This window comes from Streptomyces sp. NPDC049970 (genome assembly GCF_040660235.1).
Taxonomy (GTDB): domain Bacteria; phylum Actinomycetota; class Actinomycetes; order Streptomycetales; family Streptomycetaceae; genus Streptomyces.
In genome coordinates this window covers 1-57,671 of the sequence record NZ_JBFALP010000020.1, presented here as the reverse complement: position 1 = coordinate 57,671, position 57,671 = coordinate 1, and the positions used below count along the sequence as shown (strand labels likewise).

The following is a 57,671-nucleotide window of genomic DNA, read 5'->3' as shown; positions in this document are numbered from 1 at the left end:
CAGGAGGCGGGGAAGTGGGCGACGCTCCGGACTCCCAGTTCCGGGACACCGACCGGCGGGTCCGCAACATCGACCTGCAGGTGGGCGGTCTCGACAGCCGGCTGGACGTTCTGGAGGGCGAGCACGAGCGGTTGAAGTCCCGGTTCGGCTACACCCAGGACCTGGACCACGAGCTGCGTTCCATCCGCGACGACATCTCCGGCCTGAAGACCACGACCGAGGAAGCCGACGGCCGCCTCGACGAGCTCGATGACCGCGTCACGGCCGCGGAGCGGACGGTGAAGAGGCTCACCCGGCACGTGCGGCTGGTGGAAGGCCAGGTCTTCGATTGTCAGATCCCGGTCCGCGAACGGTCGAACGCTCTGCTCAGCCTGTGGAAGGCACGGGCATTTCCTCTTGGCCCCTGCTTTATGTCTGCCGAGCTCACTCAGAAGAAGCTCAAGCGTGGCGCCCACCGTTCCGTCCAAGCACTCGAACGCGACATCCGGGCCTGGATCGCGCTCGGTGTGCCGTGTCTTCAGATGGACTGCCGCACGGCCCTGGCAGAGCCCTCCGAGCTCTCCGTCACAGCGGCCGAGCAGATGCCCTAGCCGCACCCGGGGCCGGGAGTTGGGTTCGGCTCGCCGCCGAGATGCGGGTCCGGTCCGAGCGGGGGCGATGCACCGGGATCGCCCCCGCAGAGCTGCCACTCGGTGTCCGGTGCGCGCGGCGTCCGTCCCTGCCGGGCTCGAGTTCCGCACTTCTCGGGAGAGTTCCCGACGCCTCTCGCTCACGAGCCATGGCCTGAAACGGAGCGGATCCGGCGCACGCTTCCGGCGGAACGGGTGTTCCGGTCCGCGTTCGCACGGAAATCCTCGGCAGTCGGCGCGGACACACTTTCCGAAACAGGCGTGAAACGGGCTCGCCAAAACGAATAAACGGGCGCGCAACGCCACCGAACCCCGGACCACAGTCTTTTGTTGCCCGTAAGGAATTACTTGACCCGCGGAGGCGGCCATTCCTAGGCTCTGAGGCAATCACGCGGAACGAATGGGACACCTCGCGTGAACAGCATTCGCCCTCGCGACGCCCCCCTCCCCCCACATCTGAGCGCAGAAAGACGGTATCGAGCCGTGGTCACCCGCATTGCAGACACCCTGGGCGTCGGAGAACGGGCGGCGAGACGCTTCGGCGGGTTCACCAGCGGCTGCCCCGGGCCGAGCGCGGCGACTGACGGCAGGCACTCCCCCAAGCGTCCCTTCCTCACCTTCCCGACCGACCGGGCTGCCCCCAGAACGCAACCGAACTTCCTCTGAATTCAGCCCGGACTGCGCTCCGATCCCAAAGGACATCCACTTTTCCGTTCTCGGCATCTGCCGCGACTTCCCCACGTCCCCCATCAAGCGCGTTTCCCTTCGGGTACCCACGCCCGATTTCCCGCTTTCCACGAAACGGCTTCGCCTTCCGAATCCACCAGCACGTCACTGCACCCGCCGACACCACGAAAGGTGTGTGCCATGTCCACCCCCACGACTGTCACGTGCGACACCTGCGGCACCTCACTGCCCCGGACCAAGCAGTCCCGCACCTCGCAGCCCCGAGCCCGCCACTGTTCCAACGCCTGCCGCCAGCGCTCGTACCGGCTGCGGCAGAAGTCGGGCGGCGTGGAGGCCGGGCTGAGCAGCGAACTACTGACCCAGCTGAGCAGCTTCGTCGGACGCACCGACGAGCTGGTCGAGCTGACCCGCCTGCTGCACGAGGTGCGGCTGCTGACGCTGACCGGGCCGGCCGGCGCGGGCAAGTCGCGGCTGGCCCTGGAAATAGCGGGTCAGGAGGCGCGCGGCCGCCGCAGCGACGTCTCGGTCGTCCGGCTCGGTGCGGTCACCGACGCCGACGCGGTGCGCCGACGGATCCTCGACGCGCTCGGCGACGAGTCCGACCAGAGCGCGGCGGGGGCCTCGGCCCGGGACCAGCTGCTCGTCCTCGACGACTGCGACCATGTGCTGTACACCTGTGGCACGCTGCTGACCGAACTGCTCCCCGGACGGCCACGCCTGAGCGTGCTGGCCACCAGCAGGGAGCCACTCTGTCTGCCCGGCGAGTCGGTGTTCTCCGTGACCGGTCTCGCGCTCAGCGATCCCGAGTCCGTCAACTCGCTTGCCGACGGGCTGCGTTCCGACGCGGTCACACTCTTCATGGACCGGTCGCGCGCGGTCGCGCCGGATTTCCGGCTCACCCGGGGAAACGCCGCTGACGTGGCGGAGATCTGCGCACGCCTGGACGGACTTCCGCTGCCGATAGAGATGGCCGCCCGGCTGGTACGCGTCTTTCCGCCCGCGGAGATCCGCTCCCGGCTGCACGACCGGCTGGCGCTGCTGACGAACGGCTGGCGGCTCGCCGACGACCGCCACCAGAGCCTGCGCGCCTCGCTGGAGTGGGGGTACGCGCTGCTCAGCCCGGTGGAGCAGGCCCTGCTGCGCCGGCTGTCGGTCCTGCCGGGCGGATTCGGTCCGGACGCGGCCACTGCGGTCACGGCGGACGTCCCGGCGGCGACGGCCGCGCTGCCTGAGCTGCTGGTCGCTCTGGAGTCGAAGTCCGTCATCGCTCCCCCCAGCGGTGCGGACGGCGGCGCCGCCCGGTTCCGGCTGCTGGAGTCCACGCAGTGCTTCGGACAGGAGCAGCTCCTCGCCGAGGACGAGGACACGGCGGTGTACGAGCGCCTGTTCGGCTGGCTGACATCGTTGTCCCTCCCGTTGCGGAGCGAGGCTGTGGTGCCGGTCGCGGCGCTGGAGCGGCTTGCCGAGGAACGCGTCAATCTCGCGCACGCGGTGCGGCGCATGGGACAGGGCTCCGACGAACGCCAGTTGCTCTTGGTCGCGGCGTTGGCCGCGGTGGAGGCGGCGCGGGGGCGGAGTGCCGAGGTGGCCGGGCTCGTGGAGCACGCTCTGGAGCAGACCGGGCCGCACTCCGACCACCACGCCCTCGCACTGGAGGCAGCGGCCCTGACCGGCCGAGGCGCGGGGCACGGCGGGGCGGTGCGACGGATGGACCAGGCGGTCCGGGAGGAGCGCCTGCGGGGCCGTTCACCCTTGTTGGGGCGGCTGCTGCTGGTACGGGGGATCCTGCGCCAGGTGCGGGACGAGCACCGGCCATCGGTCGACGACCTGGAGGAGGCACTGGAGATCGGGCTGCGGTACCAGAACGACACTCTGGTGGCGCTGAGCCGGGGCGCGCTCGCCCGGCACCGGCTGGAGAGCGGCGACCCGGCCGGCGCGGAGGGTGAGCTCACCCGAGCACTGCCCGTACTCCGCGGCCGGGTCGCCCCGCAGTGGCTGAGCTCCGTGCTGTCCACCGTCGGCGCGCTCGCTCTGGAGAAGGGCGACCTGAAACGGGCGGAGGAGCACTTCGCGGAGGCGTTGCGCTGTCGTACGTACCATCACGCGGACTCCGCACGGGCGTTGGAGGGACTGGCGCTGGTCGCGAGCCGCGGCTACCGGTACGACCGGGGAGTACGGCTGCTCGGCGCGGCGGAGCGAGTGCGGGGCGATGGGGGCGGGTTCGAGGAGAGCGGCTGGTGGCGGCAGCGTGTCGGGGAGGCGCGCGACGCGGTGCTGCGGGCGCTTCCCGTTGGCCGGGCCGAGACCTGGCTGCAGGCCGGCCGCGAGATGCCCTGGCGGCAGGCGCTGTGCCTGGCGCTCGGCGACGAGCCCGCGCAGTCCCGGACCGAGAGGGCCGTGCATCCGCTGAGCAGGCGGGAGCAGGACGTGGCCGCCTTGGTCGTAGAGGGATTGACTAACCGTCAGATAGCGGCGCGTATCCATGTTTCGGTGCGCACGGTGGAGACGCACATTCGCCATATCCGCACCACGCTGGGGTTGCGGTCCCGGGCTCACATCGCGGCGTGGGCGGCGCAGCAGCTGGCCGATCTCCCCTCGGCAACTCCGGCGCCGCACCCGCTGCCGGATCCCCGTGTACCGGTCGGGGGCCGGGACGTCCGGCCACAACTGCGGGGCGCGTAGGGGCCGCGGGGCGGGCCCGCGACGCGGGCGGCCGGGTTGACTCGGCGGGCAGGGCGAGGACGGAGCTCCGGGTCCGCCGCAGGTGAGTCCTCAGGGCCCTGGTGCCGTCTCCACCCTGATCAGTGCCATCGCCGCGTCCAGGGCGGTCTCGACCTCGTGAGGTGTCGAGCCGACTGCGATGACATGACCGAGCCGGTCGTAGGCGTCCCGGGGCGGGCGGACCGTGCGGCCGGGGACCGCGGTGGTCACGACGGCTTCGACGCCGGGGACGCCGGCGGCGGCTGCCGTCCCGCCGATGCCGGTCAGGAGTCCGGCGCCCGTGGCGGTCAGGAACCTCAGTCCGGCGTACCGGCTCCGGTCCGCGGTCAGGGCGAGGGGCCGACCGGTGACGGCGCGGAGCTGCTGGTCCAGCAGGTCGATTCCGGTCGCGGCGCGAACCAGTTCGGGGATCATGCCGCCGGCCAGGCGTCCGTTGATCTCGATCACGACAGGTCCCTGCGGGGTGAGTCTGATCTCGATGTGGGATGGGCCCAGTTCGAAGCCGATCGCCTTGAGCGCCTGCCGCGCGCACTCCGTCAGTTCGGCCTCCGCCGTGCCGGGCAGAGCGGCGGGAAAGAGGTGGCCGGTCTCGACGAAGTACGGCAGTGCGGTGGCGGTCCGCCGGGTGATCCCGACGCACAAGGCCTCGCCGTCGGCGCAGAACATCTCCACGCTGTACTCGGGAGCGTCCACGAACTCCTCGACGAGTGCCCTGCCCGGCCGCGCCTGGCCCCTGATGTTCTCGGCGGCGGCGAGGATCTGCGCGGTCTGCGCGTGGGCGCTCGCCACGTCGGCGCACCAGCGCACGTCCTGCGAGCCTGAGCCATCCGCCGGTTTGACCACGCAGGGCAGGCCGACCCGGGCGACGGCCGCCGCGACCGCGTCGGCGCTGTCCACGACGACGTGGGCGGGCTGCGGTACACCCGCTGCGCCCAGGGCGGCGCGTGCCAGTGACTTGTCACGGCAGAGCCCCGCGGTGCCTGAGGCGTGTCCGGGCCGTCCGAGCGACCTGGCCAGGACTGCCGTGTGGGCGAGGTAGAAGTCGCTCGTGGTGGTGACTCCGGCGACGGTGCGCCCCGCGGCAGCCGAGTCGGCGGCGGCGCGGACGGCCGCCTCGTCCTCGGTGTCGCAGAGGACGGCGGTGCAGCCGGTCCCCTCCAGCTCCGGGTAGCGGGTGGGGTCCTTGGTGAGGAGGACGGGGGCGAGGCCGAGCCGGGTCGCGGTGCGCAGCGCCAGCATGCCGGTGCCGGTGGTGTTGGACTCGACGAAGACCAGGACCGGGCGGTCTCCGCGCGGAATGGCGGCGCAGGACCAGGTGCGAACGGTCGTGCCGAAGAGCACCTCGGTGGGTACGGCGGCGATCGGGCCCTCGGGCCGGTGCTGGTAGACGGTGTCGGTGTAGCGGTCGCCTCGGTCCGGCATGATGCCGACGATCCGGGTCCCGGGGGCGGCACGGGACGCGAGGTGGGTGAGGACGCGGTAGACGGAGCCGGAGGTGTTGCCGGCGAAGATCTTCTGTTCCCGTGCGAGGCTCCGGGTCGCGTCGAAGGCCTCGTCGTCGGAGAGCCAGTGGATCTCGTCGAAGAGCCGGTAGTCGATGTTGTCGGGGTAGAGGCTGTTTCCGAGGCCGCTCTGTCTGCGGGTGGCGACGTCGGGCTGGCCGAACAGCACGCTCCCGACGCAGTCGACGCCGACCACCTTCAGGTCGGGCAGGTGTTCCAGGAGCGCGGCGGAGGTACCGCAGAGCGAGCCGCCACTGCCGACCGAGCCGACCAGGACGTTGACGGTGCCGAGGTCCTCCAGGAGTTCGGCGGCGAGGGTGCGGTAGGCGGCCGGGTTCTCCGGATTGCTGTACTGCTGCGGCCACCAGGCGCCCGGCAGGTCGCGCATCAGTTCCGCGAGGCGTTCGAGGCGGGCGCTCTGCCAGCCCTGGGCCGTCATGGCCCCGACGACGTGCACGCTGCAGCCCATCGCCTCGAGCTTGGCGAGGGTCACGGGGTCGATCCGGGGGTCGGTGACGATGTGCACGGGGTGCCCGAGATAGGTGCCGACCAAGGCGACACCGAGGGCCATGGTGCCGGAGGAGCTCTCCACGATGGGGGCGCCCTCTCGGAGCACGCCGGTGCGGCGGGCCTCCAGGATGACGCGGCGGGCGACGCGGTCCTTCATGGCGTAGGGATTGAGCAGTTCGAGTTTGGCGTAGACCTCGACGTCCTCGGGGGCGTCCACCCGCAGCCGGACGGCCGGGGTGTTTCCGATGGCGTCGACGAGGGTGTCGTGTCGCATGCGCGCTCCTCGGGGTGTGCCGCGGTCAGCCTTCCATGGCCTCGATCAGGCTCCTGGGCCGCAGGTCGGTCCAGTTCGCCTCGATGTGGTCCATGCACGCCTCACGGCTGTCCTCGTCGTGGGCGACGGTCCAGCCGTCGGGGACCTCCGCGAACGCGGGCCACAGCGAGTGCTGTCCCTCCTCGTTGACGAGGACCATGAAGGTGGCGTCCGGGTCGTCGAACGGGTTCATCCGTCCCACCGACCTTTCCGTGTCTTCGCGCGGCAGCCGGTCCACCGCAGCGCCGTCATCCTCACGGCACGCGTCGGGCCGGTCCTCGGTGGGATCCACCGTTACGGCGGCGAGAGGGACGCCGACCCGCGAATTCCCTGCTAGAACAGGGTTCCCTGGCAGGGGAGTTCAGACCAGCGGCAACCGCCCGGGACACGGATGGGGAGGCACTGCGACGCGACACCCCTTGTTCCGCACCCGAGAGGGGTTCGGCACCCGGGAGGGGTGCCTTCCTCCTGCTCCGCCGCATCGCCCGCGGTGTGCGGGGCCGCACCGCCCGGTACAGACCAAGCGCCCGTCACCACCACTGTGAGGACACGATGTACAGGGAACCGCCCTCCCACCCCGTGCACGGCCGCACCTTCACCCAGGACGCACGCAGAGCACAGATCGTCCAGGCCACGATCGAAACGCTGGCCGAGATCGGTTACGCACGAACCTCGTTCACAGCGATCTGCAGACAGGCCAATCTCAGCAGCACAGGCCTGATCTCCTACCATTTCGCGGGAAAGCCTCAGCTGCTGCGGGAGGTCGCGCGGACCGTCCTGGAGAAGTCGGGGACGCTGCGTGCCGACAGGGTCGCACAGGAGATGACGTATCGCGGGAAGCTGGGCGCCTACATATCCTCGCACTTCGACTTCATGACCGTCTTTCCGGCGCACGCCCGGGCGCTCAGCGAGATCACCGAACTGGTCCGGGAAGGGGCGGCGCCCGGTCTCGACGACGTCGCGCGCGGCGCCCTGTCGGTGGAGGGCCTGGTGGTACTGCTCGAAGAGGGCTGCCGTGCGGGCGAGTTCCGCATCCCCGACCCGGCGGTGCTGGCACTGGCGGTGCACGGCGCGATCGACAACGCCGTCCGCCATCACGAGCTGTTCGCCGTGGCCGATCCGGACCGTCTGGCGCGGGAGCTGACGGACATCTTCACGCGGTGCACGCTGTCCCCGTAGCGGTCCGTCGCGGCTGTCCGGGGAGCGCGTACGGTGGCCCGCACGGTGACGTGCGGCACGGGGGCCTGTCGCTCGGCGGTCCCAGGGTGGGTAGGAGTACCTGCGGCGACGGCCGCCGGACCACTCGGGAACAGGACGACACTGGTGCTACTGGAACGCGAGGCGGAACTGGCGTCGGCCGCTGTCCGCCTGCGAGGTGCCGCGGCTGGACACGGCTCCGTGCTCCTGGTCGAGGGGCCGCTCGGAGCGGGCAGGTCGTCGTTCCTGGAGGCCCTCGCGCAGCGGGCGGAGCGGTTCCGGGTGCTCCGGGCTCAGGCGTCCCGCTCGGAGCGGTGGCTGGCCGGTGGGGTCGTCGACCAACTGGTGGAGTCCGCGGGCTGCGACGAGGCGACGGCGGAGGCGGGCAGCGGGCGGCGGTCGCGGGAGGACGCGCCTCGCGGGCCGACCGCTGAGCGGGTGCCGCTGGGGACCGTGTTGGAGGGCCTGCCCGGAGAGGACGGAGTGCTGGTCATTGTCGACGACCTGCACTGGTCCGACGCGGAGTCGCTGGCCGAGCTCTCGAGGAGCGTTTCCGAGCGGCGCGGCCGACGCGTCGTGTTCGCCTTCTCGCTGCCGTCCGGCGCCGTACCGGACCCCGGCTCGGTGCTGCGGGGGCTGGTGGACGGGGCGGACGTCAGGATCGGGCTGCGCGCCCTGGGTCCCGGGTCGGTGCGCCACCTGGTGGAGGCGGCCCTGGGCGGTCCTGCGGACGAGGCGTTCGTGGAGGCCCTGCGGGTGCGGTCCGCCGGCAGTCCGCTGATGCTGCGGTCCCTGCTGGACGAGGCGTACGCCCTCGGCCTGGAACCGCGGGCCGAGCACGCGGAGCTCGCGCGTACGCTCCGCTCGGACCCCCTGTGCCAGTACCTGTCGGCGTTCCTGCGGTCCCGGCCCGGCTCGGTCCGCCGGGTCGTGCACGCGCTGTGCGTCCTGGGCTTCGAGGCGGACCAGCGGGTCGCGGCGCGGCTGGCGGGTCTGAACACTCCCGGGTACACCGAGGCGGTCGGCTCACTGGACCTCTGGGGGCTGGGCCGGCCGGGGGCCGACGGGTCCGGCACCCTGGTGTGGGACGCGCTGGCGGACGGCATTCCGGCTGACGATCTCACCGTGCTGCGCAACCACGCGGCGGTGCTGCTGCACCGGGCCGGGCATCCGATGGAGGCCGCGGCCGGGCATCTCCTGGCGGTGCAGACGCTGCGGGCTCCGCAGGCGGTACGGATCCTGCGGGCCGCCGCCGGGAGCGCGCAGGCGCGGGGGGCGCCGCGCGACGCGGCCCGGTATCTGCGCAAGGCCCTGTCGGACGGCTCGTGCACCGGGCTGCTCCGCGCCCGGGTGCTGGCCGATCTGGTGGCGGTGGAAAGGGAGTTCGCGACCGTCGCCGCGCTGCGGCACGTGGTCGAGGCCCTGCCGTTGTTCGACTCCGCCCGCGACCGTGGCGCGATCGCGGTCCAGTTGGGACCGCTGCTGTACCAGCCGGCGGAGTCAGGCATCGCCGTCCTGACGCGGGACCTGGCCGCGGAGCTGGGGAGCGCGGACGCGGGCGACGGCGCCGCGGCCGAACTCGCGCTGCGCCTGGAGGCCCGCCACTACGCCCTGGGCGACCAGGACCCCGTGATCCTCCGGGCCGCACTGCGCAGGCTCGACGGGCTGGGCCGGCGACCGCCCGTGCGGACCCAGGGGGAAAGGGAGCTGCTCTCCGCGCTGGTCCACGTCGCGTTCGTCACCAACAACGCGTCGGCCGAGCGCGTGGCGGACCTCGGGGGTCCCCTGCTGGCCCTGGAACCGCCCGACCCGCGGCACGCCCACACTCCCCTGCCGTTGCTGGTGAACGCCCTGACCGCAGCGGAGCACACCGAGATGACGGTCCACTGGCTGGATGCGGTGGGACGGCGCGTCGACCCCCGGGGTACGGGCGCGGAGGCGGCCGTGCTGCGGGCGGAGCGCGCGTTGGTGGCCCTCTCCCACGGTCGGACGGCCGAGGCCCGGCGGGCCGTCGTACGGCCCGATGCCGTGCCGGACCCGGAGGCCAACGCCCTGCCGGCCATCTGCTCCGCAATCCTCGCCATCGTCACCCTGCACGGCGACGAGCCGGAGCTTGCCGAGGAGTTCCTCACCGGCGATCCGCCGCGGCGCCAGGACCAGTACCACGCCGCGCTGCTGCACATGGCGCGCGGCCTGCTCGCGGCCCGGCGCCGACGGGACCCGATCGCCCTCCACCACTTCCGTACGGCGGGCGAGCGGCTGGAGCGCATCGGCTGGACGAATCCGGCCGTACTGCCCTGGTCCTCGCGCGCGGCACTGCTGCACCACCGGCTCGGAAACCAGGAACAGGCTCTGGCCGCTGGACAGTTCGAGCTGGAGCGGGCCCGCCGCTGGGGCGCCCCCTCCGCCGTGGGGCGGGCGCTGGTGGCGCTGGGCCGGGTCACGCCCGGCAGACGCGGCACGGCGGTGCTGGCGGAGGCGGTGTCCGTGCTGGAGGGATCCACGAACCTCGACGAGCTGTGCCGGGCACTGTACGCCTACGGCAGCAGGGAGGGCGTGGAGGGGAGGCGGGCCGGCGAAGCCCTGCGGCGGGCGCGCGCGCTGTCCGTCGTCTGCGGTGCGGACCGGGTGACGCAGCAGATCCGAGTACAGATCGGCCGGAGTCCCGCCGCCCCGGAGCTCACCCCGTCCGAGGCTCGGGTCGCGCGGTTGGCCGCGAACGGTCTGCGCAACGCTGACATCGCGCAGCGGCTCCAGGTGTCGAAGCGGATGATCGAGAGGTACCTGACCAACGCGTACCGCAAGCTGGACATCAGCGGGCGTGATGCACTGCCGCCGAACATCGGAACGGAATGAGCGGCACACCGAACCCCGGACCACAGTGTTTTCGCACCGGGCAGATGTTTGCTTGACCACACAGGATTCCGCTTCCTACCATCGACATTTCACTCGATCATGGTGCGATCAGGGCCGGGGGCATGCCCTGGGGAGGCGGTCTGTATCGCTACGACGGGCGCCCACGACCAGCAGCCGACGGCCCGACGGGGCAACCCGCCGCTCGTCGAACGCGAGCGCGAGACGGCGGTGCTGCGCGAACTGGTCCGGCGGACCGCATCGGGGCGGGCCGGTCTCGTCGTCGTCAAGGGGCCGGGCGGTATCGGCAGGACGACGCTTCTGCGCGCCCTCGCCCACGAGGCGCAACACCGCGGCCTGCGCGTCGTGGAGACGGCGGGGGCCCGTGTGCGGACCCTCCGCCTAGGTGCTCCGGACGCCGCGGGCGTCGACGGTCAGGCCCTCGCGCGGGTCGGCCGGTCACGGGCCTCGGTCGGGCAGGTCCGTGTGCTGCCCGCCTCCCCGGCCGTCGTCGTGCCGCCGCACGGTCCGCTCCTGACGTACCGGCAGGTGGTGGGCTCCGCCACGGCGACGCGTCCGACGCTTCTTTCGATCGACGACGCCGACCGCGCCGACCTGGAGTCGGTCAGGGTGCTCGTCCGGATGCTGCGCGCCCGGCACGACCGGCCCGTCCTGCTGGCCCTGGGCTGGCGCGACGGCGAGGAGTCGGCGGCGCCCTTGGAGTGGGTGACCCGTTCGATGTCAGAGGTAGTCAGGCCCCGGCCGCTGACCGGGGCGGGCATCGGCACGGTCGTGCGCCGCCTGACGGACGGCACCGTGGACGCGGGCTTCCAGGCGGACTGCCTGTCCGCGACCAGCGGCATCCCCTCGTTGGTGACGGGCCTGGTGGCCGGGATGCGCGAGCTGGGCCTGCCCCTGACCAGCGCCGGGCTGACGGCGGCGGGCGAGCACGACATCCCGGTGTTCGGTGAGCGGGCGAGGCGCCTGTTGCACGGGCAGCCCCCCGCCGCCGTAAGCGCCGCACAGGCGGTGGCCGTTCTGGGCGAGGGGACGCTCACCACGGCCGGAGCGGGTCTTGCCCGGCTGGAGACAAGCGCGTTCGCACGTTCCCTCCGGCGTCTGGAGGCGGTCGGGCTGGCCCGGGGCTCCGGTCCGGAAGCCTGGTCCCTCGCACACCCCGCCGTCCGCGCAGCGGTCCTGAGGAGCACGCCGCCCCGGACCCTCACGGACCTGCACGGGCGGGCCGCGCGGCTCCTGCACGACAGCGGAGCGTCGGCCGACGACATCGCCGAGCACCTGCTCGGCGCACCCGCCGTGGCGCGTACGCCGTGGGCGCGCACGGTCCTGCGGGAGGCGGCCGGCGCCGCGATGCTCCACGGGGCCGCCGAACACGCCGTGGAGTTGCTGAGGTCCTGTGTCACGCCCGGCCACGAGGACGCCTGCGACCCCGCGCTGGTGGCGGAACTGGGCGTCGCCGAGAGCCGGGTGGACCCGGAGGCCTGCATCGGGCACCTGACGTCCGTGCTCGACCGCCTGACCGATCCCGACCTGCGTCTGCCGGCGCTCAGCGCACTCGTCGGCGCCCTGACCCGCACCGGAAGGACGGGACACGCGGCGGCGCTGCTGGCCGCCCAGGACAACGGTTCGACCGCCGGAAGGGCACGTCTGCAGCTGCTGGAGGCGGACATGCTGATGGCCGCGACGGACAGTCTCGGCGCCTGCTCGAGCCTCCTCGAAACGGTCTCCCTGCGCCTGGACCTGCCCGGTGCGAGCCCGGAGGAGCGGGCCCTCCTCGCGGGCCGCGCCTTCCTCGCGACGAGCCGGACGGAGCGCGTCTCCCAGGCTCTGGCCGCGGTGAACCGGGTGCTGTGCGTCGCCACGCCGATCACGGACTCCCCCGTCACACTGGCCGCAGCGGCGGCCACACTGACCTACGCGGACCGACCGGCAGACGCCGCACACGTCTACCAGCAGCTCCTGGAGGGCACCGACACCGTGCCCGACCGGCTGCGGTCCGGTCTGCTCGCCCTGGACGGCGAGGCAGCCCAACGCCTGGGTCGCCTCGACGACGCGCTGCGGACCACGGCCGAGGCCCTGGGTTCGACGCCCGGCCCGCGGTTCACCCATCATCAGGCGCTGGCTGTGGCGGTACGCCTGCATGCCCTGCTCGACAGGGGCGACGTCGACGCGGCCGAGGTCCTGGCCTGCGCGGTGCCGCCGGACGTGATCGACGACGCCTGGCAGTGGAACGAGTTCCTCGGCGCCCGCGGGCGCCTGCGGCTGGTCCTGGAGGACCCCGGGGCCGCCGTGGCGGACTTGACGGAGTGCGGCCGCCGGCAGGACCTGTGGCAACGGGCGAACCCGGCCGTCTCGCCCTGGTGGTACTGGGCCGGACACGCCCACCTGGCGATCGGCGACCGCGCCGAGGCGGGCCGGCTCGCCACCCGGGCCGAGGAACTGGCCCGCGCCTCCGGCCTCCCCGTCGCCCTGGGGACAGCCCTGGAACTGTTGGCCTCTGCGAGTGACGAGCCGGGTCGGCTTCAGCTGTTCGCGGACGCCGAGAGCACGCTGGAGCACGGAGGCGCCCCCCTGGCGCTGGCGCGGGCGCGCGTGGCCCGCGGTCGTGCGCTGCTGCGGGCCGGGCACACCGGCGAGGCACGGACGGTGCTGCGTCTGGCGTGGGAGGAGTCCCACACCCTCGGGGCCCGCGCCCTCCACGACGAGGCGCACGGCCTGCTTCTGAGCGCGGGGGCGCGGCCCCGGCGCTCGGCTGCCCGCAGGTCGGGCGAACTCACCCGCAGCGAGAGGCAGGTGGCACGGCTTGCGGCGACCGGTCGGACCAATCTGCAGATCGCGGAAGTACTCTTCGTGACGCGCCGTACGGTGGAGGTCCACCTCACCTCCGTCTACCGCAAGCTCGGCCTCTCGGGGCGCAAGGAGTTGCGCGGTGCGCTGGGCCGCCCCCGGCCCGCCGGGGACGTCCTGGCGAAGGGCGGGCAAGAGCTCTGAAGGCCGGGGCAGGTCGGTCTCCCGCGGTCACGGAACGTACTTCCTTTCCGGCGCTCTGCCCGAACAGGGTCAACCGTGCTTACTCTTGGAGAGGTCGCGGAGCCAGGCGGTTCGCCTGTTGCCCGCCGGGTCCGACCCCTCAGCGGGACTGGGCCCCTTCCATCCCCCACCCTCGTGTCAGTCAGCTCCCCGTCGCGCGGAGCGCTGACCGTCCCTCTCGACCGGAAGGAAACGGCATGACCGCTTTCGAGGTGGAGCAGATCGCAGAACGAGTGCACCGCTACTACGCGTTGGTGGACGACGGTGACGTGCCGGGCGTCGTCCGGCTCTTCTCGGCCCACGCGGTCTACGAGCGGCCGGGCTACGACCCCATCGTCGGGAGGGAGGGGCTCGACGCCTTCTACCGCCGTCAGCGGGTCATCGACCGGGGGAGCCACACGGTGCTCAGGCTGGTCGTCGGCCCTCAGGACGCCGCTGTCGAGGGCGAGTTCCGCGGGACGTTGAAGGACGGCAGCGAGGTGGACCTGCGGTTCGCCGACTTCTTCCGACTCGACGACGACCTGCTCTTCGAGTTGCGCAACACGTACTTCTTCTCGGCGGCTGTGTGAGCGCGGGGCGCCGCCCGGTGTAACGACGGCTCACACCGATGCCGCGCCGACCGCGGCCCACCAGGATTCCGTACGGACGACCGCGTCATGGTCGCCGCCGGCCGATCACGTCGGCCGGTCCCCTCGCTCCGTCGGAAGGCCCCGTATGAGCAGTACCGGCGATTCGGAATCGGCGGAGTCGTTCGATGTGATCGTCGTCGGAGGCGGCCCCGCCGGGTCGTCGGCCGCGACCTTCGTGGCCATGCAGGGCCACCGGGTCCTGCTCCTGGAGAAGGAGAGTTTCCCCAGACACCAGATCGGTGAGTCCCTGCTGCCGTCGACGGTGCACGGGATCTGCGCCCTTCTCGGCGTGTCCGATGAGCTGCACGGCGCCGGATTCACGAGGAAGCGCGGCGGCACGTTCCGCTGGGGCTCCAACTCCGAGCCGTGGAGCTTCGACTTCGCGCTGTCCGAGAAGTTCGCGGGCCCCACATCGTTCGCCTATCAGGTCGAGCGCATGAAGTTCGACCAGCTGCTCCTGGACAACGCCAGGCGCAAGGGTGTCACGGTCCGGGAACGCTCCGCGGTCCGCGATGTCCTGGAGGAGAACGGCCGGGTGTCCGGGGTCCGTTACGAGTACCAGGGCGGCGCCGAACGGGAGGCGCGCTCCCGGTTCGTCGTCGACGCCTCGGGCAACCAGAGCCGCCTGCAGGGCCGGATCGGCGGTCAGCGCCGCTACTCGGAGTTCTTCCAGAACATCGCCCTCTACGGATACTTCGAGGGCGGGAAGCGCTCCCCCGAGCCGAACAGCGGGAACATCACGTGCGTGGCCTTCGAGTCGGGGTGGTTCTGGTACATCCCGCTGACCGACACGCTCACCTCGGTGGGCGCGGTGGTCCGCAAGGAGTGCGCGGATCGGATCCGGGGCGACCGCGACCGGGCCCTGGCCGCGATGATCGCCGACTGCCCCCTCGTCTCCGACTACCTCTCCGAGGCCGAACGGGTCACCACCGGGCCGTACGGCGAGGTCCGCGTGCGCAAGGACTACTCGTACCTGCACGAAGACTTCTGGCGTCCGGGGATGACGTTGGTGGGCGACTCGGTGGGCTTCATCGATCCGCTGTTCTCCTCCGGCGTGCACCTGGCCACGTTCAGCGCGCTGCTCGCCGCGCGGTCCGTCAACACCGTGCTCCGCGGCGAACTGGACGAGGAGGAGTGCTTCGCGGAGTACGAGGCCCGGTACCGCAAGGAGTACCAGGCCTTTCACGACTTCCTCGTCGGCTTCTACGACGTCACCCGGGACGAGCAGCAGTACTTCGACGACGCCCGGCGCGTCACCCGGGACCCCTCCCCCGGCGCGGAGGCGTTCGTCGGCCTGGTGGGCGGCGGCGCCTCGGACGACACGGCGCTGACCTCCGAGTCATACCGCGACCAGCGCAAGAGGGATCTGCACCGGCAGTCACGCGACGTCCACCAGGAGGGGCACCGCATCCAGATGCAGGCCGCCTTCGGCGAGCCGGCCGACGACGTGCCGGCCGTTGAAGGCGGACTGGTCGTCGCCGGGGACGGTATGCACTGGGCGAGGAGCCCGGAGTCAGCTCCTGTGTGACCCGGCTGCGGCCCTTCTGTCCGTCTACCGCTCCGCCGCGGCCGACCGGTAGACGGACAGGGTCCCCGGGAGCGCCGCACACGCGACGCGCGCGGCCTCGAGTTGCTCCGGGTGTCCGGCGGCGCCTGCGTCCAGCAGGAGGCCGAGCATGGTCCCACTGTGCGTGCACACCACACCGGGCGCGCCGATGCCTCGGGCGATGCGGGTCATGGCGTCGAGGTTGCGTTTGGGCAGTCGGCACTGGTTGAGGACCGCGCTGCGCGTGGTGACGGCTCCGACGGCGTCCAGGTCGGCAGCACGGACGGCGAGGGCCAGGTCACCGAGGAGCCGCGCGTAGTCGTCCCTCGATCCGGGCGGGACGTGCGGGGAGCGGCGGTTGTGGGAGACCGTGTCGAGCTGTCCGCCCTCGTCGACGGCCACGACGGTGACGGGCGGCAGCGCGCCGAGGAGGGCACGGAGCCGGACGGCTCGGTGCTCGAAGACGACGATGCCGGGATGCATGACCCCGTCGGTGGGTTCGACGGGGCGCAGCCAGTCCTCGACCGCGGCCGGCGAGGTGTCGAGGCCGAGAGCGGCGCCGACGCCGCGGGCCGTGGCGACCAGGTCGGCGGAGGAGCTGGCGAGGCCCTTGCCGACGAGCAGGTCGCTGTCGAGCAGGAGGGTGCCTCCGCCGCCGGCTCCGTGCGCGTCGAGCATGGCCCGCGCCAGTGTCAGCGACTTGGTCTTGTGCGCGGGGTAGACCTGCAGCGGGCCGTGCCGGTCGTAGCGGAACCGGGCCCGGCTGCCGAGGCTGATGGGGAGGGTCACGAGGAAGGCCGTGCCGTCGGGCAGGACGCCTTGGAGGAGTTCACCGAAGGTGCCGCGGGCGGCGCCGGTGCCCTCGTCGATGTCCACGGCCGTCCGGCGGGCGGCGGCCGTCGGCCCGCTCACGCGCTTTCACGCACGGTCACGGGGGTGTCGAGCCTCCGGGCCGCCTCGGCCCGACGGGTGGCGCGGCGCGACCACTCGGCGTCGAGCCGTCGGAGTTCGCGCTCCTCGTCGGCGAGCAGTTCCCCGACCCGGTCCGGGTGGGCGGAGCCCGCCGAGCGCTTGGCACGCAGCCCGCGGTCGATGTCGAAGGACTCGGCGAGCAGTAGGTCGGCCGGTTCCGCCTCGTGGCCGGACTCGGCGGCGCAGGCCCGCAGCAGTTCCGGGTCGGGACGATCGGCCCGCAGTCCCTGTTCGACGGCCCGTCTGACGTAGCGTCCGGCGACGATCTGGGCGGTGCGCCAGGGGATGCCGCACTCCAGGGTGAGGCGGTTGGCGAGAGTGAAGCCGCCGAGGTGGTCGTCGGCGCAGGCGGTGCGCATCCGGTCGGTGCGGTAGGTGACGCCGGTGACGACGGCGTGGGTGAGCCGCAGCAGGGAGCGCATGGCCACGGCCTGGGTGTGCAGGTGGACGCCGGTCTCCTTGGACACCTCGACGGTGTTGCTGTAGGGGGTGTTGCGCTGTCCGGCAGTGAGGTCGCCGGCGCGACCGACGACCTGGGCGCAGCGTCCGCGGATACGTTCGAGGACGGGGAAGTTGCGCTTCTGCGGCATGGCGGCGGAGATGCCGGCGAGGTCGTCGGGCAGGTCGAGGAATCCGAAGCCGCTGCCGCCCCAGGTCATGAGGTCGGTGGTGAAGCGGCTCAGGACGGCCGCGTGTCCGGCGAGGTCCGATGCCATGGAGGTGGTCCAGGTGCGGGAGGCGACGCCGACCAGCGCGTGCGGCTGGACGCGGGCGAAGCCGAGGTGGTCTGCGAGCCGGGCGCGGTCCCAGGGCAGTTCCTGCCCGGCCATGGCTCCGGAGCCCAAGGGGCAGGCGTCCGTCTCGTCGTAGGTGTGGAGCATACGGCGCAGTGCGCCGTTGGTCTCGGCCGCAAGGGCTGCGAGGTGGTAGCCGGGGGTGATGATCTGGGCGGCCTGGCCGTGGGTGTAGCCGGGCATGGGCGTGTCGGTGTGGCGGGCGGCGAGGGCGGTGACGGCCCGTCCGAGGTCCAGGAGGTCCGTCGCGACGGCGGCGAAGTCGGTTCGGGCGGCCATGAGCTGGGCGCAGACCTGGGCGTCGTTGCGGCTGCGGTCGACGTGCCAGGCGGCGAACGGAGGGGTGGGGCCGGACTGTACGTGGTATTCCAGCGCGAAGGAGATGTCTGACATGTTCCGCCGGGGGTCGGCGCGTATCGCGTCGGCGTCGAGCGAGCCGAGGCGGGCGTCGAGGGCGGCAGCTCCGGGAGCGTCGACCAGTCCCATCCGCAGGTACTCGCGCAGCAGGGCCCGTTCGATGGCGACGTAGTGGGGCAGCAGGTGCGCGGCTTCGTGGGCGAACTGCGGAGCGAGCACCTCCTCGTTCCACACGTCGCTCGGTGTGCCGTCGATCCGTCCGGTCACCGCCATGCTGTCCTCCCGGGAGGGGTGCGTTTCAGTGCGGTGGCGAGTCCGGCCACCGTCGGGTCGGCGAAGAAGGTCCGCAGGGTGGGGCGGCCCTCGTGCTCCGGGGCGAGGCGGGCGAGCAGGCGCAGGGCCTGGAGCGAATGGCCGCCGGCGGTGAAGAAGTCCTCGTGGACGTCGACGGCGTCGGTGCCGAGCAGGGACCGCCAGACGGCCGCCACCCGTTCCTCGGCCGCGTCGCGCGGCGCGGTTCTCGCGGGGGCCGCGGCCGGGGCGGGGGCGGGGCACGGGGTGTGCCGGGGCACGGTCCCGGGGAGCAGCGCGGAGAGTCGGGTGCCGGGTGCGTCGAGGAGGGCGGCGAGCAGCCGGAGGTAGTCGGCGAGCAGCCTGTCGGCCGTGGAGCGGTCGAAGAGGGCGGCGTCGTAGACGAGGCGGACGCCGGTGCCGGCGACGTCGAGGAGGAGGTCCTCCTCGCAGGAGGAGACGGGCGGGCCGAGGCCGCTGGCCGGGGTGTGGTTGAAGGCGAGCTGGTAGAGGGGCGGCACGCCGGGCAGGCGGGGTGCCGGGAGGAGTGCGACGAGGCGCTGGAAGGGGATGTCGTGCGGTTCGTCGGCGCGGACGGCGGTGGTGGTGCGGCGGACGAGTTCGGTGCCGTCGGGGTCGCCGGAGAGGTCGGCTCGCAGGACGCGCATGTTGACGAAGGTGCCGATCATGGAGCGGGTCGCCGGGTCGCCGCGCCCTGCGACGGGCAGGCCGACCGCGAGGTCGTCGGCGCCGGAGTGGTGGTGGAGCAGTGCCGTCCAGGCGGCGAGGAGCATCATCGCGGGCCGGGTGCCGTGAGAACGGGCGGCGCCGGTCAGGGTGGCGGTGACAGCGGCCGGCAGGGCGGTGCGCACCTCGGCTCCGAGGAATGTGCGGGCGGGCGGGCGCGGCCGGTCCAGCGGCACGGCGTGCACGGGCGGCAGTCCGTAGAGCCGGGCCCGCCAGTGGGGGGCGGCAGGGTGGGTGCCGGTCCGCCGGCGTTCGCGCCGTGCGTAGGTGCCGTAGCCGAAGGACAGCCGGGGCAGGCGGGGGGCGCGCCCTTCCTCGGCGGCGGCGCAGAGTTCGGTGAGTTCTGCGTGGACGTTGAGGCCGGAGGCGCTGTCGTACACGGTGTGGTGGGCGGCGAACACCACGGCCCATGAGCCCTCCCCCAGCCCGAGGACGGCGGCGCGCCACTGGGGCGCCCGGTGCGGGTCGAAGGGGCCGCGGGCCAGCCGGGTGCGCAGCGAGCGGCGTTCCTCGATCTGTGCCCCGGGGTCGTGCGCGCTCAGGTCGAGTACGTCGATCCGCGGCTGCGGGCCGGGGTGGACCTCCTGGCGGAGCCGTCCGTCCACGGTACGCAGGACGGTGCGCAGGGGTTCGTGGCGGTCCATGAGGACGTGCAGGGCGCGCACGAGGTCGTCGGCGGTCACGGACGCGTGCAGGAGGAACTCGTCGACGGCGCAGTAGGTCGGAGGGTCGTGCGCCAGGCGGGAGGCCAGCCAGGCGCGTTCCTGGGCGTAGGTCGCCGGCGCGGTGACCGTTCCGGCCGCGTCGTCGGGGGCGGTCAGGCCGTCCTGGACGGTGGATCCGCGACGCGTCACGAGAGTGCGCCGTCGTCGAGTGGCAGGACGTGGCCGGACAGTCGCACCGGGTCGCCGAGGACGACGGCGATCTCCCGGTCGCCCTCGTACGGTTCGCGGGCGTGGGCGGTGCGGATGTTGTCGACGAGGAGGACGTCGCCCTCCTGCCAGGGCTCGCCCACGGTGAACCTGTCGTAGACGGCGTTGATGCGCTCGACCGTGTCTGCGGTGACGGGGGTGCCGTCGCCTGCGGCGGTGTCGAAGGGCAGTCCGTCGGGGCCGTACACGTCGGTGAGGTACTCGCGGATCGCGGGTTCGAGGGTGAGGCCGTTGAGGAATGCGATCTGGTTGAACCAGCAGGGGACCTTGGTGCGGGGGTGGGCCACGACCGCGGCGCGGCGCTGGCGGGTGACCAGGCTGCCGTCGGGAAGCCATGTGTGGGCGACGGCGGACCGGGCGCAGTAGGCGTCGACCGAGGTCCGGTCGGTGCTGCCGAACGCCTCCTGCCAGGAGAGGCCCACGTCGTGGTAGGCGCGGCTCAGCAGCCAGCCGTGCTCGGCGAAGGGGGCGGTGAGGCCCGGCGGCAGCGCGGCGAGGACCCGTTGGGAGTCGGCGACGGTGGTGCGGCCGCCGGTGGGTGCGGTGAGGCACGCGAAGAGCAGGGTGCCGGGGACGGTGGCGGCGTGGCTCAGCTCGTGGTGCATGCACATCGGGTCCTCGGCGGGCCAGTGGCTGCCGGAGTACACGCCGGGTGCCGGCGCGGTGCGGGGCGCGAAGCCCTCCCGTTCCGTCAGCGGTTCGATGCCGAGCGCGGCGGCGACGCGCGCGACGTCGGCGTGGGTGCGGGCGCCGACGCCGCGGAGCATGACGGCGCCGGATGCGGCGAGGGTGTCCAGGGCCGCGGCGCGGTGCGCGGTGGCGCGGGCGGCGGGGTCGGGGTCGGTGGTACGGGCGTCGAGGACCGGGAGGGGTGGCGGGCTCTCGGCGGCGCGGGCCAGGGCTGTCCTGGGGGCGGGGTGGGCAATGGAGGTCTCCGGGGACGGGGCCGACCTGCTGTCCAGCAGTGCGGCGACGCCGGCGACCGTCGGGGTGTCGCCGAGTTCGGCGACGGTGACCACGCGTTCGAGTTCGATGACGAGACGGATCGCGGACAGCGAGGTGCCGCCGAGGTCGGTGAAGCGGCTGTCGCGTCCGATGCGTTCCTCCGGCACGCGCAGCAGCCGGGCCCATGCTGCCGCGACCCGCCGTTCGGTGGCGGTGCCGGGCCGCGACGCGGCGGTGCCGTCGGCCTCCCGGGGGCTCGCGCTCTCGCGTGCGTGTGCGGTGAGGGCCTTCTTGTCGATCTTGCCGTTGCCGGACAGCGGGAGTTCGCGGACGTGGTGGAGCCGGGGCGGCACCATGTAGTGCGGCAGGTAGGTGCCGAGGACCCGTGCGGTCTCCTCCTCGTCGGGAGCGTCCTCGCCCGTGTAGTGGGCGACGAGCTGAGGGTCGTCTTCGGTGCCCGCGACGACGACCGCGCCGTCGCGGATCCCGGGGACCTGGAGCAGGCGGTCCTCGATCTCACCGATCTCGATGCGGAATCCGCTGATCTTCACCTGGGCGTCGCGCCGGCCGAGGTACTCCAGTTCCCCGGAGGGGAGCCGCCGGCCGAAGTCACCGGAACGGTAGAGCCGTTCGCCGGGGCGGAGGGGGTCGGCACGGTAGACGGCGGCGGTGCGGTCGGGATCGTTGACGTAGCCGCGGCCGACGCAGACACCGGCGATCACGATCTCGCCCGGGGCGCCGTCGGGGACGAGGTGGAGCTGTTCGTCCATGACGTAGACGCGGCAGTTGCGGATGGTGTCACCGAGCGGCACGGAGCGGTGGTCCGGCACGGCGCGCATGACGCCGTGGTGGGAGTCGTCGCTCACCTCGGTGAGCCCGTAGCAGTTGACGAGGGGGACGCCTGGAAACCTCTCGAACCAGCGGCGGACCAGCTCCTTCTTGAGCGCCTCGCCGGTGACGGCCATGACACGTACGTGCGGGAGGGTGGCGCGGTCGCGGGCGGCTTCGGCGAGGACGAGTTCGAGGTAGGTGGGGACGAGCTGGAGCACCTGGACACCGTGGTGGTTGACGAGGTCCACGAAGCGGCCCACGTCGAGCACCGCCTCCTGCTCCACCAGCAGCGCGCGTCCGCCGACGAGGAACGGCGAGACGAGCTGCCACAGGGAGATGTCGAAGCACTGGGGTGCGGTCTGCCCGACGGTGTCGCCCTCCTGGATGCCGAGGTCCTCGATCTTGGCATACAGGTGGTTGAGGAAGCCGTCGTGCTCGCACATGGCGCCCTTGGGCTCACCGGTCGACCCCGAGGTGAAGTACACGTAGGCGAGTTGGCCGCCCGCCACGGCGACTGCGGGGTCGTGTGTGGGGCCGTCGCCGTGGACGAGGTCCCCGACGCTCATCCGGCGGACCGCGCCACGGCCGTCCAGGGCCTCGTCGAGTGACGGCACGCAGGGGTCGGCAAGGACCCAACGGCATTCGGCGCGGGTGAGGGTCCGCGCGATGCGCGAGGCGGGGAAGTCCGGCTCCAGTGGCAGGTAACAGCCACCCGCCTTGAGAACGCCGAGCACCGCGGCGGGCCACTGCGCGTGCCGTTCGGTGACGACGGCCACGGCGTCCTCCGGGGTCAGCCCCGCACGCAGCAGGGCCCAGGCGATCCGGTTCGCCTCGTCGTTGAGTTCGCGATAGGTGCGGGTGGTTCTCCCGTGCACGACGGCCACGGCGTCGGGATGCTTCTGGACACGCTCCTCGAAGAGTTCGTGGAAGCGGCGGCCGGGCAGCGGGCGCACGGGGCCGGCGCCGCGTGCGACGACGGCCTCGGCCTCCTCGGGCGGCAGGAGACCGTGTCGGGTGTGCGGCTGGTCGGGGTCGTCCGCCATCAGGTGCAGTGCGCGCAGTTCGTGGCGGGCGAGCTGCTCGGCGGTCGTGCCGGCCGTCTCGGACGCGTTCGCCCAGGCCTCCTCCGCCCCTGCGCGTCCCTCGTCGGTGCCCATCAGGCGCACCAGGTCGCTCCAGGTGGCGTCGGGGTCCGGCGGGGCGGTTCCCAACAGCACCGAGGCGACCTTCAGACGTACGGCGAGCCGTACCGCGGCAGGATCGGCGGCGCACACGTGGGCGAGGGCCGCTGCGGCGTCCTCCGGGCGGGCAGGCGCCGCCGGCGGGCCGGCGAGCGGGTCGGGTGCTGTTTCGCGCATCGGGTCGCTCCTGCTGGTCGGTGAACCTGTGTGCGGACCGGGCGGGACGCTCAGGCCAGGTAGTCCTCGGCGCCACCGGTGCGCACCGTGTCGAGGGTGAAGCAGTGGAACCCGCCGCCGAAGAGGCGCCGGTGCCGGTGCCGGACGGGGACGACGGTGAAGCCGTGCTTCTCCAGGGTGGCCACGAGGGTCTTGCAGGCGTCGTTGACCATGACGGTGTGCTCGTCGACGGAGAGCACGTTGAGGTCGATGTAGGGACTGGCCGGGATCGGGTCGTCGTTCTCGTACTGCGGGTAGTCGTCGACGCCGGGCGGCGGCGGGACCACGATGTCCCAGCCGCGCAGGGCATCGGGCAGGTAGTCGACGACGCCCGGGTCGCGCAGCAGTAGCGTGCCGGGGCGCAGCGGGACCACGACGGAGTCGATGTGGCTCTGGGTCAGCCGGTCCATGCGGTGCACGCGGAATCTGCCGTCGAGGTGGCGTCGCAGCCAGTCGAGGGCGAGGACGTGGTTGGCGTTGGAGACGTTGACGATCAGGTCGCGGCCCAGCCGGAGGCAGTTGGCCCCGTCGATCATCGGCTCGACGCCCACGTCGAACGGCGAGGCCTGCGGGTCGAGGGGGACCTCGATGTTCGGGGCCGCGTGGGCGACGTTGGCGGGGTCGAAGGAGTGGTCGGTCATCATGGGGCGCGGCATGGCAGTCCAGCGTGCACCGTTGCGGAAGTACTCCAGGAAGACCGGCTTGAGGAACTGTGTCTCGAAGTAGCGGTCGTGCAGCATGGGCGGGGTCTCGATGATCTCGTCGCCCATGATCAGGGTGTTGTCGCGCAGGTTGAGCGGCGGTGTGACCGCGGCCTCGAAGGCGGGAGTGGCGACCCGGTTCGTCTCCGGGGGGAGCCGCAGGGGCCGGTGCACCGTGACGCCGAGCGCGGTGAGCTGCGCCGCGATGCCTTCCACGTCCTCGACGAGTTCGCCGAGGAAGTGCTCCTTCTGCGCGAGCCGTTGCGGCGCGTTGCGGTTGCGGCGTTGCTCCCCGTCGCGCCAGGTGGACAGGGACGGGTAGTAGCCGCGGGCCCCGGAGAGGTTGTCGCTGATGAACATGTCGAACGACATGTCGCGCACCCGGTCGAGGTAGCCGTCCGCCGAGCCGAGGACGACCTCCTTCAGGGGGGTGAAGTCGTCGTAACTGTTCAGGCGCATCGGCGGGGCCCTTTCGTGGGGCGTCGGGGGGTGACGGCCCGGGTGCGGTGAGCGCGCGTCATCCCGCGGCCTCCCGGGTGAGGAGGGCCGCGAGGCGCCGCACGCCGGTCTCGATCCGGTCGGGCTCCAGGTAGCTGCACGAGAGCCGGATCTGCCGGTCTCCGCGGTCGGTGAGGGAGAACTGCCGCATCGGTGCCCACAGCACGCCGTAGCGGGACGCCGAGACCTCAAGGAGGGCGTCGTCGGCGGGTACGGGCAGCTCGACGCGGACGAAGAAGCCGCCGGCCGGGCGGTGCCAGGAGATCCCGGGCGGCATGCCGTCGGTCAGGTGCCGGTCCAGGGCGTCGGTCAGCCGGGCGAGGTTGGCCCGGTAGCGTGCGGCCTTGCGGCGGGCCAGCGCCCGGAGGGAGCCGCCGTGTTCGAGGAGCAGACCGCCGACGACGGCCTGGGACAGCGGCGGGGTGTTGATGGTGACCATTGTCTTGAGTTCGGCGAGTTCCCGGGCGAGCGACCGTTCACCGGCGCTGTGGCCGACGCGCTGGTCGGCCACGGCGTAGCCGACGCGGGCGCCGGGGAACCCGACCTTGGCAAAGGTGCCGAGGTGGACGACGCGGCGTCGGGTATCCAGGGCCTTGAGGCCGGGCAGGGCGTCGTCCTCGGCGGCGGTGAAGGCGTAGGTGTTGTCCTCGACGAGGAACAGGTCCTCTCGCTCGGCCAGGTCGAGCAGGGCGTGCCGTGCGGCGAGCGGCATGCGAGTGCCGCCGGGGTTGGAGAAGTCGGGGGCGACGTAGCAGGCTCGGATGCGGCGGCCTTCGGCGCGGGCCTGCCTGCATCGGGCGGCGAGGTGGCCGGCGTCGAGTCCGGACGGGCCCTCGCGGACGTCTGTCACGGGGATGTCGAGGAGCCGTGCGGCCCCGACGATGCCGGGGTAGCACGGGTCGGCCACGGCGAGCAGGTCGCCGGTGTCCCGGTACAGCGCCCGCAGGGTGAGCAGCATGGCCTCCTGGGCGCCCACGGTGATCACGACGTCGTCCGGGGCGGCGTCGATGCCCTGGTCGGTGCGCAGTGCGTCGGTCACCAGGTCGTTGATGAGGCCCTGGGCGGGTCCGTACGCGTAGAGCGTGCGCTCGGCCCGGGCCGGGTCGAGGCCGCGGACGGTACGCAGGTGGGTGAGGAAGCGCTCGGTCAGGGCGTGCGGGTCCAGGCCCTGGACGAAGTCGGGGTGCGGCGCGCCGGGGGCGAAGGAGATGGCGTCGGGGTGGCGGTCCATCACCTCGTTGAGGAAGCTGATGGCGCCGAGCACCGGGTCCCGGAGGGAGCCGTGCAGGTCCGCCGCGTAGAGGTCGGGGGCGTCGTTCATGTGCGGCTCCCCCGGGCGGCGCGCCGCCGTTCGCGCTCCTGCCAGCGGCGTTCGACCTTGTCGAGGACGTCGGGGGCGTAGGCGCGTTCCGCCTGGGCGAGGGCGAACTCGGCGAGGTAGGCGCGGAAGTGGTCGAGGGATTCCTCGGCGAGGGCGAGCATCCGCCGGTTGGCGGCGACCGCGGGTGCGGAGAGGGCAGCCACGGCGCGTTCCACGGCTTCGTCCATGCGGTCGGCGGGCACGACCTCGTCGAAGACGGTGGCGGCCTCGGGGTCGGTGGTGGCGATCCGGCGTCCGCCGAGCACGACCTGCCGGGCGAGGCGGGCTCCGGTCTGCCGGGTGAGCCGGAGGTTGCCGGCACCGGGCACGATGCCCTCCTCCGCGGCGGGGAGGCTGGCGTAGGCGCCCTCCTCGGCGACGACGTGGTCAAGGGCGAGGAGGAGTTGCATGCCGCCGCCGATCGCGAAGGTGTCGACGGCTCCGATCCACGGCTTGGTGACGCCGCGTTCGCCGCCGGCGCCGGGGGCCGGGTCGGTCAGCAGGCCGTGGAGGAGCTTGTTGACGTAGCCGAGTTCGCGGCCGAGGAGGAAGCCGACCAGCGGTATCCGGCCGTCGCGCAGGTCGGTGAGGTCGACACCGGCGCTGAAGACGCGCCGTCCCCGGTGTGCGGGGTGGTCGGTGACGCAGCCGCGCAGGACGCCGACGCGGACCCTGTCGTCGAGCAGGACGAGGTCGACGGCGGTGTCGAGGTCGGCGATGAGCCGGCTGTTCTCAGCGTTGAGCCGGCGGGGGTTGCGGAACTCGACGTGGGCGGCTGCGCCGCGGCGTTCGACGTGGACGGTGTCCAGTTCGACCCGGCCCTCCGCGCGGAAGCGGTCCAGGAGTTCCAGGGCGCGCGGGGTGGGTCCGAGCATCGTCTCCACGAGGTGCCGGCCGGCGACGGGCGAGCGCAGGACCGCGCCGCAGAAGCGGCCCTGGTCGATCTCGCGGCCCTCCTTCTCCGCCTGGACGTGGCGGAGTTCGGCGGCCATCTGCTCGCGGGTCGGCACCAGTCCGGGCACCCGGTACGCGGCGGCGTCCACAAGTTCCGGCAGGCGCGGGCGGCGGTTGAGGCCGTCGGTGAGCAGGCCGTAGACGGTGTCGGTGTGCCGGGCGAGGAAGGCCCTCCGTACGCCGCGCACTTCGGCGTGCACGGTCGCGGCGCGGATCCTCTCCTCCCGGGACCTCGCCGGGACCGGCGGCAGGGCCGTGAGGGCCCGTTCGGCCGCGGCGGCGTGCTCCGCGAGACGGCCTGCGTCGTGGTCGAAGCCACCGCAGAGGGGGCCGGGGGCCGGGGGCGGGGCGTCGGTGGGTACCGGAGCGGGTACCCCGGTGGACGGGGACGGGCAGTCGGTCATCGCGCCGCCTCCGGGTGCTCCGGGCCGCTGTCGGAAAGGCGTCGCAGCTCGCGGTCGCAGGCTGCCAGATGGACACCGAGCGCGTCGTCGTACTCGGCGGACGCGGCCTCCTCCAGGAGCCGCCGTCGGATGCGGGTCTCCCGGTCGGAGAGCCGGCCGCGCAGGACGGCCGCGGTGTGGACGGCCTCGGTGAGGTCCTCACTGACCTGGTCGACGATGCCGAGGTCCGTGGCGTCGTGGAGTTCGACGGCCGAGTCCCACAGCACGATACGGCGGGCGCGGGCCAGCCCGATGTGCTGCACGAGCCGGTACAGGGTCATGCCGGGCCAGAAGTGCCCCTCGTTGACGGGCAGCAACAGGCGCAGGTCGGGGCCCGCGATCCGGTAGTCCGCGGCCAGCAGCAGGTCGAGCACCGGTCCGCCGCACGTGCCCTCGACGACGGCGATGTTGACGTGGTCGAGCCGTTCCAGCCGGCGCAGGGCCCGCTCCCAGCGCTTGACCTCCTGGATGGACACCGCGCCGGGCCACTCCCGGGGCTGGAGGGGCGACGGGGTGAACCACAGCACCACGACCGCCCGTTCGCGCAGTCCCCCGGCCTGTTCGCAGACCGCGTCCAGCGCCGCGGTCAGCGTCGGCAGCGGACTGCCGCCGTCCAGCCGGACCAGGATGCCCAGTTCCTCGGGCAGCGCCGTCCGGTCGGGTCCGGTCCTCACGGTCGCACCAGCTCCCTTCCTCACCAGCGCACCAGGGCCGTCTCGATGGTCGAGCCCGGCCCCATCGTCATCAGGACTCCGAGGTCGCCCGCCACGGCGGACTTCTCGTCACGCAACCGCTCGTAGGAGAACAGGAAGGATCCGCTGGAGAGGTTGCCGTGGTCGCGCAGCACCCCGGTGGTGTGCCGCACGTCGTGCCGGGACAGTTCGAGGTTCACCCGGATCGCGTCGATGACCTTCTTGCCGCCGGAGTGCACCACCCAGTGGGTGATGTCCCCGGTGCGCAGTCCGGTGCCGTCGAGGAGGCGGAAGACCGCGGTCTCGGCATGGGCGCCGACGACGTAGGGCACGTCGGCGTCGAGGTAGAAGCTGAACTTGGCGTGCGCGTCGTCCCAGTCGTAGCGCATCGCGGCGACGGCCTCGGGGATGATGTGGCTGGTGAACCTCAGCAGCTCCGGACCGGACGGCGGCGCGCCGGGGTCCGCGGGGGCTCGGACGGCGACGGCGGCCGAACCGTCCCCGAACAGACTGTTGACCACCGAGGAGCGCATGGTGCCGTCGAAGACGTAGGCGGCGGAGCAGGCCTCGACACAGACCATGAGGGCGAGTTCGCCGGGGTGGCCGCCGACCCAGCCCGCGACGGCGTTGAGCGCGTTGAGCCCGGCGTTGCAGCCCATACCGACGACGTCGAGGCGCTGGCAGGAGGGGTGGATGCCGAGTTCCCTGATGAGCAACGCGGACAGGCCGGGGGTGAGCAGCCCGGTGGAGGTGACGCAGCACAGGTAGCGGATGTCGGCGAGCTCCGCCCCGGCGTCCGCCAGACAGCGTTCGACGGCCTCGCGGCCCATCCGCAGCCCGGTCTCGGTGTGCTTGCGCAGCAGGTCGCCCTGGGATTCCTCGACGGGCTTCCCGTCGGGGCCGATCGTGGGCAGGCTCAGGTTGCGGCGCTCGATGTTGCCGCCGAGGAAGACGGAGCGGATGCGCCGGTCGGTGATGCCGAAGGTGTCCAGGACCTCCCGCTGGGTGTACGAGACGGGCGGCACCGCGGTGCCGACTCCGACCAGTGCCGGGGTGCCGGCGGCTGTTCGCTCCTCCGGACGCCCGGGAGCCCGGTCGGCCGGCTGCTTGGTTCCGCGCACGTTTTCCTCCGTGGGGCGCGTGGTCCGGTGGCGATGGCCGAGGGGGCTCGGGGCACCGCACCGCTGCTCGCCGTCGTCGCACGACGGCGGTGTGGCCCGACGGGCCCGGCCAGCCGGCTCGCTCAGTAGCCGATCTTGGCGTTGATGCGGCGCGGGTAGTACCGCTCGTCGCCGTTGCGCCGGTACTCGGGCAGACTCGGGGTGTCGCTCGACGGCAGGTCGCCGTTGACGGTGACACGCTGGCCGCGGCGGTGTTCCTGGTAGTCGTTGATGGCGATGTGCTGGGTGACGCGGTTGTCCCAGAGGGCCACGGTGTGCGGGTCCCAGCGGTGCCGGAGGGTGAAGGCCGGCTGCTCGGAGTGCTCGAACAGGTGCTGCAGGACGGTGTCGCTCTCCTGCCGGGTGAGCTGCGGGATGTGCGAGGTCCACATCCGGGTGACGTAGAGCGACTTGCGTCCGGTGACCGGGTGGACGCGCACGACGGGGTGCTCGGCGGACATCTCGACGACCGGCGGGATCTTCAGGACGTGGACGGCGGTGAGCCCGTCGAGCATCGCGCGGAAGGGCTCGGAGAGCGTCTCGTACGCCCGGTACTGGTTGCTCCACATGGTGTCGCCGCCGGCGGAGGGGGTGTCGATGAGGTGCAGGATCGACGCGATCGGCGGGCTGGGACTGAAGCTGACGTCGATGTGCCACTCGTCGGCCTTGCCGCCCTTGTCGGGCTGGATCACCGTGATCTCGGGGTGGCCCTCGAGCTTGGGCAGGAAGGGGTGGACCTCCACCTCGCCGAAGCGCCGGCCGAACGCCACGTGTCCCTCGGGGGTCAGCTTGTCCTGGTCCGGGAAGAAGAGCACGAGGTGCTCGAGCATCAGCTCGTGGACGCGGTCGAACTGGGCGTCGGTGAGGCAGTCCAGGTCGATCCCGCGGACCTCGGCGCCGAGGGCGCCGGAGACGCGGCGGATGTCGATGCCGTCGGCGGGCGGGGTGGTGGTGGGGGCCTGCGGTGCTGCGGACGTGGTCACAGCGGGGTCTCCTTCGAGGCGCGGGGGCGGGGCGACGCGTCGGCGGGCAGCCGTGCGGGGGTCAGGGCCGGGCGCCCGCCGTTCCGCCGTGCAGCCAGTCCAGGAACGGCTTCGGGGCGAGGGCGCCGACGCGCTCGTGGTAGGCGTCGAGGTCCGCCTCGGTGAGGACGTCGCGGGCGCCCCCGGAGCGTCCGGCCCGGAAGAACTTCACGGGGTCCGCGAGGATCTCCTTGTCCGGCGCCAGCCGGGCGGCCCGGCCCTTCATCTCGTCGAAGGTCGCCGCGCGCACCAACTCCGGCCGGACGGCCTCGTCCACGGTGATGCCCAGCCACTCGGCCAGCTCCGCCAGCTGGCCGTCGAGGTCGGTGCACAGGTCGTCGTAGTGCATCAGTCGGACGTTCGGCTCCTCCCGCCGGGTCCAGGCGTCGAGCGGGTGGTGGAGCTCGGCGGCGGCCACGTCCTGTTCCCAGGCGTCCGACTCGCCGGCGCGGCACCAGTTGAGCAGGTACTCGCGGGCCGGCGGAAGCGTGAGGGACGCCGGTCCCTCGTACTCCGGGGAGTCCTCGCTGTTGAAGGCGTGCAGCCACTCGGCGCGGACGTTGGAGGCCTGGTGGTACATGGACAGGGCACGGTCGAGCGGGTGCCGGGCTACGACGATGTAGCTGACGCGCGGATCGAGCGGGAGCCCGTCGAGCGGGACGTGCGTCTTGAGGACGCGCCGGTGCTCCTGCGCGGCGAGCTGCGCGTACATCTGGTCCTGCGGGGTGAAGAGCTGGTCCAGCCACGGCGACAGCGTCGACAGCGGCTCGGGGAGTTCGGGGGTCTGGAACACGAGCAGTGCGCAGATCATCTGCACCCAGGTCGTGCCGGACTTCGCCGGGCTGCTGACGACGATGTCGCCCTCGCGCAGCGGGAAGTCGTCCCAGCGTGCGCTGTCCTGTTGCGGCGACCTGTACCGGCGCGGCGCTGGGGTCAGAGTCTGTTCGGCCATGGCGACATCCCTCACAGGGAACGGAGAGGCGGCGGTTTCGGTCACAATCTGCCGTGGGGGCCTTCGCACGGCATCCACGTTCGCCACAGTTACGCGTCCCAGGTGACCGGGAGGCTCTTCACGCCGTAGACGTCCGCGATCTCCGCCTCGGGGCGCAGGGCGATCTCTTCGGCGGGCACGGCGAGGCGGAGGGTGGGGAAGCGGTTCGCCAGGGCGGGGAACGCCACCTTCATCTGGACGCGGGCCAGTTGCTGGCCCAGACACTGGTGGATGCCGTGCCCGAAGGCGATGTGGGCGCCCTCCTGGCGCCGCAGGTCGAGGACGTGGGGGTCGGTGAACCGGTCGGGGTCGCGGTTGGCGGTGTTGTAGGACAGGATCAGCGAGGTTCCGGCCCTGACGGTGTGGCCGCCGAGGTCCACATCCTCCAGCGCCGTCCGCATGAAGGTCTTGCCGACGCTCAGGTAGCGCAGCAGTTCTTCGACGGCCGGGTCGGTGAGTGCGGGGTCGGCGCGCAGGGCGGCGAACTGCTCGGGGTGGCGCAGCAGCGCGAAGGTGCCGAGACCGATCATGTGCATCGTGGTGTCCAGTCCGGCGGCGAGCAGGAAGAGCGACATGCCGACCAGTTCCTCGTCGGTGAGGTCGCCTTCGGTGAGTTCGCTGAGCACGTCGTCGGTGGGACGGGCGCGTTTGGCGGTCACCAGAGCGCCGAGGTGGGTGCGGGTGGCGTGGTAGGCGGCGATGAGGTCGTCGCGGTCGGACTCCAGGTCCCGGAAGGCGTCCACCTGCTTCTGGAACGCCGCGCGTTCCCCGTGCGGGACACCCAGCAGTTCGCAGATGGTGACGGCGGGGATGGGTTTGGCGTACGCGGTCACCAGGTCGGTGGGCCCGCCGGCCAGTTCCATGGCGTCGAGGTGTGCGGCGGTGATCTCCTCGACGCGTTCGGTGAGCAACCGCATGCGCCGCACGGTGAACTTGCCCATCAGGGGCTTGCGGTAGCGGCTGTGGCGGGGTTCGTCCATGAAGAGGAACTCGCCCGGGGGTGCCGGTTCGAGCTCGACGTCGCCGTGGTCGACGGTCGGGTGGCGCAGGAGCTCCCAGCGGGAGCTGAAGCGCCGGTCGGCCAGCACGGACCTGACGAGGTCGTATCCGGTGACCAGCCAGCCGTCCACGCCGCCGGGGAAGACGTAGCGGCTGATGGGGCCGTGGCGGCGGGCTTCGAGCAGTTCGGCCGGTGGGTCGAAGGGCCGGTCGGGCCGGCGTTGCGTCGGCATGGTGGTGACGGTGTACAGGGGCTCGCCCACGGCCATCCTCGTCTCGCAGTGGCTTGCTGTCGGCCGGTCCGGGGTCACGCCGGTTCCGGGCGGGTGTCGGTCTGTCGCAGTTCGCCCGCGGCGATGTCCCAGATCCGCCGGACGACGTCCGGGTTCAGGAGCATTTCGCGGTGGGCGCAGTCGAGTGTGTGCTCCCGTACCCCGCCGGAGACGAACGGCCGCCACAGTGCGGCCTTCGCCTCGGAGTCGGCGGAGATCAGCAGCAGGGTTCCGGATGTCCTGCGGGTCCGGTGGGCCAGGAGGAGGCGGGTGTTGTTGCGGACGATGCGCAGGTAGGCCTCGTGCTCCTCGCCGGTGAGCGCGCCGGCCACCGCCTCCTCCTGTGCGGCGAACCCCGCCCGCTGCTCGGCGGTGGCGGGGCCGTCCACCGGGCTGGCGTCCAGGAGGATCAGGGCGGCCACCTCCTCCCCCGCGTCCTGGAGCTGGGCCGCCATCTCCTGGACGACGTTGCCGCCGAAGGACCAGCCGAGCAGGTGGTAGGGGCCGGTGGGCTGCACGGCGCGGATCTGCGCGACGTAGTCGGCCGCCATCCGGGACAGCGACTCGGGCAGTTCGTCCGCGACGGTGTCCATGCCGCGGGGGCGCAGGGCGTAGAGCGGCTGTTCCCCGGGCGCGGCGTCGGCGAGCCAGCCGTACTCCCAGCCGAGGCCCAGGACGGTGTGCGCGCAGAAGAGCGGGGGCCGCCCGCCGGAGGACCGCATGGGCACGAGGACGTCGGTGGCTCCCTGCCGTCCCTCGCGGGCGATCCAGGCGAGCAGGCCGGCGACGGTCGGGGCCTCGAACACGGAACGGACGGGGACGTCGGCGCCGATGACGGCCCTGATGCGGTTGACGAGCCGTACGGCGAGCAGGGAGTGGCCGCCGAGCTCGAAGAAGCTCGCGTCGACGCCGACGGGCGCGACGCCGAGGACCTGCTCGAAGACGGAGCACAGCAGTTGTTCGCGGAGCGTGGCGGGGCTCCGGCCGCCGTCGCCGAGGGCGGTGTGGTCGGGGGCGGGCAGGGCGGCGCGGTCCAGCTTGCCGTTGGGGGTGAGCGGCAGGGTGTCCAGTGGTACCAGCGCGGGCGGCACGAGGTGTTCCGGGAGCCGGTCGGCCAGGTACTCCCTGACCTGCCCCACCAGGGCCGCCGCCCCGTCGTCGGCGGCGCCGGGGACGGCGACGAGATAGCCGGCGAGGGCGGGTTCGCCGCCGGGGCCGTCGCGCGTGACGACGGCCGCCTGCGCGACCTTCGGGTGTCCGGCCAGGGTTGCCTCGATCTCGCCCGGTTCGATGCGGAAGCCGCGGATCTTCACCTGGTCGTCGGCGCGGCCGAGGAATTCCAGGTGGCCGCCGACCGTCCACCGCACGATGTCGCCGGTGCGGTACATCCGTGTCCCCGCCTGTCCGAACGGGCAGGCCACGAAGCGCTCGGAGGTGAGCACCGGCCGGCCGAGGTAGCCGCGGGCGAGGCCGTCGCCGGCGACGTACAGCTCGCCGGGCGTGCCCGGGGGAACGGGCAGCAGGCCGTCGTCGAGGACGTACGCCCTGGTGTTGCTCAGCGGGCGGCCGATCGGCACGGTCTCGCCGTCCGGGTTTTCGTCGCACGGCCAGGCGGTGACGGCGACGGACGCTTCGGTGGGGCCGTAGAGGTTGTGCAGCGGTACGCCGAGGGTCTCGCGGAAGCGGTCGCGCACGGCGGCCGGGAGCACTTCGCCGAGGCAGAGGACGGTCCGCAGGCCGGCGCACCGTTCGGCGGCGCCGCTGTCGAGGAGCGCCCGCAGCACGGAGGGGACGAACTGGGCGACGGTCACCCGCTCCCGGTCGACGAGTTCGGCGAGGTGGACGGGGTCCGCGTGCGCACCGGGGCCGCTCAGGACCACCGCGGCGCCGTTCAGCAGCGGCCAGAAGATCTCCCATACGGAGGCGTCGAATCCGAACGACGCCCGCTGGAGCATCCGGTCGGTGGGTTCGAGGCGGTACTCCCGCTGCATCCAGGCCAGTTGGTTGACCACGCCGTGGTGCGGGACGGAGACGCCCTTCGGGGTGCCGGTGGAGCCGGAGGTGTACATGACGTACGCAGGGTGGTGCGGGCGCAGCGGCGTCGCGCGTTCGGCGTCGGTCACCGCTCCGGGTGCCTGCGCGCTGCGGAGGCCGTCGGTCGCGGGTCCGTCGAGGTCGATCCACCGGGCCCGCGTCGCCGCGTCCGCGCCGCCGAGCCGCGCGGTGGTCCGCGCGGTGCTCAGGACGAGGACCGGGGAGGCGTCGGTGAGGACGAGGTCGGTGCGCCGCCGCGGCTGGCCGGGGTCGACGGGGAGGTAAGCGGCACCGGTCTTGACGACGGCCAGGAGCGCGACGATCTGTTCCACCGACCGGTCGAGGGCCACGCCGACCAGGGTTTCCGGCTCGGCGCCGAGGCTGATCAGGTGCCGGGCGAGGCGGTCGGAGCGCTCGTCGAGTTCGGCGTAGGTCACCTCGGCGCCGTCGTGGACCAGGGCGACGGAGTCGGGGGTGCGGGCGGCCTGCCGGCCGAAGAGCCCGGCGAGGGTGTCGTCGGGGCGGGGGCCGGCGGTGTCGTTCCACTCCCGAAGGACGCGTAGCCGTTCGGCGTCGTCGAGCAGGTCGACTCGGGCCACCGGCAGGGTGGGGTCGGCGGCCACCGTTTCCAGGACCCGCACGAGCCGGGCCGCCAGCGTCTCCACGGTGGAGCGGTCGAACAGTTCGGCCGCGAAGACGACCTCTCCGTCGAGTCCCGCGGGCGCGCCGGTCTCGTCGAAGCTCTCCCGGATCTCGAAATCCAGGTCGAAACGGGCCGTCAGGCTCCCGGCCGCTTCCTCGTCCACCTGTACGCCGGACAGGCTGAGTGTGCCCCGGTGGTTGTTCTGTACGGCGAGCATCACCTGGAACAGCGGGTTGCGGGCCATGGAGCGGGCCGGGGCCAGGTCCTCCACCAAGCGTTCGAAGGGCACGTCCTGGTGCTCGAAGGCGTCCAGACAGGCCGTGCGCACCCGGTCGAGCAGTTCGAGGAAGTCGGGGTCGCCCGACAGGTCGGTGCGCAGCACGAGGGTGCCCGCGAAGAAGCCGACGAGGTCGTCCAGGGCCTGGTCCGTGCGTCCGGCGACGGGGCTGCCCATGACGATGTCCCGGCCGGCGCCGCTCTTGGACAGCAGGACCGCGACCGCCGCGTGCAGCAGCATGAACATGGTGACGCCCTGTCCGAGCGCCAGTTCGGCCAGCCGTGCGTGCAGGGGCGCCGGGATGTGCAGCGGAACCAGTCCGGCCCGATGGTCGGAGACCGCCGGTCGGGGCCGGTCGACGGGGAGGGCGAGTTCCTGGGGCGCGCCGCGGAGCCGGTCCTTCCAGTGGGCGACCTGGGTGGCGAGCACGCTGTCGGGGTCGTTCACGTCGCCGAGGAAGTCCCGCTGCCACAGGGTGTGGTCGGCGTACTGCACGGGCAGCGGCTCCCACTCCGGGGCCCGCCCGGCGGCGCGTGCACGGTACGCGTGCGACAGGTCCCGCCAGAGCGGGCCCATCGACCAGCCGTCGGCCGCGATGTGGTGGACGGTCAGTGAGAACACCCACGCGCCGGGGCGCAGCGAGAACAGCGCGGTCCTGAGGGGCGGTTCCGCGGCCAGGTCGAAGGAGTGGGAGGCGAGCGCGTCGAGCCGTTCGGCCAGTTCCTCCTGGGTGACCGCGGTGACGGGCAGGTCCACGGCCGCCTCGCCGGTGGACAGGACGTGCTGGCTCGGTTCGTCGTCGACCAGGGGGAACGTGGTGCGCAGGCTCTCGTGCCGGGCGACGACATCGGCCAGGGCGGTGCGCAGGAGCTCCGGATCCAGGTCGCCGGTGAGGCGCAGGACGAGGCAGATGTTGTAGAGGTGGTTGGGTCCCTCGATGCGGTCCACGAACCAGAGGCGGCTCTGCCCGTAGGACACGGGCAGGACGGGCGGGCGCGGCATCGGCACGACGACCGGGCGGGCGCGGCCCCCGTCCCGGGTCAGCTGCCGTGCGAGGCCGGAGACGGTCGGGTGCTCGAAGACGGTGGCGACGGAGGTCTCGGCGTCCAGTACGGCACGGATGCGGCTGACCAGCCGTACGGCGAGCAGGGAGTGCCCGCCCAGGGCGAAGAAGTCGTCGTCCACGCCGACGCGGGGCAGGCGCAGCACGTCGGCGAAGACGACGCCGAGCAGTTCCTCGTACGGCGAGGCCGGGCCGCGTCCGACGCTGACGGCGGCCATGGGGTCGGGGGTGGGCAGGCCGGCCCGGTCGACCTTGCCGTTCGGGGTGAGCGGCAGCCGGTCCAGGACGGTGACGTAGGGCGGCACCAGGTGGTCCGGCAGCCGTTCGGCGACGAACTCCCTTATTCGGTGAGCCAGTTCTTGGCCGTTGACGGTCGGGTCAGCCGGTGCGGCGTAGGCGGCGAGGCGCTTGTCACCAGAGGTGTCCTCACGGACCACGACGACGGCCTGGGCCACGTCGGGGTGGGCGGAGACGGCGGCCTCGACCTCTCCGGGCTCGACGCGGAAGCCGCCGATCTTGGCCTGGTCGTCGGCGCGACCGACGAACTCCAGCACGCCGTCGGCCCGCCACCGCACCAGGTCGCCGGTGCGGTACATCCGGGCGCCGCCGTCCTCGAACGGACAGGCCGTGAACCGTTCGGCGGTCGGGCCCGGGCGGTGCGTGTAACCGCGGGCGAGCCCGTCGCCGGAGATGTACAGCTCGCCGGGCACGCCCACGGGGACGGGTCGCAGGGCGGGGTCGAGGACGTAGGCGCGGGTGCGGGCCAGGGGGCGGCCGAGCGGGATCGCCCGGCCGCTGTCGACGTCCTCACGGGTGACGGGGTGGGTGTGGGTGTAGGTGACGCTCTCGGTGGGTCCGTAGCCGTTCATCAGCCGTGTGCCGGGCAGCGTGTCGAGCAGCGTGCGGCAGTGCTCGACGGAGAGTGCCTCGCCTCCGGTCAGTACGGAGCGGACGCCGCGCAGTGCCTCGACGTCGAGGTCGATCACCTGGTGGAGCAGTCCGGTGGGCAGCAGGGCGACGCTGACCCCGTGCCGGTCGAGGAAGTCGCGGATTCCGGCTACGGACGGGGAGCCCGCGGGTCCCACCGCGAGGGTGGCGCCGTTGAGCAGGGTGGCCCAGACGTCGAACGTGGTGGAGTCGAAGGAGACGGACCCGAGGTGGGAGACGACGTCCCCGGCCCGGACATCGGCGTAGTCGGCGGGGCGGACGAGGCGGTCGACGGCGCGGTGGGTGGCGACGACGCCCTTGGGGGTGCCGGTGGAGCCGGAGGTGTAGATGGTGTAGGCGGCGGAGTCCAGGTGCGGCGGTGTTGCGGGGGGTACGGCGTCCTCGGCGGCCACCGCCTCCCGGGTCCGCGGATCGTCGAGGACGATGCGGGGCGGGTCCTCGCCCGTCCCGGGCAGCCGCTCCTCGATGCCGGTGGTGGTGAGGACGGCGACGGGGGCGGCGTCGCGCAGCATCAGCCGGATGCGTGCGGCGGGGTAGCCGACGTCGACGGGGAGGTATGCGCCGCCGGTCTTCAGGACTGCGAGGAGGGCGACGATCGTCTCCGGCGAGCGTTCCATGGCGACGGCGACGAGTCGTCCGGGGCCGGCGTCGTGCCGGGTGAGGTACTGGGCCAGCCGGTCGGAGGCGGCGTCGAGTTCGGCATAGGTCATCCGCGTGCCGTCGGCGACGATGGCGGCTGTGTGGGGGGTACGCGCGGCCTGGGAACGGAAGTGGCCGGGCACGGTGTCGGCCGGTGCGGCCCGTTCGGTGCTGTTCCACTCGGTGAGGACGCGGTGGTGTTCGGCGGGGTCGAGCAGGGCGATGTCGCGGACGCGGGCGGCGGGGTCGGCGACGACTGCGTGCAGGACGAGCAGGAGGCGTTCGACCAGGGACTCGACGGTCGTGCGGTCGAAGAGGTCGGAGGCGTAGGTGATCCCGCCGTCGATGCCGGCGGGGCGGCCCTCGTCGTCGAACCGCTCGGCGACGTGCAGGTCGAGGTCGAACTTCGCGCGGCCCAGTTCGGTCGGGAGGGCCTCGACTTCCAGGCCCGGCAGGTCCACGGAGGCGCTGGGCACGTTCTGTACGGCGAGCAGGACCTGGAAGAGGGGGTGGCGGGAGCGGGACCGGGTCGGAGCCAGTTCCTCCACCAGCCGTTCGAAGGGGACGTCCTGGTGCCCCAGGGCGCCGAGCGCGAACCTGCGGACCCTGGCGAGGACCTCGGTGAAGGTGGGGTCGCCGGAGAGGTCGGTGCGCAGGACCAGGGTGTTGACGAAGAAGCCGACGAGGTCGTCGGCGGCCTCGTCGGTGCGGCCCGCGACGGGGCTGCCGATGGGGATGTCCCGGCCTGCGCCGAGCCGGGAGAGCAGGACGGCGAGCGCCGCCTGCCACACCATGAAGGTGGTGGCTCCCTTGGCGACGGCCAGTTCCGTCAAGCGTGCGTGCAGGCCGGCCGGTGCGGCCATCGGGACCCAGCCGCCCTCGCGGCTGGCGACGGCGGGCCGCGGCCGGTCGGTGGGCAGGGTCAGTTCCTCGGGGCTGCCGCTCAGCGCGTCGCGCCAGAAGGCGGCCTGCCGGCCGAGGACGCTGTCGGGGTCGTCGCCGTCGCCGAGCAGCTCGCGCTGCCACAGGCTGTGGTCGGCGTACTGTACGGGCAGCGGTTCCCAGCCGGGTGCGTGGCCGGTCCGGCGGGCGGTGTAGGCGGTGGACAGGTCGCGCAGCATGGGGACCATCGACCAGCCGTCGGCGACGATGTGGTGGGTGACCACGACCAGGACCGCCTCACCGGTGTCCGGTCCGTCCACGTGGAGGAGCGTGGCCCGCACGGGCGGTCCGGCGGTGAGGTCGAAGACGTGTCCTGCGGCCTCGGTGATCCGTGCGTCCAGGTCCTCGCGGCCGACGGCCTCGACGGCGAAGTACGCGGGGAAGTCGTCGAGGGGCACGATGTCCTGGTAGGGGTCGCCGTCCGCGTGCAGGAACCGGGTGCGCAGGCTCTCGTGGCGGGTGAGCAGGTCGGTCCAGGCCGCGCGGAGCGCGCCGGTGTCCAGTGTGCCGGTCAGCCGCAGCGCGAGCGGGATGTTGTAGAGGGGCCCTGCGGCCTCGAGCCGGTCCACGAACCACAGGCGGCGCTGGGCGTACGAGAGGGGCACCCGCCGGGGCCGGGGACCGGAGGCGAGGACGGGCCGCAGGGTGCCGGTGGCGCCGACGTCCCCGACTGCGGCGGCGAGACCGGCGACGGTGGAGGTCTCGAAGACCGCCTGCACGGGAATCTCGGCGCCGAGGACGGAGCGGATCCTGCTGATCAGGCGCACGGCCAGCAGGGAGTGGCCGCCGAGCGCGAAGAAGTCGTCGTCCACGCCGACCCGGGGCACGCCCAGGACCTGTGCGAACACGGAGCAGAGAAGTTCCTCGCGCAGGGACGGCGGCCGGCGCACCACGCCGGCGCTCACCGACTCGGGGGCGGGCAGGGCCGCGCGGTCCACCTTGCCGTTGGCGGTCAGCGGCAGCCGTTCCAGTACGACGACGGCGTCCGGCACCAGGTACTCGGGCAGGCGTCCGGCGACGAACTCGCGCACGTCGGGGAGTGTATGGCCGGGCGCCGGGGTCACGTGGGCCACCAGGCGCTTGTCCCCCGGAGTGTCCTCGCGGACGGTGACGACGGCCTGGGCGACGGCCGGATGGCCGGCCAGGAGCTTCTCCACCTCGCCGGGCTCGACCCGGAAACCGCGGATCTTCACCTGGTCGTCGGCCCGGGAGACGAACTCCAGTGCGCCGTCGGCCCGTCGGCGCACGATGTCGCCGGTGCGGTACATGCGGGCGCCGGGCGCGTCGAAGGGACAGGCCACGAAGCGCTCGGCGGTGAGTGCGGCGCGGCCGACGTAGCCGCGGGCGAGTCCGGCGCCGGCGATGTACGCCTCGCCGGCGACGCCGGCCGGGACCGGGGCGAGGCTGTCGTCGAGGACGTACACGCCGGTGTTGTCCATGGGTCGGCCGATGGACACTACGTCGCCCAGTGCCTCGGGGTCGGTGAGCGGGATCTGGGTGGCGATGACCGTCGACTCGGTCGGCCCGTAGCTGCTGCGGACGACGATGCCGGGGGCGGCTTCGAGGACCCGGCGGACGGCCTCCCTGGGGACGATGTCGGCGCCGGTGAGGACGTCGTGGACGCCGGTGAAGGCGGCGGGGTCCTCCTCGGCGATGACCCGGAAGAGGCCGGCGGTCAGATGGGCGTGGGTGAGTCCGTGGTCGGCCACGAGGCTTCGGAGGCGGGCGGCGTCGGTCCTGCCGGGCGGGGTGACGATCAGGCTGCCGCCGGTGAGCAACCGCACCCAGACCTCGACGGTGGAGCCGTCGAAGGTGTGCGGGGCGGCGAACATGCCGCGGGCGGCGCCGGAGAACTGCCAGCAGCGGTCGCCGGCCAGGTCCACGATGTCGCGGTGGGTGGTGCCGATGCCCTTGGGTTCGCCGGTGGAGCCTGAGGTGAACATGACGTAGGCGAGCTGGTCGGGCAGGCTCCGTCCGCCGACTGCGACGGCGGGACGGTCGGCCCACGCGTCGTCCGACCCGTCGGCGACGACGACGGTGGCGAACAGGCCGCGGGCCGCCTCGGCGTATCGGCCGTCGGCCAGGCACAGCTCGGCTCCGGCACGGGCGGCCATCTCGGCGGTGCGGGTGCCCGGCTGGGCGGGATCGAGGGTGAGGTAGGCGCCGCCGGCCTTGAGGATCGCCAGCAGGGTGGTGACCACGTCCGGGGAGCGGTCCATGACGACGGCTACCACGGTCTCCGGGCCGACGCCGAGGTCCATGAGGTGGTGGGCGAGGCGGTTGGAGCGGGCCTCCAGGTCTCCGTAGGTGACGGGGCCTGCGCCGGTGTCGAGGGCTACGGCTTTCGGTGCGCGGGAGGCGCGGACGGTGAACAGTTCGGGGACGGTGAGCGCCAGGGTGTCGCTGCGGGCGCCGCTGGACTCGGTGAGCAGGCGGCGCCGTTCGGCGGAGTCGAAGACGTCGATGCGGGAGACGTGCCGGGCGGGGTCGGCGGTGGCGGCTTCCAGGACGCGCAGCAGCCGGGCGACGAGGGTCTCGGCGGTGGAGTGGTCGAAGAGGTCGGTGGCGTAGGTGAGGCCGCCGGTCATGCCGCTCGGCGCGCCCTCCTCGTCATGGAGTTCGACGACCTGGACGTCGAGGTCGACCTTGGCCGTGGTGGGTTTGCCGGGTCCGGCCGCCACCTCGAGGCCGGGCAGCGCGACGTGGGCCTGCGGCATGTTCTGCACGGCGACCAGCACCTGGAAGAAGGGCACGCGGTCGGTGTAGCGGGCGGGGGCCAGCTTCTCGACGAGCCGGTCGAAGGGGATGTCCTGGTGGTCGAGGGCGTCCAGTGCCGTGGCCCGGACGCGGGCGAGCACCTCGGTGAAACTGGGGTCGCCGGACAGGTCGGTGCGCAGCACCAGGGTGTTGAGGAAGAACCCGACCAGGTCCTCCAGGGACTCGTCGGTACGGCCCGCGACGGGGCTGCCCAGCGGGATGTCCTCCCCGGCGCCGAGACGTGACAGCAGCACGGCCACCGCCGCCTGCCACACCATGAACATCGTCACGCCCTCGGCACGTGCCAGCTCCGCCATCCGCGCGTGCAGTTCGGCGGGCACGTGGATGTCGGCCCAGCCGCCGCCGCGTCCGGGTTTCCCCGGGCGGGGCCGGTCGAAGGGCAGGGCGATCTCGTGGGGGACTCCGTCGAGGGCGGTCCGCCAGTGCTCGACCTGTGCGGTGAGCCGGCTGTCGGAGTCGTTCTCGTCGCCGAACAGCCGCTGCTGCCAGAGCGCGTAGTCGGCGTACTGCACCGGCAGTGGCGGGAACTCGGGGGTCCTCCCCGAGCGGTGTGCGGTGTAGGCGGTGGTCAGGTCCCGCCACAGGGGTGCCAGGGACCATCCGTCACCGGCGATGTGGTGCACGACCAGCACGAGGACCGAACTCTCCTCATCAATACTCAGGAGCGTTGCCCGCACCGGGAGTTCACCGGCCAGATCGAAGACGTACGCACAGGCCGCGTCGACACTCGACTCCAGTTCACCGGGCACGACGGGCACCACCGGCAGTTCGACCCGGGCCTCACCGGCCGGCACCACCTCCTGGTACGGCTCCCCCTCCACCTGCGGGAACCGGGTCCGCAACGCCTCGTGCCGCACCACCACATCCCCCAGAGCGGCACGCAGCGCCGGAACATCCACCAGCCCGGACAACCGCACGACCAACGGAATGTTGTACAGAGCGCTCGCACCCTCCAACCGGTCCACGAACCACAACCGACGCTGCGCGTACGACAACGGCAACCGCTCCGGCCGCACCCCCACCCACACCCCCGGACGCACACCGACCCCCGCCGCCCCCGCCAACCGGGCGGCCAGTCCGGCCGCGCTCGGTGTCTCGAAGAGGTCCCGCACGCGCAATTCGACGCCGAGGACGGCGCGGATGCGGCTGACCAGTCGCACGGCCTGGAGGGAGTGGCCGCCGAGGGCGAAGAAGTCGTCGTCCGTGCCGACCTCCGGCACACCGAGCACCTGGGCGAAGACGGAGCAGAGCAGTTCCTCGCGCAGTCCGGTCCCCCGCCGGGCGGGGGCGGCGGGCGGTTCGGCGTCGGTCTCCGGCGCCGTTCCGGCGCCGGGGGTGACGATGTGTACGCGGCCCTCGTCGTCCCAGCGGGCGTGTGCGCCGGTGGGTCGCATGACGGACTCCTCCTCGGTGAACGGACAGGCGACCGCGTCGTCCGCGGCCTGGTCGCAGGTGGTGTGGAGCAGTCCCACGACGCCGGGAGGAACCGGCATGAGGCGGTCGTCGAGTACGAACACCCGGGCGTCCGGGCCGGTGATCTCCGGCTGCCTCCGGGACCACTCCCCCACCAGCCGCTCCCGCTCGGCCCCGTCGAGCACGTCGACGGTGTGCACGGGCCGTCCCGGATCGGCGGCCACGGCGTCGAGGACGCGCAGCAGCCGGGTGGTCAGCGTCTCGGCCGTGGAGTGGTCGAAGAGGTCGGCCGCGTAGACGAGTTCGCCCTCCATGCCGGTGGGGCGCCCCTCGGCGTCGAAGCGCTCCGCGACCTGCAGGTCGAGGTCGAACTTGGCGTCGCGGGCCGTGTACGGCAGCACCTCCGCTTCCGCCCTGTCCAGCTCCGGGACGAGGAGGGGCGTGGACTGCACTTCCAGAACGGTCTGGAAGAGGGGGTGGCGGCCGATCGACCGTGGCGGTGCCAGCTCCTCCACCAGCCGCTCGAACGGGACGTCCTGATGGTGCAGGGCTCCCAGCGCGCCCCGGCGGACCCGGGCGAGCACGTCGGTGAAGGTGGGATCGCCGGACAGGTCGGTGCGCAGGACCAGGGTGTTGACGAAGAACCCGACCAGGCCCTCCAGGGACTCGTCGGTACGGCCCGCGACGGGGCTGCCCAGCGGGATGTCCTCCCCGGCGCCGAGACGCGACAGCAGCACGGCCACCGCCGCCTGCCACACCATGAACATCGTCACGCCCTCGGAGCGAGCCAGCTCCGCCATCCGGCCGTGCAGTTCGGCGGACACCAGGACCGGTACGGCCGCCCCCCGGTGGCTCTCGACGGACGGGCGCGGCCGGTCGGTGGGAAGGCAGAGTTCCTCGGGGATGCCGTCCAACGCCCCGCGCCAGTAAGCGACCTGCTCCGCCAGCACGCTGCCGGGGTCGTCCGCGTCGCCGAGGAGGTCGCGCTGCCACAGGGTGTAGTCGGCGTACTGGGCGGAGAGCGGCGCGAGGCGCGGCGTGGTTCCGCAGCGGTGTGCGGTGTAGGCGGTGGTCAGGTCCCGCCACAGGGGTGCCAGGGACCATCCGTCACCGGCGATGTGGTGCACGACCAGCACGAGGACCGAACTCTCCTCATCAATACTCAGGAGCGTTGCCCGCACCGGGAGTTCACCGGCCAGATCGAAGACGTACGCACAGGCCGCGTCGACACTCGACTCCAGTTCACCGGGCACGACGGGCACCACCGGCAGTTCGACCCGGGCCTCACCGGCCGGCACCACCTCCTGGTACGGCTCCCCCTCCACCTGCGGGAACCGGGTCCGCAACGCCTCGTGCCGCACCACCACATCCCCCAGAGCGGCACGCAGCGCCGGAACATCCACCAGCCCGGACAACCGCACGACCAACGGAATGTTGTACAGAGCGCTCGCACCCTCCAACCGGTCCACGAACCACAACCGACGCTGCGCGTACGACAACGGCAACCGCTCCGGCCGCACCCCCACCCACACCCCCGGACGCACACCGACCCCCGCCGCCCCCGCCAACCGGGCGGCCAGTCGCGCGGGCGTGGGAGCCTCGAAGACGGCGTGCACGGGAATTTCGACGCCCAGTACGGCGCGAACGCGGGCGATCAGGCGGACCGCGAGCAGCGAGTGACCGCCGAGCGCGAAGAAGTCGTCGTCGACGCCGATGCGCGGCACCCCGAGGACGTGCGCGAAGGCGGTGCAGAGCAGTTCGTCGTACGTACCCGTAGGGCGTGCGACACCCGTGCCGGTGGTGGGGTCCGGGGTGGGCAGGGCGGACCGGTCGAGCTTGCCGTTGACCGACAGCGGCAGCCGGTCCAGGGTGACGAACGCGGCCGGGACCAGATGGCCCGGGAGCCCGGCCGCGAGGTAGGCGCGCAGCATGTCGGGCTGGGCGGCGGCGGGTCGGGCCGGCACGACGTAGGCGACGAGGCGCTTTTCGCCGTGGGCGCCGGGGATGTCGTCCCGGGCGACGACGACGGCGTGGTCGACGGCCTCGTGCGCGGCTAGGCGGGTCTCGATCTCGCCCGGTTCGATGCGGAAGCCGCGGATCTTCACCTGGTCGTCGGTTCGTCCGACGTACAGCAGGCGTCCTCCGGCGGTGCGGCGCACGGTGTCGCCGGTGCGGTACATGCGGGTGCCTGCGGCCCCGTGGGGATCGGCGACGAAGCGTTCGGCGCTGAGGCCGGGCCGGCCGAGGTAGCCGCGGGCCACGCCTGCGCCGGCGACGTACAGGTCGCCGTCGACGCCGTCGGGGACGGGGCGGAGGCGGGCGTCCAGGACGTAGAGGCGGACGCCGGGCAGGGGACGGCCGATGGTGGGGGCGTCGCCGGGGCACAGGGGGCCGTCGGCGGCGGCGATGACGGTGATCTCCGTCGGGCCGTAGGCGTTGCCGAACCAGCGGTCGGCGCCCCACCGGTCAACCAGCGTCCGGCCGAGTGCCTCGCCCGCGACCAGCAGGGTCTGAACGGAGCTCAGCCGGTGGTCGCGCTCCACCATGCCGAGGACGGTGGGCGGAAGTTGAAGGTGGGTGACGGCCTGCCGCTCCACGAGGTCCTCGAGGCCGGCGCCGGGCAGCAGTCGGACAGCGGGGGCCGTGACGAGGCAGGCGCCGGCGGCGAGTGCGGTCTGGATCTCCCAGGTCGCCACGTCGAAGCCGATCGACGCGAACTGCAGCAGGCGGCTTTCGGCGGTAAGGCCGGGCCAGCGGAACGCGAGGAGGTTGACCGCTCCGGAGTGGGGGACGACGACGCCCTTGGGCGCGCCGGTGGAACCTGAGGTGTAGATGACGTACGCCGGGTGGGCGGGGCGGAGCGGACTGGTGCGCTCTTCCTGGGTGACCGGGCCCGGGGCGTGGGCAGCGACGGCGGAGCGCACGGCGGGGTCGTCCACGACGATCGCCGCCGGGGCGGAGGCGGGCACGTCCTCGGCGTGGGCGGTGCCGGTGAGGACGGCCGCGGGTGCGGCGTCGGCGCACAGGTGGGCTATGCGTCCGGCGGGCTGGTCGGGGTCGACGGGAACGTAGGCCGCGCCGGCCTTGAGGACCGCGAGGAGCGCGACGACGAGGTCGGGCGAGCGGTCCATGAGGATCAGGACCCGGTCCTCGGGCCCGACGCCATGTCCGATCAGGTGACGGGCGAGGCGGTTGGCGCGGGCGTCGAGCTCGGCGTAGTCGAGGTGTCGGGGTACACCGTGGTCGGCGTCCGGAGGGCTGACCGCGTCGCGGGACGGGCCGCCCCGGTCGTGGATGAGGGCCGGGGCGTGCGGGGTGGCTGCCGCGCGGTCGTCGAGGACGTCGGTGAGGACACCGGCCGCGCCGGGCCGGCCGGTGTCGTTCCACTCCGTGAGGATGCGGTGCCGCTCGGCGGCGGGCAGGACGTCGAGGTCGGACAGCGGTGTGTCCCGGGCCTGTTCGAGGGCGTCGACGACGCGCTCGGTGGTGGCGTGCAGCAGCCGGGTGACGAGGTCGGGATCGACCGGGGCGGCGGCCTGGACGTCGAACGCGAGCGTCCTGCCGTCGTCGTCGACGGAGACCAGCAACGGGTAGTTGGTGCGCTCCCGGAAGGCGAGGATCTCCGTGCCGGGCGGCAGGACCGTGCCGGGGCCCGCGGTGGCGTTGTGCCGGTAGTTGAGCACGGCGGTGAACAGCGGCGCGGGGGCCCGCACTCCGCCTGCGCGCTGGGCGGCGGCCAGCGAGGCGTGCTCGTGCACCATGAGTTCGGCGAGCTGGTGGTGCATGTCGTCGAGGGCGCCGGCCACGTCTGTACAGGCGGTCCGGACCCGGACCGGGAGGGTGTTGATGAACAGGCCGGGCACGTCCCCCGCGCCGTAACCGGCCTGCATGCGGCCGAGCAGCAGGGTGCCGAAGACGACGTCGTCCCGTCCGGAGACGGCAGCCAGGACCCGGGACCACACGACGTGCAGGACGGTCGCGGCACTCACTCCGGCGCGCCGGGCCTGTTCGCGCAGCCGGGCCGCCACCGGTTCGCCGAGAACGGTGCGGCGTTCGGTGACGTCGGCGCCGTCGCCCCGCACCTCCCAAACACCGAAGGGGGCGGTGGGTTCGGTGACGTCGCCGAGGAGCCGGCCGAAGTAGGCCTCGTGCTCCTCGGCAGGGGTGCTCAGCAGCGCCTGGCCGACGAAGGCCCGGTAGGGGTGCGGGGCGGGCAGGTCGTCGCCGCGGCCGGCCAGCAGGGCGGTGGCCTCGCGCAGGACCAGGTCCAGCGTGGTGTGGTCCTGGGTGATGTGGTGCATGCGGACGGCGAGGAGCCGGCGGCCGGTGCCGGGTTCGGTGGCGGTCCGGGCGTCCATCAGCGGGGCGCGACGCAGGTCCAGCGGTTCGTCGTCGTGGGCCAGCAGGTGTTCCACCGGGTCGGGTGCGTCTCCCAGGTCGGTCTCTGTGACGGGGAGTTCGGCGTGCCGGTGCACGACCTGCACGGGGTGCGGCAGGTCAGTCCATGCGAGGGAGGTACGCAGGACGTCGTGTCGGTCGATCACCTGGGACAGGGCCGCGAGGAAGGAGTCGAGGAGCTGCGCGGTCCCGAAGCGCAGGACGTAGCGGACGACGTAGGGGTCCCCGTCGCCGGAGCGGGTGCCGGTACCGGTCGCGGCCGTGCTCAGGGCGCCGTTCCCGGGGGCCGCCTCGGCGTGGAGCCGGTGGTGGAAGAAGAGTCCCTCCTGGAGTGGGCCCAGGGGGTAGATGTCGGCGACGCCGGCCGCGCCGTCGGGCAGGGCGTCTGTGAGGGTGCGCAGCTCGTCCTCGGATAGGCCGGCGAGGGGGACCATCCCGGGCGTGAGCCGGGTGGCGCCGGGCGGGACGCCTCCCCCGGGGACCAGGACGGGCTCGGGGCCCGCGGCGGCGGCGAGCCGAGCCGGTGTCGGGGCGGTGAACAGGGTCCGCATGTCGACGCTGACACCCTGGCCGCGGAGGTCGTCGAGGAGCCGAACCGCGAGCATGGAGTGGCCGCCGAGCGCGAAGAAGTCGTCGTCGGCTCCGACCTCGGGCAGACCCAGGACGTTCGCGAACGCCGCGCAGAGGATCTCCTCGCGCGCCGTCGCGGGGGGCCGTCCGTCCACGGTGTCCTCCCGGTCCGGGGCGGGGAGCGCGGCGCGGTCGAGTTTCCCGTTGTCGGTGAGCGGCAGCCGGTCGACCGCCACGCAGGCGGAGGGCACCATGTGGGCGGGCAGCACCGCGGCGGCGTGTTCACGTGCTCGGCGTGCCAGCTCGGCGCCCTTGTCGCCGGTGGCGCCGTCCGGGTCGCTCGGGACGACATAGCCCACGAGGTGCCGGTCGCCCGGCGTGCCGGTACGGATCACGACGACCGCCTCGGCGACCGGGGGGTGTCCCAGAAGCGCGGCCTCGACCTCGCCGGGCTCGATGCGGAAGCCGCGCAGCTTCACCTGGTCGTCGGTGCGGCCGAGGTGGGTGAGCGTGCCGTCGGCGGCGCGGCAAGCCCGGTCGCCGGTGCGGTACATGCGGGTGCCCGGTTCGAAGGGGCAGGCCACGAACCGGGCGGCGGTCGTCGCGGGCCGGTCGAGGTAGCCGCGGGCCAATCCGGTGCCGGTGACGTACATCTCGCCGGGTACGCCGGGCGGCACGGGCCGCAGCGCGTCGTCGAGGACGTGCACACGGGTGTGGTCGAGGGGACGTCCCACGGGGCTGCCGCCGTGCGGTCCGGGTGCGTCGCCGGTGCCGGGGGCCAGGTCGAGGTGGGTGACGTGGACGGTGGTCTCGGTGATGCCGTACATGTTCACCAGGCTTGGGCCGTCGGCGCCGTGGCGGGCGTGCCAGTCCCTGAGGCGTGCGGGGTCCAGGGTCTCGCCGCCGAACACGACGAGCCGGAGCCGGGCGTCGAGCGCGGCGGCGTCCTGGCGGGCGTCGGCGCGGGCGAGCTGGTGGAAGGCGGAGGGGGTCTGGCTGAGGACGGTGACGCCCTCGCGGACCAGGAGGCCGTGGAAGTCGGCCGGGGAACGGGAGGTGTCGTGGCCGACGACGACGAGCCGGCCGCCCGTGAGGAGGGCACCCCACAGTTCCCACACGGAGAAGTCGAAGGCGTAGGAGTGGAACCAGGTCCAGACGTCGTCGGTGCCGAAGCCGTACCGGTCGGCGGCCGCCCGCAACAGCGCGGTCGCCTGGGCGTGGGCGACCACGACCCCCTTGGGTGTCCCGGTGGAGCCCGATGTGTGGATGACGTAGGCCGGGTGGTCGGGGTGGAGCGGGGCCCGGCGTTCGTCCTGGACGAGCGGACCGGGGTCGAGGGCGGCGACGGTGGTGCGGACGTCCCCGTCGTCGAGGAGGACACGGCGCAGACCGGGTGCGCCGACGGCGTGTGCGGCGGTGTCGGCGGTGGTCAGCAGGAGGGCGGGGGCGGCGTCCGTGAGCAGGGCGTCGATCCGGGCGGCCGGGTAGGCGGGGTCGGCCGGGAGGTACGCGGCGCCCGCCTTCAACACCGCGAGGAGAGCGACGACCAGGCCGGGGCTGCGGTCCAGCGACACGGCGACCAGGGTTTCGGGGCCGGCGCCGCAGGCGACCAGGTGTCGGGCGAGACGGTTGGACTCGGCGTCCAGTCGGGCGTAGGTCAGGCCGTCCGCGTCGTGGGTGACGGCCGGCGCGCCGGGGTGGGCGGCGGCCCGGGCGGCGAAGAGGTCGGGCAGGGTCGCGGCGGGCGGCGGGGGCGCCGTGTCGCCCGCCGCGGCGAGCAGTGCTTCGTGCTCGGCGGGCGAGAGCACGTCGAAGGCGTGGAGCTGGAGGTGCGGGGTGCGGACGGCCTGGCGCATGACACGCAGGAGGCGATCCGCGAGGGCTTGGGCGGTGGCGCGGTCGAACAGGTCGGCGGAGTAGTGCAGTTCGACGTGCTGACCGGTGGGACGGCCTCGCTCGTCGAAGTGCTCCAGGACCTGGAGGTCGAGGTCGTACTTGACCAGCGGCAGTTCCGCGAACCCTGCGACGGCCGCGAGACCGGGCAGGTCGACGGGGACGCGTGGGGTGTTGTGCAGGGTGAGGTTGACCTGGAAGAGGGGGTGCCGGGTCAGGGAACGGGACGGGGCGAGCTCCTCCACGAGCCGCTCGAAGGGCACGTCCTGGTGGTTCATGGCGTCGACGGCGGCGCCGCGCACCCGCCGGACGACCTCGGTGAAGGCGGGATCACCGGTCAGGTCGGTGCGCAGGACGAGGGTGTTTACGAAGAAGCCGACGAGGTCTTCGAGGTCCGCCTCGTCGCGTCCGGCGAACGGGCTGCCGACTGGGATGTCGTGACCGGCTCCGAGCTTGGACAGCAAGACGGCGACCACGGCGTGCCAGACCATGAACATGGTGGCGTTCTGGGCCTGCGCGAACTCGGCGAGCCGGGCGTGCAGGTCCGCCGGGACGGCGAGGCGTACGGTGCCCCCGTCGTGCGCGGAGACGGCGGGCCGCGGTCGGTCGACGGGCAGCGCGAGCTCCTGGGGAGCCCCGGCCAGCGCCTTCCGCCAGTAGGCGAGTTGCTCGGAGAGCAGGCTGCCGGGGTCGTCGGAGTCGCCGAGCAGTTCGCGCTGCCACACGGTGTAGTCGGCGTACTGCACGGGCAGCGGCACGAGGGCGGGCTCGGTCCCGGTCAGGCGGGCGGCGTAGGCGGCGGAGAGGTCCCGCCAGAGCGGGGCGGCGGACCAGCCGTCGGCGGCGATGTGGTGCAGGGCGACCACGAGCGCCGACGTCCGCTCGTCGACGGTGAGCAGCCGGGCGTGGAAGGGGATGGCGGCTGTCAGGTCGAAGACGTGCCGGGCGGTGCGGCCGATCTCGGCCTCCAGGTCGTCGGCCCGTACCTCGTCGACGGTCAGCAGGCCGTCGAGCGCGGCGGCGGGCACGATCTCCTGGACGGGTTCGCCGTCGAACTGGGGGAACCGCGTTCGCAGCGCCTCGTGTCGGGTCACCACGTCGCGCAGCGCCGCCCGCAGTGCGCTCACGTCCGGTCGGCCGGAGAGCCTCAGGACGAGCGGGACGGTGTAGAGCGCGCTCGGACCCTCCAGCCGGTCCACGAGCCACAGCCGGCGTTGCGCATACGACGCAGGAATCACGTGCACTCCTCAATGCGGGCTGGGTCGTCCGTTGCCTCCGGACAGGCCGTCCGCGCGAGCGGGTCACGGCCCGGTGCGGGCAGTAGAGATGGTGCTGAGGAGGGGGAGGCAACAGCATCGGTGGGAGCCACAGTTACGTGCGGTGCCGGTGCGCGGGCACCGCCGGGTCGCGTAGGGCCGTGCGGCCGTAACGGCGGGCATCGTCGTTGCCGCCCGGTTTTCGCCCGCTTAAGGTCTGCCCCGTAGTCCCTGGCGGGCGCACGACGACAGCTACGGCCACCTGGCCGCGGGTGTCGGAGCGCCCGAACTTCATCCCGTACGCGGACGTCCCTCCGCCTCGCCACGCACCGCGTCCGCCGCGCGCCGATCCACCAGGGATCGCGGGACAGCCCTCAGCACGCCGGAACCACCGTGGCGCGCCGGCCGACGCCTTTCCTTCCCGGGAGAACGATGAAGAACGCCGCCCGCGAGGACGATCCGGTCCTCGAACGCTTCCACTTCCTCGTCAACGCTCCGGCGTTGTTCAACGCCGTCACCACCGCCGCCGAGCTGAGGATCTTCGCCTTCCTGTCGGAGAGTCCCGGCGCGAGCGCGGCGGAGATCCGTTCGTTCTGCGCTCTGCCCGCGCACCAGCTCCGGGTGCTGCTCCAGGCGGTCTGTGCGACCGGGCTGCTGGAGCGTCGGGAGGGCGTCTACCACAACTCCTCGGTAGCTGAGGAGTTGCTGGCCTCGGACGAGGAGCCGGACAGCTGGAGTCACATCCTGACCGGCTGGAAGGAGGTCTACTACCCCGCGTTCGCGGAGCTGACGAAGGCTCTGCGGGCGGGCACCAACACCGCCCTGGCCGCCCATCCCGGCGACGAGCCGACCCTGTACGGGCGGCTGTCCCGCAACCCTCCGCTGGAGGCGGTCTTCCACCGGGCGATGACCGCCTTCACGCTCCGTTCGGTCGACGCCCTGATCGAGCAGCCGGTCTTCGGGGACGTACGGCACGTGCTCGACGTGGGCGGCGGGGACGGCAGCACCTCGGCGAGGCTGGTCTCCCGCCGTCCGACGCTCAGGACGACGGTGTTCGACATGCCGAGCGTCTCCCGGCTCGCGTCCGGCGCCGAGACGGGGGCGCGGTCCGACCGGGTGAGTGTGGTGCCCGGTGACATCTTCACCGATCCGTTCCCGAAGGGCCCGGACGCGGTGCTCTTCAGCCATGTGCTGGAGATCTTCGATGAGGAATCGATCCTGCTCCTGCTGAGGAAGGCGTACGACGCGCTGCCGGCGGGCGGCAGGGTGATGGTGTACGGCTACCACGTCTCGGACGACGAGACGGACGGGGTATTCGGAGCCCGGCTCGGACTGTACTTCAACGTGCTGGCGAGCGGCCGGGGCATGGCCTACCCGGCGAGCGACTGGGAACGCTGGCTGCGCGAGGCCGGGTTCGAGGAGGTCGGCACGGTCGCGGGGCTGCCCTACGAGCACGGGCTGAGTCTGGGCGTCAAGCGCTGACGCCTCGGGCGACAGTGCGGGGCCGGCCTTCGGGCCGGCCCCGCACTGTCGTGGTGCCCGCCCGGCGACGTACTGCCGAGGCCTCGGTGTCAGCCGCGTTCGCGGGGGCGCAGGCGGGGGCGTGTACGGGTCGGTGAGGCCGTGCAGAGTGCGAGCAGGTGCTCGGCCAGCGTGTCCGGGGTGGGACGGTCCAGGACGGTGGCGGCGCTGATCTGGAGACCGGTCACAGCGCCGAGTCGGTTGCGCAGGCGGGTCGCGGTGAGCGAGTCGAAGCCCATCTCCACGAAGCCGCGGTCGGGGGCCACCGCGTCGTCGGTGGCATGCCCCAGTACCAGAGCGGCGTGGGTGCGCACGAGCCGCAGCATCTCGGCTCTCCGCGCACCCTCGGACAGCCTCCCGAGGCGGCGCCGGAACGCGTCCGGGTCCTCGGTGTACGGGTCCTCGCGCACTCCGCCGGCCCCGCGTATCGCGTCGCGGACCGCCGGGACACCGTCGAACAGCATGGCCAGTGGCCGCGCTCCGGGAGTGGCGGACACGTGGGCCGCGAGTCGTTCCGCGTCGGCTTCGAGAACGGCGATCCCCGTATCGCGGGCGCGTGCGGCACGGTCGAGAGCCTGTAGGGCGAGGTCCGCGGCCACCGGCACCAGGCCGTCGTCACGGACCGCGGTGTCCCCCTCGGCACCGGCCCACGGTCCCCAGGCGATGTGGGTCACGGGCAGTCCCGTGGCCCGGCGCTCCTCGGCCAGGGCGTCCAGGAGGGCGCCGCTCAAGGCCTGTCCTGCCCGTCCCGGGGCGCCCACGAAGGCGGTGAGGGTGGTGAGGAGGACGAAGGCGACCGGCTCGGTCCGTTCCTTGGTGAGCTCGTGGAGGTTCCGGGCGGCACGGGCATCGTTGCGCACCGATTCCCGGAGGGCGGTGACGGTCCGCCGGGCGAGGTGGCTGTCGTCGGGAGCGGTGGTCGCCGGGGTCACGACGACGGTCAGCGGGCCGCTCGCGGGAAGCCCGTCCAGCAGGACCGCCGCCTGCGCGCGGTCGCCGGGGTCGCTGACGACGACGTCGGCGCGTGCGCCGAGGGCGGTGAGTTCGGCGCACAGAGCACGGCTCGCGTCCGTGGACGCCGCGTGCTCCGGGGCCGTGTGGGACAGCAGCAGGAGGTGTTCGGCGCCGGAGCGGGCGAGGTGCAGGGCCACCTGGCGGCCGAGCGGTCCGGTGCCGTCGGTGACGAGCACGGTACCGGTGGGCGGCCACTCGGCGGTGGGAGTGGAGGTCGGGGCGTCGGGGGACGGGGCGATGCGGCGGGCGAAGAGTCCGGCGCCGCGGACGGCGAGGTCGTGTTCGGACTCGTTGCCGGCCGCGCTGTGGGCCAGGACCGCGGCGAGCCGGCTGCCGGTCCAGCCGTCGATGCGCCGGGGCAGGTCGACGGTGCCCGTCCAGTGGCCGGAGCACTCCCGTACGGCGACGCGTCCGAGTGCCTGTACGGCGAGCTGGCCGGGTTCATGGACGTGCTCGGCGGCGCCGACCGCCGCCGCGGCGCGGGTGGCGTGCCAGACGGTGGCTGGGCCTCCGCGCTCTTCCAAGGCGCGCAGGAGCGCCAGGGTGAGTACGGTCCCCTGCGGCACCGCCTCGTGGGCGGGATGCCGCCCGGGGGCGAGGGCGAGCAGGGAGAGGACACCGGAGACCGGGCCGAGGTGGTCGACGGACGCGCGGAGCCCTCCGGCCAGTGCCCCCTCGTCCGCGACAGGCACGAGGACCGGCTTCGTGCCCCCGGCGGACAGCGCCGCGACGAGCCCGGTGACCCAGGGGTCGGTGGCCTGCTGTGCGGGGACGGGGAGCAGCCAGGTGCCCGACGGTGCCGCCGAGGGGACGGTGGTCGGTGTCCAGACGGCGCGGTGACGCAGGCGGCCGACGCGGGCCTCCTCGTCGCGACGACGCCGGTAGGCGGCCAGGAGGGGGAGCAGCACGGCCGTCGACGCGGCGTCCCCTAGGCCGAGTTCGGCGGCGAGGGCGGCGTCGTGGAGCCCCGTGTCGTCTGCGTCGAACAGCGCCTCGTGGGGCGCGGCGCCGGGACGGCCGGTGCGGCCCCGGGGATTCCCGTCCGGGGACAGGCCGTCCGAGGGCAGCCAGTAGTCGGCCCTCTGGAAGGCGTAGGTGGGGAGGTCCACGGTGTGCGGGGCGCCGTCCGGAACGGCGAGCGCGGCGGACCAGTCGATGGCGGCGCCACGGGCGAAGAGCTGTCCGGCCGCCCGGATCACGGCGGCCGCCTCGCCCTCCTCATGGCGCAGCGTCGGGACGAACTCGGCACCGGGGGCGCTGTCCTGGCCCTGGGCGGACAGGACGGCATCGGGCCCGATCTCCAGGAAGGTGGTCACGCCCCGGGCGGCCAGCGCGGCGACGCCGTCGGCGAAGCGGACCGGCTCGCGCACGTGCCGCACCCAGTGCTCCGGGTCCACCGGCCGGTCCGATGGCAGGAGTTCACCCGTCAGATGGGACATGACCGGGATCTCGGGCACGGCGCAGACGAGGCCGCCCAGTTCGGCGCGGAGGGGGGCCAGGACGGGATCCATCAGCGGCGAGTGGAAGGCGTGGGACACCCTCAGCCGACGGGTCCGAGCGCCGCGTTCTTCGAGGCGGGCGGCGATCTCGGCGACGGCGTCCCCGGTGCCGGAGAGGACGACGGAGTCGGGGCCGTTGACGGCGGCGAGCCCGACCTCGTGGGCGCGGCCGACCAGCAGTGGCTCGACCTCGGCCTCGGTCAGCCGTACGGCGACCATCGCGCCGCCTTCGGGCAGGTCCCGCATCAGCCGGCCTCGGGCGGTGACGAGTGTGCACGCGTCGGCGAGGGTGAGTACGCCCGCGACGTGGGCCGCGGTGATCTCGCCGAGGGAGTGGCCGGCGACCACGTCGGGGCGCAGGCCCCAGGAGGCGAGGAGCCGGTACAGCGCGACTTCGACCGCGAACAGCGCGCACTGGGCCCGGAGCGTTCCGGTGAGGAGGTGCGCGGCCCTCTCACCCGTGTCGAAGACGGCGTCCCGCAGGGGCGGTTCGCCGGGGAGCAGCCTGTCGAAGAGAGCGCACACGGCGTCGAACGCGTCGGCGAAGACCGGGTGGGTGCGGTGCAGCTCCGCGGCCATGCCGACGCGCTGGCTGCCCTGTCCGGTGAACAGCACCGCCGTACGCCCGGTCCGTTCGCCTCCCGTCACCAGGTGGGGCGCGGGCCGGCCTGCGGCGAGCGCTTCCAGCGCCGACTCCAGTTGTTCTTGTCGCTCGCCGGTGACGACGGCCCGGTGCGCGAAGGCCGTTCGCCGGGTCGCGAGGGCGACGGCCACGTCACGCGGGGCGGGCGCGTCCTCGTCCGGGTGCTGCCTCAGCCGGGCAAGGAGGCGGCGGGCCTGGTCGCGCAGCGCGGCCGGGGAGCGCCCGGAGAGCACCCAGGGCACGGTGCTCCCGGCCGGCTCGGGGGCGTCGCCGGTGATGTCGGCGGCCGGGGCGGGCTCCTCCCGGGGAGCCTCCTCCAGGATGACGTGGGCGTTGGTGCCGCTGATGCCGAACGAGGACACCCCGGCGCGCCTGGGCCGGTCGGTGACGGGCCAGGCCACGGGGGCACGCAGCAGTTCGACGGCGCCGCTCGTCCAGTCGACGTGGTGCGACGGCTTGTCGAGGTGCGGGGAGGGCGGCAGCACTCCGTGGTGCAGCGCCTGCACCATTTTGATGACGCCGGCCGCCCCGGCGGCGGCCTGGGTGTGTCCGATGTTGGACTTCACCGAGCCCAACCGCACCGGAATCGCCTCGGCGCCGCGGTCGGAGCCGTAGGTGGCGAGGACGGCCTGCGCCTCGATCGGGTCTCCGAGCCGGGTGCCGGTGCCGTGCGCCTCCACGGCGTCGATGTCGGAGGTGGCCAGTCGGGCGTCGGCCAGGGCGGCGCGGATGACGCGTTGCTGGGAGGGACCGTTGGGTGCGGAGAGCCCGTTGGAGGCGCCGTCCTGGTTGGTAGCCGTGCCGCGTACCAGGGCGAGCACGCGGTGTCCGTTGCGGCGGGCGTCCGAGAGCCGTTCCACCAGCAGCACGCCCGCGCCCTCGGCGAGCGAGGTCCCGTCCGCCGCGTCGGCGAACGGCTTGCAGCGCCCGTCCGGTGCCAGACCGCGCTGGCGGCTGAAGCCCATGAGGGCGCCGGGTCCCGGCATGACCGCGACTCCCCCGGCCAGGGCGAGGTCGCACTCACCGGACCGCAGGGCACCTACGGCCATGTGCAGGGCGACGAGCGACGACGAGCAGGCGGTGTCCACGGTGACGGCCGGGCCTTCGAGGCCCAGGACGTAAGCGAGTCGTCCGGACACCACGCTGCCGGCATTGCCCGTGATCAGGTGGCCCTCGGTGCCCTGACCGGCCTGGTGCAGGCGGGGGCCGTACTCCTGGTAGTGCGAGCCGACGAACACTCCGGTGCGGCTGCCGCGCAGGGTCGCCGGGACGATGCCGGCCCGTTCGAAGGCCTCCCAGCCGGTTTCGAGGAGCAGCCGCTGCTGGGGGTCGGTCGCCAGTGCCTCCACCGGCGAGATGTCGAAGAACTCGGCGTCGAAGCTCCCGGCGTCGTGCAGGAAGCCGCCCTCCCGGACGTAGGCACGGCCGGGTGCGTCGGGGTCGGGGTCGTACAGGGTGTCGAGGTCCCAGCCCCGGTTGGCGGGCAACGGGCCCATGGCGTCGCCGCCCGAGTCGACGAGGCGCCACAGGTCCTCCGGCGTGGCGACGCCGCCGGGGTAGCGGCAGGCCATGCCGACGACGGCGATCGGGTCGTCGGCCGGGGGCGTTCCGGAGGTCCCGTGGGTGTCCTGGCCGGGGGCGGCGGTGCGTTCGGCGCCGATCAGCAGGCCGAGGAGGTGCCCTGCGAGGGCGGAGCAGTCGGGGTGGTCGAAGGCGAGGGTCGCGGACAGCCGCAGGCCAGTGGCGGAGGCGAGCCGGTTCCGCAGGTCGACGGCGGTGAGCGAGTCCAGGCCGAGGTCCCTGAACGCACGGTCGGGCGCGATCGCGTCGGCATCGGTGTGTCCGAGTACCGTGCCCACCTGGGCACGGACCAGGTCGAGCAGAGTGGCCCGGCGTCCGGCGGGGGCCTGCCGGAGCAGGGCGTCCCGCAGCTTCGTGTCCCGGTCCGGGGTGCTGGTCGCAGGGGTGGCCCCGGTAACGGTGCGGCGCAGGGGTCCGGCCGGCTTCCGGACCAGGCCGCGCAGCACGGGGTGGGTGGAGGCGTCGCCGGCCGCCAGGGATCGGGGGTCGAAGCGCGCCGCCACGACCAGGGGGTCCGCCGACCGCTCCGCGATATCGAGGAGACGTAGCCCGTCCTCGGTCGACAT

24 protein-coding genes are annotated in these 57,671 nt (G+C 73.2%); 8 read left to right on the top strand and 16 right to left on the bottom strand.

Annotated features, from left to right (window positions below):
• Positions 1-14: 14 nt before the first annotated feature.
• Together AB0I83_RS26865 and AB0I83_RS26860 are read left to right on the top strand one after the other, a co-directional pair.
• Entirely contained in the window at positions 15-590 is a 576-nt protein-coding gene (locus tag AB0I83_RS26865) for a hypothetical protein (RefSeq protein WP_363306450.1), read from the top strand.
• A 906-nt stretch (positions 591-1,496) separates the two neighbouring features.
• On the top strand, positions 1,497-3,998 hold the full coding sequence (locus AB0I83_RS26860) for a LuxR C-terminal-related transcriptional regulator (RefSeq protein ID WP_363306449.1): 2,502 nt from the start codon (positions 1,497-1,499) through the stop codon (positions 3,996-3,998).
• 90 nt (positions 3,999-4,088) lie between these two features.
• Here the strand turns inward: AB0I83_RS26860 and AB0I83_RS26855 are convergent, their stop codons facing one another.
• Positions 4,089-6,323 carry a pyridoxal-phosphate dependent enzyme gene (locus tag AB0I83_RS26855; RefSeq protein WP_363306448.1) on the bottom strand — a complete coding sequence of 745 codons (2,235 nt, stop codon included), beginning with the start codon at positions 6,321-6,323 and terminating at the stop codon, positions 4,089-4,091.
• Between the two features lie 25 nt (positions 6,324-6,348).
• Positions 6,349-6,555, bottom strand: coding sequence for an MbtH family protein (locus AB0I83_RS26850; RefSeq protein ID WP_363306447.1), 207 nt, complete (start codon positions 6,553-6,555; stop codon positions 6,349-6,351).
• A gap of 359 nt (positions 6,556-6,914) precedes the next feature.
• On the opposite strand from AB0I83_RS26850, the gene AB0I83_RS26845 reads away from it, so the two are divergent.
• The 5 genes from AB0I83_RS26845 (at position 6,915) to AB0I83_RS26825 (ending at position 15,617) form a co-directional block, all read left to right on the top strand.
• Positions 6,915-7,541 carry a TetR family transcriptional regulator gene (locus AB0I83_RS26845; protein ID WP_363306446.1) on the top strand — a complete coding sequence of 209 codons (627 nt, stop codon included), beginning with the start codon at positions 6,915-6,917 and terminating at the stop codon, positions 7,539-7,541.
• 144 nt (positions 7,542-7,685) lie between these two features.
• Positions 7,686-10,415, top strand: coding sequence for a LuxR family transcriptional regulator (locus tag AB0I83_RS26840; RefSeq protein ID WP_363306445.1), 2,730 nt, complete (start codon positions 7,686-7,688; stop codon positions 10,413-10,415).
• A gap of 99 nt (positions 10,416-10,514) precedes the next feature.
• Positions 10,515-13,421, top strand: a complete 2,907-nt coding sequence (locus tag AB0I83_RS26835; protein ID WP_363306444.1) for a LuxR family transcriptional regulator — start codon at positions 10,515-10,517, stop codon at positions 13,419-13,421.
• 236 nt (positions 13,422-13,657) lie between these two features.
• The gene (locus AB0I83_RS26830; protein ID WP_356536412.1) at positions 13,658-14,029 is read left to right on the top strand and encodes a nuclear transport factor 2 family protein; all 372 of its coding nucleotides are present in this window, start codon (positions 13,658-13,660) and stop codon (positions 14,027-14,029) included.
• A 145-nt stretch (positions 14,030-14,174) separates the two neighbouring features.
• Positions 14,175-15,617 (top strand): tryptophan 7-halogenase, encoded by a 1,443-nt coding sequence (locus AB0I83_RS26825; protein ID WP_363306443.1) that lies wholly within the window; start codon positions 14,175-14,177, stop codon positions 15,615-15,617.
• Between the two features lie 24 nt (positions 15,618-15,641).
• Here the strand turns inward: AB0I83_RS26825 and AB0I83_RS26820 are convergent, their stop codons facing one another.
• The 13 genes from AB0I83_RS26820 to AB0I83_RS26760 all read right to left on the bottom strand — a co-directional run bounded on the left by AB0I83_RS26820 (position 15,642) and on the right by AB0I83_RS26760 (position 50,829).
• Positions 15,642-16,547 (bottom strand): kinase, encoded by a 906-nt coding sequence (locus AB0I83_RS26820; protein ID WP_363306442.1) that lies wholly within the window; start codon positions 16,545-16,547, stop codon positions 15,642-15,644.
• Positions 16,544-18,031 carry a lyase family protein gene (locus AB0I83_RS26815; RefSeq protein ID WP_363306441.1) on the bottom strand — a complete coding sequence of 496 codons (1,488 nt, stop codon included), beginning with the start codon at positions 18,029-18,031 and terminating at the stop codon, positions 16,544-16,546. The genes AB0I83_RS26820 and AB0I83_RS26815 overlap by 4 nt, the downstream gene beginning before the upstream one ends.
• Positions 18,022-19,650, bottom strand: coding sequence for a condensation domain-containing protein (locus tag AB0I83_RS26810; RefSeq protein WP_363306440.1), 1,629 nt, complete (start codon positions 19,648-19,650; stop codon positions 18,022-18,024). Before AB0I83_RS26810 ends, AB0I83_RS26815 begins: the two co-directional genes overlap by 10 nt.
• Positions 19,647-22,862 (bottom strand): amino acid adenylation domain-containing protein, encoded by a 3,216-nt coding sequence (locus AB0I83_RS26805; RefSeq protein ID WP_363306439.1) that lies wholly within the window; start codon positions 22,860-22,862, stop codon positions 19,647-19,649. The genes AB0I83_RS26810 and AB0I83_RS26805 overlap by 4 nt, the downstream gene beginning before the upstream one ends.
• Before the next feature lie 50 nt (positions 22,863-22,912).
• Positions 22,913-24,061: a glycine amidinotransferase gene (locus AB0I83_RS26800; protein WP_363306438.1), complete on the bottom strand. Its 1,149-nt coding sequence runs from the start codon at positions 24,059-24,061 to the stop codon at positions 22,913-22,915.
• 58 nt (positions 24,062-24,119) lie between these two features.
• Positions 24,120-25,421, bottom strand: a complete 1,302-nt coding sequence (locus AB0I83_RS26795) for a PLP-dependent aminotransferase family protein (RefSeq protein WP_363306437.1) — start codon at positions 25,419-25,421, stop codon at positions 24,120-24,122.
• Positions 25,418-26,818, bottom strand: a complete 1,401-nt coding sequence (gene dpgC / locus AB0I83_RS26790) for a (3,5-dihydroxyphenyl)acetyl-CoA 1,2-dioxygenase DpgC (protein WP_363306436.1) — start codon at positions 26,816-26,818, stop codon at positions 25,418-25,420. Before dpgC ends, AB0I83_RS26795 begins: the two co-directional genes overlap by 4 nt.
• Positions 26,815-27,531 (bottom strand): enoyl-CoA-hydratase DpgB, encoded by a 717-nt coding sequence (gene dpgB / locus AB0I83_RS26785; protein ID WP_356536403.1) that lies wholly within the window; start codon positions 27,529-27,531, stop codon positions 26,815-26,817. The genes dpgC and dpgB overlap by 4 nt, the downstream gene beginning before the upstream one ends.
• A gap of 20 nt (positions 27,532-27,551) precedes the next feature.
• Complete coding sequence (gene dpgA, locus AB0I83_RS26780) at positions 27,552-28,595, bottom strand: 3,5-dihydroxyphenylacetyl-CoA synthase DpgA (RefSeq protein WP_363306491.1); 1,044 nt, start codon at positions 28,593-28,595, stop codon at positions 27,552-27,554.
• Between the two features lie 197 nt (positions 28,596-28,792).
• Positions 28,793-29,692, bottom strand: coding sequence for a TauD/TfdA family dioxygenase (locus AB0I83_RS26775; protein ID WP_363306435.1), 900 nt, complete (start codon positions 29,690-29,692; stop codon positions 28,793-28,795).
• Positions 29,693-29,753: 61 nt separating this feature from the next.
• Positions 29,754-30,683 (bottom strand): sulfotransferase domain-containing protein, encoded by a 930-nt coding sequence (locus AB0I83_RS26770; protein ID WP_363306434.1) that lies wholly within the window; start codon positions 30,681-30,683, stop codon positions 29,754-29,756.
• 89 nt (positions 30,684-30,772) lie between these two features.
• Positions 30,773-31,984 (bottom strand): cytochrome P450, encoded by a 1,212-nt coding sequence (locus AB0I83_RS26765; RefSeq protein ID WP_363306433.1) that lies wholly within the window; start codon positions 31,982-31,984, stop codon positions 30,773-30,775.
• A gap of 44 nt (positions 31,985-32,028) precedes the next feature.
• Positions 32,029-50,829 (bottom strand): non-ribosomal peptide synthase/polyketide synthase, encoded by an 18,801-nt coding sequence (locus tag AB0I83_RS26760; RefSeq protein ID WP_363306432.1) that lies wholly within the window; start codon positions 50,827-50,829, stop codon positions 32,029-32,031.
• A gap of 450 nt (positions 50,830-51,279) precedes the next feature.
• On the opposite strand from AB0I83_RS26760, the gene AB0I83_RS26755 reads away from it, so the two are divergent.
• Positions 51,280-52,329, top strand: coding sequence for a methyltransferase (locus tag AB0I83_RS26755; protein ID WP_356538132.1), 1,050 nt, complete (start codon positions 51,280-51,282; stop codon positions 52,327-52,329).
• An 89-nt stretch (positions 52,330-52,418) separates the two neighbouring features.
• On the opposite strand, the gene AB0I83_RS26750 is transcribed toward AB0I83_RS26755, so the two are convergent.
• Positions 52,419-57,671: type I polyketide synthase (locus tag AB0I83_RS26750; protein WP_363306431.1), on the bottom strand; the 5,253-nt coding region annotated here is incomplete at its 5' end.

What these genes read in the sequence shown, in the direction of transcription:
- AB0I83_RS26860 (WP_363306449.1), top strand. Translation starts at nt 1,497, where the DNA reads ATGTCCACCCCCACGACTGTCACGTGCGACACCTGCGGCACCTCACTG.
- AB0I83_RS26855 (WP_363306448.1), bottom strand. Translation starts at nt 6,323, where the DNA reads ATGCGACACGACACCCTCGTCGACGCCATCGGAAACACCCCGGCCGTC.
- AB0I83_RS26850 (WP_363306447.1), bottom strand. Translation starts at nt 6,555, where the DNA reads ATGAACCCGTTCGACGACCCGGACGCCACCTTCATGGTCCTCGTCAAC.
- AB0I83_RS26845 (WP_363306446.1), top strand. Translation starts at nt 6,915, where the DNA reads ATGTACAGGGAACCGCCCTCCCACCCCGTGCACGGCCGCACCTTCACC.
- AB0I83_RS26835 (WP_363306444.1), top strand. Translation starts at nt 10,515, where the DNA reads ATGGTGCGATCAGGGCCGGGGGCATGCCCTGGGGAGGCGGTCTGTATC.
- AB0I83_RS26830 (WP_356536412.1), top strand. Translation starts at nt 13,658, where the DNA reads ATGACCGCTTTCGAGGTGGAGCAGATCGCAGAACGAGTGCACCGCTAC.
- AB0I83_RS26825 (WP_363306443.1), top strand. Translation starts at nt 14,175, where the DNA reads ATGAGCAGTACCGGCGATTCGGAATCGGCGGAGTCGTTCGATGTGATC.
- AB0I83_RS26815 (WP_363306441.1), bottom strand. Translation starts at nt 18,031, where the DNA reads ATGGCGGTGACCGGACGGATCGACGGCACACCGAGCGACGTGTGGAAC.
- AB0I83_RS26805 (WP_363306439.1), bottom strand. Translation starts at nt 22,862, where the DNA reads ATGCGCGAAACAGCACCCGACCCGCTCGCCGGCCCGCCGGCGGCGCCT.
- AB0I83_RS26800 (WP_363306438.1), bottom strand. Translation starts at nt 24,061, where the DNA reads ATGCGCCTGAACAGTTACGACGACTTCACCCCCCTGAAGGAGGTCGTC.
- AB0I83_RS26795 (WP_363306437.1), bottom strand. Translation starts at nt 25,421, where the DNA reads ATGAACGACGCCCCCGACCTCTACGCGGCGGACCTGCACGGCTCCCTC.
- dpgC (WP_363306436.1), bottom strand. Translation starts at nt 26,818, where the DNA reads ATGACCGACTGCCCGTCCCCGTCCACCGGGGTACCCGCTCCGGTACCC.
- AB0I83_RS26770 (WP_363306434.1), bottom strand. Translation starts at nt 30,683, where the DNA reads ATGGCCGAACAGACTCTGACCCCAGCGCCGCGCCGGTACAGGTCGCCG.
- AB0I83_RS26755 (WP_356538132.1), top strand. Translation starts at nt 51,280, where the DNA reads ATGAAGAACGCCGCCCGCGAGGACGATCCGGTCCTCGAACGCTTCCAC.